Annotated in this window: 49 protein-coding genes and 4 pseudogenes (1 of these 53 only partly in view); 30 read left to right on the top strand and 23 right to left on the bottom strand. The window is 66.2% G+C overall.

The genetic code is table 11. The annotated features are described in order from the left end of the window. From QZH52_RS17305 to QZH52_RS17315, 3 genes and pseudogenes are all read left to right on the top strand, one after another. Positions 1–103, top strand: a pseudogene (locus QZH52_RS17305) (IS5/IS1182 family transposase); the annotation flags it as partial. 394 nt (positions 104–497) lie between these two features. Continuing rightward, entirely contained in the window at positions 498–794 is a 297-nt protein-coding gene (locus QZH52_RS17310) for a hypothetical protein (RefSeq protein ID WP_301811251.1), read from the top strand. A 182-nt stretch (positions 795–976) separates the two neighbouring features. Then, positions 977–1159 (top strand): hypothetical protein, encoded by a 183-nt coding sequence (locus tag QZH52_RS17315; RefSeq protein WP_301811254.1) that lies wholly within the window; start codon positions 977–979, stop codon positions 1157–1159. Positions 1160–1683: 524 nt separating this feature from the next. Here QZH52_RS17315 and QZH52_RS17325 read toward each other — a convergent pair. Next, positions 1684–3210: an ISKra4 family transposase gene (locus QZH52_RS17325; RefSeq protein WP_301811633.1), complete on the bottom strand. Its 1527-nt coding sequence runs from the start codon at positions 3208–3210 to the stop codon at positions 1684–1686. Between the two features lie 346 nt (positions 3211–3556). Between QZH52_RS17325 and QZH52_RS17330 the strand changes: the two genes are divergently transcribed. Beyond that, complete coding sequence (locus tag QZH52_RS17330) at positions 3557–4501, top strand: transcriptional regulator GcvA (protein WP_301811258.1); 945 nt, start codon at positions 3557–3559, stop codon at positions 4499–4501. Positions 4502–4576: 75 nt separating this feature from the next. On the opposite strand, the gene QZH52_RS17335 is transcribed toward QZH52_RS17330, so the two are convergent. Both QZH52_RS17335 and QZH52_RS17340 read right to left on the bottom strand, forming a co-directional pair. Next, the gene (locus QZH52_RS17335) at positions 4577–5812 is read right to left on the bottom strand and encodes a CaiB/BaiF CoA transferase family protein (RefSeq protein ID WP_301811259.1); all 1236 of its coding nucleotides are present in this window, start codon (positions 5810–5812) and stop codon (positions 4577–4579) included. A 36-nt stretch (positions 5813–5848) separates the two neighbouring features. Then, positions 5849–6628, bottom strand: a complete 780-nt coding sequence (locus QZH52_RS17340) for an enoyl-CoA hydratase/isomerase family protein (RefSeq protein ID WP_301811260.1) — start codon at positions 6626–6628, stop codon at positions 5849–5851. A 246-nt stretch (positions 6629–6874) separates the two neighbouring features. On the opposite strand from QZH52_RS17340, the gene QZH52_RS17345 reads away from it, so the two are divergent. The 6 genes from QZH52_RS17345 (at position 6875) to QZH52_RS17370 (ending at position 13677) form a co-directional block, all read left to right on the top strand. Continuing rightward, a complete protein-coding gene (locus QZH52_RS17345) occupies positions 6875–7861 on the top strand; it encodes a Bug family tripartite tricarboxylate transporter substrate binding protein (RefSeq protein WP_301811262.1) in 987 nt (328 codons plus the stop codon). Next, entirely contained in the window at positions 7861–9054 is a 1194-nt protein-coding gene (locus QZH52_RS17350) for a fumarylacetoacetate hydrolase family protein (RefSeq protein WP_301811265.1), read from the top strand. Before QZH52_RS17345 ends, QZH52_RS17350 begins: the two co-directional genes overlap by 1 nt. Then, positions 9054–9986, top strand: a complete 933-nt coding sequence (locus tag QZH52_RS17355) for an NAD(P)-dependent oxidoreductase (RefSeq protein WP_301811268.1) — start codon at positions 9054–9056, stop codon at positions 9984–9986. The genes QZH52_RS17350 and QZH52_RS17355 overlap by 1 nt, the downstream gene beginning before the upstream one ends. Further along, positions 9983–11128: an alpha-hydroxy acid oxidase gene (locus tag QZH52_RS17360; protein ID WP_301811269.1), complete on the top strand. Its 1146-nt coding sequence runs from the start codon at positions 9983–9985 to the stop codon at positions 11126–11128. The genes QZH52_RS17355 and QZH52_RS17360 overlap by 4 nt, the downstream gene beginning before the upstream one ends. A gap of 127 nt (positions 11129–11255) precedes the next feature. Then, positions 11256–12221, top strand: a complete 966-nt coding sequence (locus tag QZH52_RS17365) for a tripartite tricarboxylate transporter substrate binding protein (RefSeq protein ID WP_436411601.1) — start codon at positions 11256–11258, stop codon at positions 12219–12221. Between the two features lie 19 nt (positions 12222–12240). Next, positions 12241–13677: an aldehyde dehydrogenase family protein gene (locus tag QZH52_RS17370; protein WP_301811638.1), complete on the top strand. Its 1437-nt coding sequence runs from the start codon at positions 12241–12243 to the stop codon at positions 13675–13677. Positions 13678–13716: 39 nt separating this feature from the next. On the opposite strand, the gene QZH52_RS17375 is transcribed toward QZH52_RS17370, so the two are convergent. The 12 genes from QZH52_RS17375 to QZH52_RS17430 all read right to left on the bottom strand — a co-directional run bounded on the left by QZH52_RS17375 (position 13717) and on the right by QZH52_RS17430 (position 28287). Next, a complete protein-coding gene (locus tag QZH52_RS17375) occupies positions 13717–14619 on the bottom strand; it encodes an amidohydrolase family protein (RefSeq protein WP_301811273.1) in 903 nt (300 codons plus the stop codon). Then, positions 14616–15395 (bottom strand): RraA family protein, encoded by a 780-nt coding sequence (locus QZH52_RS17380; RefSeq protein ID WP_301811275.1) that lies wholly within the window; start codon positions 15393–15395, stop codon positions 14616–14618. The genes QZH52_RS17375 and QZH52_RS17380 overlap by 4 nt, the downstream gene beginning before the upstream one ends. Continuing rightward, a complete protein-coding gene (locus QZH52_RS17385) occupies positions 15392–16123 on the bottom strand; it encodes an NIPSNAP family protein (RefSeq protein WP_301811276.1) in 732 nt (243 codons plus the stop codon). The genes QZH52_RS17380 and QZH52_RS17385 overlap by 4 nt, the downstream gene beginning before the upstream one ends. Before the next feature lies 1 nt (position 16124). Next, positions 16125–17087 carry a tripartite tricarboxylate transporter substrate binding protein gene (locus tag QZH52_RS17390; RefSeq protein ID WP_301811280.1) on the bottom strand — a complete coding sequence of 321 codons (963 nt, stop codon included), beginning with the start codon at positions 17085–17087 and terminating at the stop codon, positions 16125–16127. Continuing rightward, on the bottom strand, positions 17084–17938 hold the full coding sequence (locus tag QZH52_RS17395; protein WP_301811283.1) for an amidohydrolase family protein: 855 nt from the start codon (positions 17936–17938) through the stop codon (positions 17084–17086). Before QZH52_RS17395 ends, QZH52_RS17390 begins: the two co-directional genes overlap by 4 nt. A gap of 2 nt (positions 17939–17940) precedes the next feature. Continuing rightward, complete coding sequence (locus QZH52_RS17400; protein WP_301811286.1) at positions 17941–18768, bottom strand: carbohydrate ABC transporter permease; 828 nt, start codon at positions 18766–18768, stop codon at positions 17941–17943. Further along, positions 18765–19697, bottom strand: a complete 933-nt coding sequence (locus QZH52_RS17405; protein ID WP_301811289.1) for a carbohydrate ABC transporter permease — start codon at positions 19695–19697, stop codon at positions 18765–18767. The genes QZH52_RS17400 and QZH52_RS17405 overlap by 4 nt, the downstream gene beginning before the upstream one ends. Positions 19698–19709: 12 nt before the next feature. Continuing rightward, complete coding sequence (locus QZH52_RS17410) at positions 19710–20765, bottom strand: ABC transporter ATP-binding protein (RefSeq protein ID WP_301811292.1); 1056 nt, start codon at positions 20763–20765, stop codon at positions 19710–19712. A gap of 29 nt (positions 20766–20794) precedes the next feature. Next, positions 20795–22060 (bottom strand): extracellular solute-binding protein, encoded by a 1266-nt coding sequence (locus tag QZH52_RS17415; RefSeq protein ID WP_301811294.1) that lies wholly within the window; start codon positions 22058–22060, stop codon positions 20795–20797. 667 nt (positions 22061–22727) lie between these two features. Further along, entirely contained in the window at positions 22728–24002 is a 1275-nt protein-coding gene (locus QZH52_RS17420) for an EAL and HDOD domain-containing protein (RefSeq protein WP_301811296.1), read from the bottom strand. Between the two features lie 1250 nt (positions 24003–25252). Continuing rightward, positions 25253–26146, bottom strand: a complete 894-nt coding sequence (locus tag QZH52_RS17425; protein WP_301811298.1) for an IS110 family RNA-guided transposase — start codon at positions 26144–26146, stop codon at positions 25253–25255. Between the two features lie 494 nt (positions 26147–26640). After that, positions 26641–28287 (bottom strand): amidohydrolase, encoded by a 1647-nt coding sequence (locus QZH52_RS17430; protein WP_301811301.1) that lies wholly within the window; start codon positions 28285–28287, stop codon positions 26641–26643. A 178-nt stretch (positions 28288–28465) separates the two neighbouring features. Between QZH52_RS17430 and QZH52_RS17435 the strand changes: the two genes are divergently transcribed. Continuing rightward, a complete protein-coding gene (locus QZH52_RS17435) occupies positions 28466–30142 on the top strand; it encodes a winged helix-turn-helix domain-containing tetratricopeptide repeat protein (RefSeq protein ID WP_301811304.1) in 1677 nt (558 codons plus the stop codon). A 140-nt stretch (positions 30143–30282) separates the two neighbouring features. Here QZH52_RS17435 and QZH52_RS17440 read toward each other — a convergent pair. Beyond that, a pseudogene (locus QZH52_RS17440) lies at positions 30283–30459 on the bottom strand (transposase); the annotation flags it as partial. Between the two features lie 308 nt (positions 30460–30767). On the opposite strand from QZH52_RS17440, the gene QZH52_RS17445 reads away from it, so the two are divergent. The 6 genes and pseudogenes from QZH52_RS17445 to QZH52_RS17470 all read left to right on the top strand — a co-directional run bounded on the left by QZH52_RS17445 (position 30768) and on the right by QZH52_RS17470 (position 34689). After that, positions 30768–31121 carry a PaaI family thioesterase gene (locus QZH52_RS17445; protein ID WP_301811308.1) on the top strand — a complete coding sequence of 118 codons (354 nt, stop codon included), beginning with the start codon at positions 30768–30770 and terminating at the stop codon, positions 31119–31121. A 148-nt stretch (positions 31122–31269) separates the two neighbouring features. Further along, the gene (locus tag QZH52_RS17450; protein WP_301811312.1) at positions 31270–31707 is read left to right on the top strand and encodes an SDR family NAD(P)-dependent oxidoreductase; all 438 of its coding nucleotides are present in this window, start codon (positions 31270–31272) and stop codon (positions 31705–31707) included. A gap of 226 nt (positions 31708–31933) precedes the next feature. Then, positions 31934–32654: pseudogene (locus tag QZH52_RS17455) on the top strand (Bug family tripartite tricarboxylate transporter substrate binding protein). Between the two features lie 31 nt (positions 32655–32685). Next, a pseudogene (locus QZH52_RS17460) lies at positions 32686–33449 on the top strand (SDR family NAD(P)-dependent oxidoreductase). 43 nt (positions 33450–33492) lie between these two features. Continuing rightward, positions 33493–33807 carry an NIPSNAP family protein gene (locus tag QZH52_RS17465; RefSeq protein WP_301811313.1) on the top strand — a complete coding sequence of 105 codons (315 nt, stop codon included), beginning with the start codon at positions 33493–33495 and terminating at the stop codon, positions 33805–33807. 30 nt (positions 33808–33837) lie between these two features. Beyond that, the gene (locus tag QZH52_RS17470) at positions 33838–34689 is read left to right on the top strand and encodes an IclR family transcriptional regulator (RefSeq protein WP_301811315.1); all 852 of its coding nucleotides are present in this window, start codon (positions 33838–33840) and stop codon (positions 34687–34689) included. Here the strand turns inward: QZH52_RS17470 and QZH52_RS17475 are convergent. Then, complete coding sequence (locus QZH52_RS17475) at positions 34665–35819, bottom strand: epoxide hydrolase family protein (RefSeq protein WP_301811317.1); 1155 nt, start codon at positions 35817–35819, stop codon at positions 34665–34667. The genes QZH52_RS17470 and QZH52_RS17475 overlap by 25 nt on opposite strands. A 272-nt stretch (positions 35820–36091) precedes the next feature. Between QZH52_RS17475 and QZH52_RS17480 the strand changes: the two genes are divergently transcribed. Both QZH52_RS17480 and QZH52_RS17485 read left to right on the top strand, forming a co-directional pair. Beyond that, positions 36092–38884, top strand: a complete 2793-nt coding sequence (locus tag QZH52_RS17480; RefSeq protein WP_301811318.1) for an MGH1-like glycoside hydrolase domain-containing protein — start codon at positions 36092–36094, stop codon at positions 38882–38884. Between the two features lie 5 nt (positions 38885–38889). Further along, positions 38890–40371 (top strand): alpha-amylase family glycosyl hydrolase, encoded by a 1482-nt coding sequence (locus QZH52_RS17485; protein ID WP_301811319.1) that lies wholly within the window; start codon positions 38890–38892, stop codon positions 40369–40371. Positions 40372–40394: 23 nt separating this feature from the next. Here QZH52_RS17485 and QZH52_RS17490 read toward each other — a convergent pair whose 3' ends face one another. The 3 genes from QZH52_RS17490 to QZH52_RS17500 all read right to left on the bottom strand — a co-directional run bounded on the left by QZH52_RS17490 (position 40395) and on the right by QZH52_RS17500 (position 41641). Next, entirely contained in the window at positions 40395–40526 is a 132-nt protein-coding gene (locus QZH52_RS17490) for a hypothetical protein (protein WP_301811320.1), read from the bottom strand. A gap of 190 nt (positions 40527–40716) precedes the next feature. Next, positions 40717–40992: a DUF1488 family protein gene (locus QZH52_RS17495; RefSeq protein ID WP_301811321.1), complete on the bottom strand. Its 276-nt coding sequence runs from the start codon at positions 40990–40992 to the stop codon at positions 40717–40719. A gap of 367 nt (positions 40993–41359) precedes the next feature. Continuing rightward, positions 41360–41641 carry a LysR substrate-binding domain-containing protein gene (locus tag QZH52_RS17500; RefSeq protein ID WP_436411597.1) on the bottom strand — a complete coding sequence of 94 codons (282 nt, stop codon included), beginning with the start codon at positions 41639–41641 and terminating at the stop codon, positions 41360–41362. Positions 41642–41878: 237 nt separating this feature from the next. Between QZH52_RS17500 and QZH52_RS17505 the strand changes: the two genes are divergently transcribed. The 4 genes from QZH52_RS17505 (at position 41879) to QZH52_RS17520 (ending at position 47298) form a co-directional block, all read left to right on the top strand. Further along, on the top strand, positions 41879–43732 hold the full coding sequence (locus tag QZH52_RS17505; RefSeq protein ID WP_301811324.1) for an AMP-binding protein: 1854 nt from the start codon (positions 41879–41881) through the stop codon (positions 43730–43732). After that, positions 43729–44715: a Bug family tripartite tricarboxylate transporter substrate binding protein gene (locus QZH52_RS17510; RefSeq protein WP_301811326.1), complete on the top strand. Its 987-nt coding sequence runs from the start codon at positions 43729–43731 to the stop codon at positions 44713–44715. The genes QZH52_RS17505 and QZH52_RS17510 overlap by 4 nt, the downstream gene beginning before the upstream one ends. 592 nt (positions 44716–45307) lie before the next feature. Beyond that, positions 45308–46297 carry a Bug family tripartite tricarboxylate transporter substrate binding protein gene (locus QZH52_RS17515; protein WP_286536878.1) on the top strand — a complete coding sequence of 330 codons (990 nt, stop codon included), beginning with the start codon at positions 45308–45310 and terminating at the stop codon, positions 46295–46297. 17 nt (positions 46298–46314) lie between these two features. Continuing rightward, positions 46315–47298, top strand: coding sequence for a D-2-hydroxyacid dehydrogenase family protein (locus tag QZH52_RS17520; protein ID WP_301811330.1), 984 nt, complete (start codon positions 46315–46317; stop codon positions 47296–47298). 80 nt (positions 47299–47378) lie between these two features. Here QZH52_RS17520 and QZH52_RS17525 read toward each other — a convergent pair whose 3' ends face one another. Further along, a complete protein-coding gene (locus QZH52_RS17525; RefSeq protein WP_286526708.1) occupies positions 47379–47852 on the bottom strand; it encodes an Lrp/AsnC family transcriptional regulator in 474 nt (157 codons plus the stop codon). 173 nt (positions 47853–48025) lie between these two features. Between QZH52_RS17525 and QZH52_RS17530 the strand changes: the two genes are divergently transcribed. Genes QZH52_RS17530 through hppD form a run of 5 tightly spaced genes read left to right on the top strand, consistent with a single transcriptional unit; the run spans position 48026 to position 53151 of the window. Further along, positions 48026–49030 carry an ABC transporter substrate-binding protein gene (locus tag QZH52_RS17530; RefSeq protein ID WP_286536880.1) on the top strand — a complete coding sequence of 335 codons (1005 nt, stop codon included), beginning with the start codon at positions 48026–48028 and terminating at the stop codon, positions 49028–49030. Positions 49031–49045: 15 nt separating this feature from the next. Further along, on the top strand, positions 49046–49975 hold the full coding sequence (locus QZH52_RS17535; protein ID WP_286536881.1) for an ABC transporter permease: 930 nt from the start codon (positions 49046–49048) through the stop codon (positions 49973–49975). Then, positions 49975–50769 (top strand): ABC transporter ATP-binding protein, encoded by a 795-nt coding sequence (locus tag QZH52_RS17540; RefSeq protein ID WP_301811333.1) that lies wholly within the window; start codon positions 49975–49977, stop codon positions 50767–50769. Before QZH52_RS17535 ends, QZH52_RS17540 begins: the two co-directional genes overlap by 1 nt. A gap of 24 nt (positions 50770–50793) precedes the next feature. Further along, positions 50794–52020: a Glu/Leu/Phe/Val dehydrogenase dimerization domain-containing protein gene (locus QZH52_RS17545; protein WP_301811335.1), complete on the top strand. Its 1227-nt coding sequence runs from the start codon at positions 50794–50796 to the stop codon at positions 52018–52020. Positions 52021–52071: 51 nt separating this feature from the next. Next, on the top strand, positions 52072–53151 hold the full coding sequence (hppD, locus tag QZH52_RS17550; RefSeq protein WP_301811338.1) for a 4-hydroxyphenylpyruvate dioxygenase: 1080 nt from the start codon (positions 52072–52074) through the stop codon (positions 53149–53151). Positions 53152–53275: 124 nt separating this feature from the next. On the opposite strand, the gene QZH52_RS17555 is transcribed toward hppD, so the two are convergent. Next, on the bottom strand, positions 53276–53779 hold the full coding sequence (locus QZH52_RS17555) for a hemerythrin domain-containing protein (RefSeq protein ID WP_301811340.1): 504 nt from the start codon (positions 53777–53779) through the stop codon (positions 53276–53278). A 175-nt stretch (positions 53780–53954) separates the two neighbouring features. Beyond that, positions 53955–54890 carry a LysR family transcriptional regulator gene (locus tag QZH52_RS17560; RefSeq protein ID WP_301811342.1) on the bottom strand — a complete coding sequence of 312 codons (936 nt, stop codon included), beginning with the start codon at positions 54888–54890 and terminating at the stop codon, positions 53955–53957. A gap of 115 nt (positions 54891–55005) precedes the next feature. Here QZH52_RS17560 and QZH52_RS17565 point away from each other — a divergent pair, with 115 nt between their 5' ends. Beyond that, entirely contained in the window at positions 55006–56019 is a 1014-nt protein-coding gene (locus tag QZH52_RS17565) for a Bug family tripartite tricarboxylate transporter substrate binding protein (protein ID WP_366919304.1), read from the top strand. A gap of 35 nt (positions 56020–56054) precedes the next feature. Next, positions 56055–56400, top strand: partial view of an Ldh family oxidoreductase gene (locus QZH52_RS17570; protein ID WP_301811344.1) — the 5' portion only. It continues 701 nt past the right edge of the window; only the first 346 of its 1047 coding nucleotides appear in the window; the start codon lies at positions 56055–56057; the stop codon falls past the right edge of the window.

Below are 56400 nucleotides of genomic sequence, written 5' to 3' on the forward strand. Positions count from 1 at the left end.
CTACGAGAAACTCGAGCGCAGCTTCGTCGCCCTCAACCACCTTGCCGCTGCCATCATTGCCTTCCGCAAGGTACCTGCCGACGTCAACATAATTTACGGATAAGTTCTTAGGTCACGAAGCCGCCTGACTCGACGTGCATCGCCTCGTTGACGGCCGGCTCGCGCGCCTCGATCGGGCACGCCGGGGCGTCGCTCGGACGCCGAAAGAAATCAAATCGCATGGTGTTTGGAGTGATGAACCAGTTCGATCTGCCGCATTCCGGTTGTTCGCATCCGGCCAGGCCGATGTTGGCAGTCCGGCCTGCGCCGACCAGAGTCAGTTCATGCTGATTCGATCGGGCCAGTCCATCGGCCCGCCCCTGGCTCGGGACTGGACCGACGAAATGCGTTCAAACTGACCCTGTGCAGCCGGTGCCCAGCGGACAACACTTCCTTCGTTGCGATTCGTTGCCGGACGAAATCACTCAAAGAAGCTATCAAGACGGATTGGTATTGACATGAAGGAAGTGACTGCGATGAAGAATTCTCTCGATCAAGGAGCCACGGCCGGCCCGATGGCACAGCGGCTCGACGGGCAGACCCGTGCAGCGACTTCGTTTGCACGGATCAAGGATGCCCTGCACCACGCAGCCGCCGAATTGAAGGCCGGCCGGTGTGTGACAGTCTGGCCCGTCGACGCAGCGAACTGCAGGTTGGTGGCATGGGATTTCGACAAGCAGGCCGACGACGCGCACTTCGCGCCCACGGTCCCACTTGAGCTCGACCTTCCGACCAAACGTGGGGCATCTTTCTGAAGCTGAGTTGCTGCGGCCAATCCGATCGGGTGCCGCTGCTGAAATTCACTATCGACAAGAGCGGTGGTGGGCCGGGAGATCTCCCTGGACGTCGCCCACAAGCACAGCGATGGCGCGGCCGCCAAGCTGTTGAAGCTGGCGATCGAGGGCCAGCGGCTGCGCTGCCTGGTCGAGTGGATGCGGTGCGCAAGCGCGGCTTCGCCTACCTCTCGGCCGAGTACCACGAGGCCTGGCAGGACGCCGAGACGAGGCAGTCGCACGGTTGCGTGCTGCTGGCGGCCGGCCTGACGACGCGGCCGGTGATCAAGCGCCTGGACCTGGGCTCGAACCAGGGATCTACGGATCGACGGCCCGCGGGTCAGTAGGCGATGCCCCGACGGTTTGTAAAGTAGCCCTCGGCGCATCCATCATTCGCGCAACCGTGCTCACCTGCACGGAAATACCCCGCCACGGTATCCGTACTCCGATGCCCGTCATCGCCATCGTTTCTTGCAAGGGCATGTTCTGACGTCCCGCCTCGGTGACGAACCCCGACCGCAGCGAGTGCGCCGAGAATCATCTCCCACCCCTGCCAGCGCACACCGGGCCTTCACGATGTCCCGCACCGCGGTGCCCGAGAGTCCGTCAGTGCCGAGCTTGCCGTTCTTGAGGATGCCCCGGAAGAGGGGCCCCTATGTGATCCCGCTCGCCTTGAGCCAGGCGTCCAGCGCCACGGCGGCCGACCCCACCACCGGCTTCACGTCTTCCCGTCGGACCCTTCCCGTTGTGGTTCGTCTTCCAGCTCGCCAGCGTGTACAGATAGGCGCCTTCATCACCACGGTGCAGGTTCTCGAACACGGAGATCATCGCAATCCTGGGGGTGTGCAGTGCAGCATCCTTGCTCCACCGCCTACGCCGCGAGCGGTGCCTGGTCCCGAGCTCCGAAACCCGGATACCAACTCTCGAAGGACGCGCGTAACTCGTCATTGAGGACCTGGGTACGAACCTGGAGGAGCAGATGCGCGCCGCGCGGCGTCCAGCGCATCTGCTGCTTTTTCACGAACCGCTTGGAGCTCACCTGGTTGACCGCGGATTCAACGAAGCCGGTTGCAATGCGCTCCCCGCACCGGTACCGCTCTCCGTAGTTGACGATGGCGCCGGCGTTGTTGTCGACGTAGGTCGCGAATTCACCCAGCGCCCGATCAAGTTTCTTCAGCACGACCGAAGGCGGCCGCCCAGCTTGCCTGTCCTGCTCGAGCACGCCGTCGACTTCCTCGACCAGGTCATACAAGGTTTCGTCGGCGCGGATCACGTTTCCATGCCACAGGAACCATTTGACGCGTTCGATGCCCTTGAGGAGGTTTTCCTTCTCCGAGCCTTGCCGCCCGCGTGCCGTTTGCAAGAGCTGCTCGATGCGCATGGCCACGTGGAACCAATCCAGAACGTGCTCGGATCGCGGGTGCAGGAAGGCGCCAAGCTCGCGCACGGTGTCGCCGCCGTCACACAGGAGCGTGATGTGCTGTCGAGGGAGAATGCCTTGCGACTCGAGCACGGCGCGCAGCCTCCGCTTCGGTTTGCGGTCTATCCGATGGACGAAGGCGAAGACTTTCGCCGCACCTTCGTCCGGGATGCTCTTTCCGGCGATGACCTCGAAGCATCCGTTGGCACCCGGCAGGCGATCGCGACCTCGAATGTAGCCTCCGTCCAGCCCCACCGAGATGGGAGCGGCAGGTTCCGGCGAGGCTTCGATCTCGCGCTGGGAGCCGCCGTCGTAGGTGAACTGCTCCGGGCCGAGCTGCGCTTCGAGTCGCTCCGCGGTGTCCAGAACGTGCCGACGAATGGCTTCCGGATGCAGCCCCTGGTCGACGGGCAACACATCATGCAACAGCGCACCGACCGCTGCGAAGGAGACTTGCGCGGCCCACTTGGCCTGCAGGTATGTCAGTTCTGGGGCCGTGTGCACCGTCAGCAGTTCGCTGAGCGGAGAGAATGTAGCCTCCCGGGATTGCTCGCAGCGGGGCTGCGCAAGTCGATATTCCCGAAGGCGGTGCGAAAGCGCAGCGGGTGGTAGCTTTGACCGCGCGCGGCTTGGCGCAATGCGGACAGGCCCTGCGGTCGGACAGGTAGGCATCCAGCTGCTCGTATTCGTAGGGAATCGCTCAAGGCGCCGCAGCTCCAGTTGTCCGATCAGGACTTCGTGCGCGTCGGTGTCGAAGAACACGCCGCCCTCTTGATGGACTCCGTACTCGCGACCGCGAATCTCGAAGCGATGAAGGTGCATGTCCTGCCAGCCGAACGCGACCTGCAGGATCTGGTGAAGCCGGGCGACGCTGGTATCGCCGCGCACCGGAAGTCGCCGCCAGATCATCGGGCTGATGCTGCGCAGCACTGCGCGCAGCTGCAGGACCTCCTGTCGAGAAGATGCCCCGGTTTCCATCTCCAAAGCTTACTTTGCTGCACTGCACACCCCCAGGAATGTGATGCTCTCCTATGCCTGACCGGAAGCTCGCGATGCTGGTCGTTGCAACGGCTGTCACCACGTCAACGAACACGGCACCGAACGAAGGGCGTCGACAACATGACAACGACGGATCACGTGGGTGTCGACGGCCGTGGCTACCGCCGCGTTGTGATTGCACGCCGAAGGCGGTCGCGTCAGCAGCTTCGCTTCGCCAGTTGGCGTCTTGGCGCTTATGATTTCGCCAATCATGGAGCCGGGTAATGGCTCGCAGCATCTGTTTTCTGCCGAGAGCTCGCCCCGGCGCCTTCACAATGGATTCGCCATGTCACGCCAGCTCCCGCCTCTCAATCCCCTGCGTGCTTTTGAAGCTGCCGCAAGGCACCTGAGCTTCACGCGTGCGGCCGAGGAGCTTTTCGTCACGCCATCGGCCGTCAGCCATCAGGTCAAGGCGCTGGAGGAGAACCTTGGCATCACCCTGTTCCTGCGCGATTCCAAGGCCCTGGTTCTGACCGCCGCAGGCAAGGCCTACTTGCCGGGCGTACAAGAGGCCTTTCGGCAGTTGGCCTTTGCGACCTACCAGTTGCACCGTGAGCGCAGCATCCCCGCGCTCAAGATCAATCTGCCACCGACGTTCGCGACCAAGTGGTTAATCCCGCGCATGAAACGCTTCGTGCAGGCTCATCCCGAGGTCGACCTGAAGATATCAACGTCCAAGCACATGGTGGACTTTGCTCGCGAGGATTTCGACCTCGCGGTACGCTTTGGCCGCGGTGTGTACCCGGGCCTGCGTGCCGAGCGCTGCCTGCCGGTCGAGGTCTTCCCGGTGTGCGCACCATCGTTGCTGGCCGGGCCCGTGCCGTTGCGGGTTCCCGATGATCTGCGCCTGCACAGGTTGCTGCACGACGACAGCACCTACGACGACGTCAGCAATCCCGACTGGGCCACCTGGCTCGAGCACACCGGCGTGCAGGGCGTGGACACCACGCGTGGGCCTTCGTTCTGGCCGAGTCACTTGGTCATCGATGCAGCTATCGATGGGCTGGGCGTCGCCCTTGCCAAGCGCAGTTGGGTGGAGCGCGACCTGTTGGAAGGCCGGCTGGTCCGGCCGTTCGAAGGCCTGACCCTGCCGGTCGAGTTCTCCTACTTCTTCGTCTATCCGGAAGATCGTGCTGACGATCCGCGCCTTGGCATCTTCTTGGGCTGGGTCAGGCAGGAAGTCGCACGTGACGCTCAGACCGACGACGTCGCGCAGGCTGGGATCCTGTAGACGCTGCGCTGCAGCACGCGGCGCCAGATAAATTGTGGTGCGCGCCTACGAGGTTTCGTCTTGCCGGATGCGTGTTCAGACTTCTTTAGGAGTGGGCGAAGCGATCGACTCATCGAACGTGCCGAACGCGCCGGCCCGGCGAAGGGCTTCGATCCGGGCCGGGTCCATGCCCCATTCCTCGAGCACTTCAGCCGTGTGCTGGCCGAGCAGCGGTGCGGGATAGCGCACCTGCTGGGGCGTACCCCGTAGTTTTATCGGGAAGCCCAGGGTCCTGACCTTGCCCTCGACCGGATGGTCGATCTCCATCGTCATCTCGCGAGCGCGCGCCTGCTCGCTGTCCATAGCCTCGGCGTAGTCGAGGATCGGCGCCGCCGGCACGCCCGCAGCCAGCAGTTCGTCGACCCATTCGTCGGCGGTGCGACGGGCCAGTTCCTTCTCCAGCAGCGGGATCAGTTCGCCGCGGTTGCGAATGCGCGCCACGTTATCGGTGAACCTCGGATCCGCTGGCAGATCGGGCCGCCCGACGACCTCGCACAGAGCCTTCCACAACTTGGGATTCGCGGCACCGACGACCAAGTAGCGGTCCGACGCCCGAACGGCCTGATAGGGCGCGCTCATGCGGTTTGCGCTGCCCAGCGGCTGGGGTGCCTTGCCGGTTCCCCACAGCTCGGCCGTCTCCCAGATCGACAGGCCCATGGCGGTTTCGAGCAGCGACGCGTCGATGTACTGCCCCTTGCCGCTGGTCTCGCGGCCGATCACGGCGCTCAGGACCGCATAGGCGGTGAACAACGCCGCCCCGAGGTCGGCGATTGGCACGCTCGACTTGACCGGAGCAGCGCCGGGCTCGCCCATCACGCTCATCACGCCACTGCTGGCTTGGGCGATCAGGTCCAGGCCCGGCCGGCGTGACCAGGGACCGGTTTGCCCGAATCCCGAGATGCTCGCATAGACCAGCCGCGGATTGATGGCGTGCAGCGTGTCAAAGTCGATCTTCAGGCGGGCCGCGACCCCCGGACGGTTGTTCTCCACGAGCACATCGGCATTGCGGACCAGTTCGTAGAAAGCCTCCAGGCCTTGCGGATTCTTGAGGTCGATCTCGACACTGCGCTTGTTTCGATTGAGCGCCAGGAAGCCTGCGCTGTCCTCGCCCTTTAGGCGGAAGCCCATGGCGCGCCGCGTCTGGTCGCCGACCTTGGGCGTCTCGACCTTGATCACGTCTGCGCCCATGTCGCCGAGCAGCATGCAGCAGAAGGGGCCGGCCATGATCTGGCTGACGTCGAGGACACGAATGCGGGAGAGGGGAAGGGTCATGGAGAGGCTCGTTGTCTGGGAATCAGTAGGACGTTTTCAGCGGCCGACGAAGGCCGGGCGGGTCTTGTCGAGAAAGGCCCGGTAGCCGATGCGGAAGTCCTCGGTATCGAAACAGTCGAACGCCTCGTCGAGCTCGGCGTCCGACAAGGGCGCTGCCGCCTCGAGCCGTCGCACGAAGCGCTTGTGCCAGCGCGCCACTAGCGGGGCGCCGTGGGCGATCCGGCGCGCAGTGGCCTGGCTTTCCGGCAGCACTTGGGCATCTTCGACGACCCGATTGACGAGACCCTTCTGAAGTGCCTCCGCGGCGCCGAAGACCCGCCCCTCGAGGACGATCTCCAGTGCCACGGCCCGTCCGGCAAGTGCCAGCAGGCCGCCGAGTTCGCCATGGGACATGACGAGGCCCAGCCGGTTGATGGGCGCGCCGAAGCGACTCGACGTGCCGCAGATGCGAATGTCGCAGATGGAGGCTAGTTCCAGGCCGCCGCCGACGCAGGCGCCCTGAATCGCCGCCAGGGTGGGATGCCTGCTTTCGGAAACTGCCTTCATTGCACGGTGCGTCACAGCGGCAAAGGCGCGCGCATGCGCCTTGTCGAGCCGGGTACGAGGAAACTCCTCGATGTCGGCGCCAGCGGAAAATGCCTTATCGCCAGCGCCACGCAGCAGCACGCAGCGAACCGAATCATCGTTCTCGAGGTCGCAGAAGATATCACCCAGACCCTGCCACATGGCCTCGTTCATGGCGTTCATCTTTTGCGGGCTGTTGAGGGTCAGGGTAACGATGTGCGCATCGCGTTCAACGATCAGGGCTTCGGTCATGGGTTCTTTCGGCTGGACCCGTCAGGGCGGGCAATGGAGGCGCAGTTTAGGGAGCATCGGCCGCCGGCTCAAAGCGAGAAAAACTGGCGGGCCTTTCAAGAAAATCTTGTTCTCCCGCTTGTGAATATTTCTCCGCCCACCTTCAAGTAAATCCACGTTGCCACAGGTGGCAGCGCTTCCTAGACTGTCGTCCCACCCTTGCGCCAAGCGCGCGCCGCGAACCATTTCAAGCGACCTGGAGACAACATGCGACGACGACAATTCATTTCCGCGGCTGCAGGCACTGGTGCGACCATCTGCATCCTCGCAGTCGCGCCGCGGACCGCCATCGCCCAGACGCTGCCACGCGGACCGGTGCGGATCGTGGTGGGTTTTCCGCCGGGCGGTGGCACCGATGTGGTAGCGCGCGTCATTGCGCAGCAACTGGCCACGTTGTGGGGCATTCCGGTGCTGGTCGACAACCGGGCCGGCGCTGCCGGCGTGATCGCCGCGGAATACGTCGCCAAGCAACCGGCAGATGGCAGCACCTTGCTGATGACGAACTTCAGCAACCATGCGGTCGCGCCCAACCTCTATCCGAACATCGGCTACGTGGTGGAGCGGGATTTCTCGCCCATCATGCTCGTGGGGATCGTGCCGAGCCTACTGGTCTGCCGCCCCGAGCAGCCGGACCGCACGGTGCAGGCAATCGTCGAGCGCTGCCGGGCCGCGCCCGGCAGCGTGAGCTTCGGATCGGCGGGCCCGGGATCGGTCCAGCATCTCGCGCTTGAGATGTTCAAGCTGCGCGCGGGCATCGATGCCATGCATGTCCCCTACAAGGGCTCGGCCCCGATGATCACCGACCTGATCGGCGGGCAGATCGACTACAGCTTCGAGACCATGTCGTCGGCCGCGCCGCACGTCGCCAGCGGCAAGCTGCTGCCGATCGCGCAGACTCGCCTGCACCGGGCAGCGGCGATGCCGAAGGTGCCGACGCTCGCCGAGTCCGGCTTCGCGGGCTTCGACGCCAGCACCTGGTACGGGCTGGCGGGCCCCGGGCAGATGAACACCACGCTCATCGAGCGCATGAACGGTGACTTTAACCGTGTCCTTGGCCTGCCGCAGGTGGCCGAGAAGCTGGTGGCCGTCGGAGCCGCGGACGGCGGTGGGACTCCCGCGCAGTTCACCGCTTTCATTGGCACCGAGAAGAGCAAATGGGCGAAAGTGATTCGTGAAGCGAAGGTGACTGTCTGATGTCCCGCCTCACCCAGACTCTGGCCGAGACCCTGCCCGAGGACGCCGACACCGCCACGCTCGTGGGCCGCGCCTGGTCGCCCGGCGCCCGCGGCGGCCCGTGCGTGGTCGCGTTGCGCAATGGTCAGCTGCACGACATCACGGCGCACGCGCCGACGATGGCGGCGCTGGTCGCGCGGGCGGACCGCGTGGCGCTGGCCCGCGACGCGGTTGGCCCGGCGCTCGGCCCGCTGGCGCAGTGGCTGGACAGCACCTGCGTACACGGCCCCGACACCGCGCACCGCCACTTGCTGGCGCCATGCGACCTGCAGGTGGTCAAGGCGGCCGGCGTCACGTTCGCCGCCAGCATGCTTGAGCGAGTGATCGAGGAACAGGCGCGAGGCGACGCCACTCGCGCACACGACATCCGCCAGTCGATGATTGCAATCGCCGGCGCGGACCTGGGGGCGATCCGGCCCGGATCGCCGCAGGCCGAGGAACTCAAGCGCGTACTGGTGGACCAGCAACTATGGTCGCAGTACCTCGAAGTGGGCATCGGGCCGGACGCCGAGGTGTTCACCAAGGCGGCGCCGCTAGCCTCGGTGGGCACTGGCGTCTGCGTGGGTCTGCATCCCGGCTCGAACTGGAACAATCCCGAGCCGGAAGTCGTGCTGGCGGTGACGCCCGAGGGCGAGATCGTCGGCGCAGCGCTGGGCAACGATGTGAACCTGCGCGATTTCGAAGGGCGCAGCGCCTTGTTGTTGGGCAAGGCCAAGGACAACAACGCATCCTGCGCCATCGGCCCGTTCATTCGCCTGTTCGACGAAGGCTTTGCACTTCCGGATGTCACCTCCGCGGTCGTCGATCTGGAGGTGCAGGGCCTGGACGGTTTCTCTCTCTCGGGCAGTAGCTCGATGGCGCTGATTAGCCGGTCGCCGGAAGAGCTCGTGTCGCATGCCATGGGCTCGCATCACCAGTATCCTGACGGGATCATGCTTTTCTGCGGCACCATGTTCGCCCCGACAAAGGATCGCGGCGCACCGGGCGAAGGGTTCACGCACTATGAAGGCGACCGGGTCGCAATCCGCAGCGCTAGGCTCGGCGCGCTCGTCAACCTCGTCGGACGCAGCGACCGTCTGCCGCCGTGGCGCTTCGGAATCGGCGCGCTGATGGCCAATCTCGCGGGCCGCGGGCTGCTGGGAGGTTCATCCTGATGTCCGCCGCTTCACTCACATCCGGTCCGCGCATCGGATTCATTGGCATCGGCCTGATGGGCGAGGCGATGTGCCGCCGCCTGCTCGCGCGTGGCCATGGGGTCACCGTCTGGAACCGCGAGCCCGAACGAGTGCAACTCGTGCTGCCCTTCGGCGCCACCGCCGCCGCCTCGCCGGCCGAGGTGGCCGCGGCCACCGACATCGTGTTGTTGTGCGTGTTTGACGACCAAGCGGTCGAAGACTGCGTCCTGGGCGAACTTGGGGTAGCGAGGGTGCAGGACCTCGCGAACCGGCTGCTGATCGATCTGTCCACCATTACGCCGGCGTCGACCCGCGATCTTGCCGCGCGCGCGGCAAGGCAGGCAGGTCTGCGCTGGATCGATGCGCCGGTCTCCGGCGGCCCGGCGGCAGCGCTGGAGGGCAGTCTCACGATCATGACCGGTGGCACGGCCGAGGACATGGCCGAGGCGGCGCCAATCCTGGACTGCCTTGGCAGCAACGTCACGCACATGGGCCCGCTCGGTGCCGGGCAGACGGCCAAGGTGCTCAACCAGGCTATCGTCGGTGCCGGCTTCGTGCTGATGAGCGAGGTGGCGCTCCTCGCCGAAGCGGCGGGCATCGACGCGACGCGGCTTCCCTCCTGCCTGGCCGGAGGCCTTGCCGACAGCATGCTGCTACAGAACATCTATCCGCGCATCCATGCGCGCACCTTCGATCCGCCCATCGGCTATGCGCGACAGCTCTCGAAGGACATGCAGGCGGTGCGCGCCTTCGCCCGCGACAACGGCTGCGATCTGCCCTTGATGGAGGAAGCCGCCGAGCGCTACGCCGCCTACGTCGGCAGCGGCGCGGCCATGGCTGACTCCACTTCCATCATCCGGCTGTACGAGGCAGAGGCGTCGACCCCATCGCCCCGGAAGAAAAATCCATGAGCGTGATCACCTGTATCGAAGACCTGCGCGTGCTTGCGAAGAAGCGGGTGCCCCGCATGTTCTATGACTACGTTGATGTTGGGTCCTGGACCGAAGGCACCTACCGGGCGAACGAGCGCGACTTCCAGCAGCTCCTGCTGCGCCAGCGGGTGGCTGTCAACCTCGAGAGCCGCAGCACCCGCACGACCATGCTGGGGCAGGAAGTGGCCATGCCGGTGGCCATCGCCCCGACCGGCCTGACCGGCATGCAACGCGCGGACGGAGAAATCCTGGCGGCGCGTGCGGCGAAGGCCTTCGGCGTTCCGTTCACGCTGTCCACGGTGAGCATCTGCTCGATCGAAGACGTCGCGCAGGCCACCGGCGGCCATCCGTTCTGGTTCCAGTTGTATGTAATGCGAGATCGCGCGTTCGTCGAGCGGCTGATACGCCGCGCGGACGATGCGAACTGTTCGGCCCTGGTGCTCACGCTGGACCTTCAGATCAGCGGGCAGCGCCACAAGGATCTCAAGAACGGACTGTCGGCCCCCCCGCGGCTCACCCTACGCAACATGCTCAACATGGCGAGCAAGCCGCGCTGGGGTCTTGGCATGCTCGGCACCAGGCGGCGCAGCTTTGGCAACATCATCGGCCATGTCGAAGGCGTCGAGAACATGACGTCGCTGGCTGAATGGACGTCCCAGCAATACGATCCCACCCTCAGCTGGGACGACGTCGCCTGGATCCGCCGTCTGTGGAAGCGAAAGCTCGTGCTCAAGGGCATTCAGGATGTCGAGGACGCGCGGCTTGCTGTGGCTGCCGGCGCTGACGCATTGATCGTCTCCAACCACGGCGGCCGGCAGCTCGATGGCGCGCCCTCGTCCATCCGTGCGTTGCCTGCCATTGTCGAGGCCGTGGGCGACCGCATCGAGGTCCACATGGACGGCGGCATCCGCTCAGGCCAGGACGTGCTCAAGGCCATTGCGCTGGGTGCCAAGGGCACCTACATCGGGCGTTCGATGCTTTACGGACTGGGCGCGCTCGGCGAAGAGGGCGTCAGCCGCGCGCTCCAGATCATCCACAAGGAACTCGACCTCACGATGGCCTTCTGCGGCCGCACTGACATCCGCGACGTCGATGCCGACGTGCTGCTGCCTGGCGCGTAGTGATCGGTCCCTATGTTTCTGTTACCGCGCCTTCAGGCGTCGCTCGTTGGTGGCATTGAACCGCGTCCATGGGCTCGCCACACATCACTTTCATCCAAATCCAAAACAGAAGGAGACTCACTTGCAAATTCCTCGACGACCGCTTCTTGCCTGCCTTGCAACCCTCGGAATTCTGGCGACCACATCCGTATTCGCCCAACAGGTGGCCTATCCGCATCGTCCGATCGAACTGGTGGTTCCCTACCAGGCTGGCGGCGGGGCTGACGTCATGGCGCGCGCCTACGCCACCGCCGTCGCGAAATTCCTGCCGCAGAGCGTGGTCGTGGTGAACAAGGCCGGCGCCGCCGGCGTGATTGGCTGGACGGACGTGATCAATGCCAAGCCCGATGGCTACAAGGTGGCACTGACCACGGTCGAAATCACCTTTCTGCAATACCTGGGGCTGGCGAAGTTCAACCATGAGAGCCTGATTCCCATCGCCAAGCTCAACGCCGACCCGGCCGTCGTCGTGGTCAGGGCCGATGCGCCCTACAACACCATCGAAGAGTTCCTCGTTGCGTCTCGCTCGCCGGGTGCGAATGTGCGCGTCGGAAATGCCGGGCAGGGCTCCATGTGGCACCTGGCGGCGGCGGCGCTCGCCGACAAGGGCCGCACCAAGTTCAACTACATCCCCTATGCCGGTGGCGCTCCGGCGATCCTCTCACTGCTCGGCGGCCACATCGACGCGGTCATCGCCAGTTCGCCCGAAGTGGCGCCGAACGTGCTCGGTGGAAAATTGAAGGCACTGGGCGTGATGTCGGAGAAGCGCATCAAGGGTTTTGAGAACGTGCCGACGCTGCGAGAGCGCAACATCGATCTGGTCCTGGGAACCTGGCGCGGCTTGGCCGTGCCAAAGGGCACGCCGCCGGAAGTCGTGAACGTGCTCATGGCCGCGACGGCCAAGGCCATGCAGGAGCCATCGCTGCGCGAGGTCATGGAGAAGCAGTACTTCACGACGGATACCTACGAAGACGCCGCGACTTTCCGGGCCAGCATGGCGCGCGAGAGCACCTCCATCAAGGCGATCGCGAGCAAGATCGACATGAGCAACTAGGGCCTTCGCCATGCAAGTGATGCAGAACTTCGACAACCTCATCAACGGCGAATGGCGCGCGGCCGCCAGCTACAGCCCGAACGTCAATCCGAGCAATCTCGGCGACGTGCTGGGCCAGTACGCGCAGGGCGACGCCGCGCAAGTCGATGCCGCGGTGGCGGCTGCCACGGCCGCCTTCCCGGCCTGGTCGACGGGCGGCATCCAGGCCCGCTCCGAGGCGCTGGACAAGATCGGCAACGAGATCCTGGCGCGCAAGGAAGAGCTCGGCACGCTGCTGGCGCGCGAGGAGGGCAAGACCAAGGCCGAGGGCATCGGCGAGGCGACGCGCGCCGCGCAGATCTTCAAGTTCTTCGCCGGCGAATGCCTGCGCCTGTCGGGCGAGGTGCTGCCGTCGGTGCGCCCGGGCATCGGCATCGAGATCACGCGCGAGCCGGTGGGCGTGGTCGGCCTGATCACGCCATGGAATTTCCCGATCGCCATCCCGGCCTGGAAGATCGCCCCGGCGCTGGCCTTCGGCAACTGCGTGGTCATGAAGCCAGCCGACCTGGTGCCGGGCTGCGCCTGGGCGCTGGCCGAGATCATCAGCCGCTCGGGCATTGCGCCGGGCGTGTTCAACCTGGTGATGGGCCGCGGCAGCGTGATCGGCGATGCGCTGGTCAACCACCCGGGAATCCACGCGATCAGCTTCACCGGCTCGGTCGGCGTGGGCCGCAACATCGCCATCCAGTGCGCCACCAACCACAAGAAGGTGCAGCTCGAGATGGGCGGCAAGAACCCGCAGGTGGTGCTGGACGACGCCGACCTGAACCAGGCGGTGGAGCTCAGCGTGCAGAGCGCCTTCTATTCGACCGGCCAGCGCTGCACCGCGTCGAGCCGGCTGATCGTGACCGAAGGGATCTATCCGAAGTTCATCGAGGCGATGAAGGTTCGCATGGCGAAGATCAAGGTCGGCGATGCGCTGGCGCAGGGCACCGACATCGGGCCGGTGTCGTCGAAGTCGCAGCTCGACCAGGACCTGGAGTACATCGCGATCGGCAAGGGCGAGGGCGCCACCCTGGCCGCGGGCGGCGAGCGGCTGAAGCTCGACACCGACGGCTACTACATGTCGCCGGCGCTGTTCAGCGAATCGGCGGCGTCGATGCGCATCAACAAGGAAGAGATCTTCGGTCCGGTGGCGAGCGTGATCCGGGTGAAGAACTACGAGGAAGCGCTGGCCACGGCCAACGACACCGAGTTCGGGCTGTCGGCCGGCATCGCCACCACCTCGCTGAAGCACGCGACGCATTTCAAGCGCCACAGTCAGGCAGGCATGGTGATGGTCAACCTGCCGACGGCGGGGGTGGACTATCACGTGCCCTTCGGCGGGCGCAAGGGATCGAGCTACGGGCCGCGCGAGCAGGGCAGGTATGCGCAGGAGTTCTTCACGGTGGTGAAGACCGCTTACACGCAGGCGTGATTTCGCGGAAGGCCAAGGCGATCACCTTGGCCCGCCCGTTCACAGCCGGTAGATACGCTGCGCGTTGTCGTGCAGCAGCTGCCGCCGTTCGGCGTCCGGCCGGTCGGCGATCGCAGCCAGGAAGCCGGACAGGAGGGTCTCGTAGCCGGCCACCAGGCTGTCCACCGGAAAGTTGCTCGCGAACATGCAGCGCCCGGCGCCGAAGATCGCGATGGCGTCTCGGATCACCGGCACGTTGGCGTCCTCTTTCCACGCTTGCCCGCATTGGCCCAGCCCCGAGATCTTCAAGGCCACGTTGGGCCGAAGCGCCAGCTGCTCCAGTGCCGCACGCCAGGCCGCCAGGCCCTCGGGCGAGCGGTCCGACGGCAGGCCGGTGTGGTTGACGATCATCTGCGTGCCCGGGAAATCGCGCGCCAGGTCGCTCGCCTGGTCCAGGTTCCACCAGGGCGCCTGCAGGTCGAAGGACAGACCGTGGCGCGCCAGCATGGCATAGCCGCGGCGCCAGCGCTCGTCGTCCATGGATCCCGGCAGCCCCCGGCGTGCGTCGGCGTGCGCATGCGCAGTGACCGGCTTGTGGCGGATGCCGCGAACCAGTGCAAAGGCCGCCTGCTGCGCCAGAACATCTTCCACATCGGCGCCGTCCAGCGCCGCATGGGCCACGCAGGCCGACGGCCGACCGGTGGCGGCCGCGAGGCCGCTCAGCCAGCGGGTCTCGTCCACCGGGTTCGCACGCTCCCACTCCGCTTCGATATGGACGGTCTTCGCCAGGGCGAAGCCTTCGGTGTCGCGCGCGAGGTCCGCCGGCAGATAGTTGCGCTTGAGTTTCGAATAGTCGCCGTAGCGGAAGGGGATGGGCTCCGGATCCTGCAGCCAGGGGTAAGGATTGCGCCCCAGGTCCCAGAAGTGGTGGTGGGCGTCGATGAAGGGTTCAGGCGGCTTCATCGGGGCGCACCTGCCGCCGCGGCGTCGAGCTCGGCGTAGTACTGCTCGATCCGGGCCACGTCGACGCTGTCGTCCGCGGGATAGCCCAGTTCGGCGAAATGCCTGGCGCGCTTGCGCATGTCGGCCAGCAGCACTTCCCGCGCATGACCGGCCACTTCCGCTGCCACCGTCTGCGGCACGACCACGATGCCGTCGTCGTCGCAGCCGACGATGTCGCCAGGGCAGACCTGGACGCCGCCCATGCCGATGCGCGTCTGCGTCTCGATGATCTCGATGCGGCCCGGGATGATGGTGCGAGCCACCCCGCGCGAGCAGATGGGCGTGCCCTGCTCAAGCAACTCGCCGCTGTCGCGACACTGGCCGTCGGTGATGATGCCGACGGCGCCTTTCTGGACGGCGCGCAGCGAGTTTTCCGAGCCCCACAGGCCCACGGGAGGCGAACCCCCGGTGTCCGTCACCACCACGTGGCCTGGCTGGAGCTGGTCATAGAAGCGCCAGACGCCCAGCCCCACCTTCCGGAACCAGATGTCGTGCGAATCGACAATCTCGGGCGTGGTCGGCAGCGTCCACATGGGCCTGTTCGCGGGCACGCAGCGCACGGTGAAGGCCACCCCCCAGAAGCGGGTGCCGCGCTGTAGGGCGCGGATCTCAGGCGCGACCAAGCCGAGGTTGAAGTAGCCGATACCGTCCAGGGCGTCGCACACATCCGCCACCCGCAGCGGGTCGTAGTATTTCTTCAGCTCGAAGGGATCGATGTTTGGCTTGTCGTTGCTCATGGGGTCTTCCTTTGGGTTGTCTGGGATGTTGAGTTCTGCAGGTCGACGCCACCGTAGCGCGTGGGCTCCAGCAGCAGGTTGCCGCCTTCCCCGAGCAGGTGCTCACCGGCCCACTGTTCACGCTCGCTCGCGCGCGCCTGCATGACTTCAGGCCGGCGCTCGTAAGCGGCCAGCGCCTGGCGCCGGTGCTCGAAGTCGGGCCAGCCGAGCAGCAGCGTGGCGCCGGGTGTCGTGCCGCCGAAGATGTTGTCGAATACGCCGGCGACCGTGGTGCCGGTGGCGGCCAGCGCCGGCAGGTCGACGGCGGCCAGGGCCGCCTGCGCCGCGCCTGTGCGGCCGACGGCGACCGGCAGCGTGCGCAATTCGTAGAGGCCACAGGCCGGACCGCGCAACGGCGTGCCTGCGGACGCGGCGAGGCCCGAGGCCGACAGCAGGCGCAGGTCGTAACGGCGCACCATATCGCCAGGGCCGTTGGTCCGCAGGCGCAGGGCGTTCCACTCCACGTCCGCGCCGAGCGCGGCGAATGCGGCCATCCGTGCTTCCAGGCTGGGCCAGCGCAGCAGCCACGCGAACACCGGCGTGGGCGAGCCGGCGACGCCGGTCCATTGTCCCAGGCGCGGCGCGAAGCCGTGGCGCTCGAAGAAGGGCGGCATCACCGCACCTATGCGTTCCACCAGGTCGCCCAGCCGGCCGGGCATGGGGTGGTAGATGCGCAGTTCGCACAGCATCTCACTCGGCCCGGACGCCGGTCTGCCGGATCACGGCCGACCACTTCTTCAGCTCGCTCTCCATCACGGCCGCGAACTGGTCGGGCGTGCTGCCGATGGGCTCGGCGGCCTGCGCGACCAGCTTGTCCCGCACCGCCGGCGCGTGCACGATGCGTGCGATCTCCGCCGACAGCCTGTCGATGACAGCCCTTGGCGCGCCGGCCGGCGCGATGACGCCATACCAGACCTCGGCTTCGTAGCCGCGCAGGGTATCGCCGATGGGTGGCACGTTGGGCAGCTGCGCGATCGGCCGCTTGCTGGTGACCGCCAGCGCCTTGAGCCTGCCCTGCTGCAGCAGCGGCTGCGAGAACAGTGGGGTGGTGAAGCCTACCTGCACGAGGCCGGCCAACAGGTCGTTGGCCATCGGCGCGCCGCCCCTGTAGGGGACATGAGTCATGTCGATGCCGGCGCTCAGGTTCATCAGCGCATGGAACAGGTGCTGCGTGGAGCCGTTGCCTGGCGAGCCATAGTTGATCCTGCCCGGCTGCGCTTTCGCCAGTGCCACCAGCTCCGCCACGTTGTTCACGGGCAGTTGCGGGTTGACCACCAGCACGAACGGCGAGCTGGCGACCAGCGACACCGGCGCGAAATCCTTCATGGCGTCGTAAGGGGCCTTCGGGTAAAGCAGGGCGTTCGTGACGTGAGAGGAGATGGTGAGCATCAGCGTGTAGCCGTCCGGCGCGGCCTTGGCCAGCTCCTGGGTGCCGATCACGCCATTGGCGCCGCCGCGGTTGTCGATTACGACGCTCTGCCCCAGCGACTTGCCCAGCTCGGCGCCCACGACGCGCGCGACGATGTCCGCCCCGCCTCCGGGCGGGAAGCCGACGATCATGCGGATCGGCTTCGACGGCCAGGTTTCGGCCATGCCGGCTGTGGTCGCGCATGCCAGGGCGACGCACAGCGCCGCCCTGCGAAAGTAGTTCACGATATCCATTCCTGTTTTACTCCTGTTCGCTGTTTATCGAGGCCGTAGAAGGCACGCGCGGTGGCGCCCATGACGCTGGTATGCACCGAGGCCGGCAGCAGGCGCAGGCAGGTGTCGCGCCAGCGCGCGTAGCCGCCGGCGAGTTCCACCACGGGCCAGTCGCTGCCCCACATCAGGCGCTCGGGGCCGAAGCTCGCCAGCAGGTGATCGACGTAAGGGCGCAATTGTTCGTCGTCCCAGGTCGGGGTCGCCTCGGTGGCCAGGCCGGACAGCTTGCAGAACACTCCGGTCTCGCGCGCCACCTGCGCGATATCGCGCGCCCACGACGCGAACTCGCCGAGCGCAATGGCGGGTTTGGCGGCGTGATCGATCACGATGGGCAGGCTCGGGTGGCGTTGCGCCAGTTCCGCGAGCAGCGTGAGGTGTCTCAGCCGCGCCGGCATGTCCAGCGTCAGCCCTTCATGGGCCAGCGTCGCCAGCGCGGGCTGGACCTCCGGCCGCAGGATCCAGCGTGTCTCCCGCATGAAGCCGAGCATGGGCCGCACCCCTTTCAGAAGTGGACGGCGGGCCAGAGCGGCGATGGTTTCGGATGCCTCGGCTGAAGCGAGGTCTACCCAGCCCACCACGCCGCGGACCAGTCCGCCTGAGGCGGCGGCCGCTTCGAGCAGATCCTCCGTCTCGCGCATGCTTGGAGCCGCCTGCACAAGCACCGTGGCGGTGACCCCACCCAGTTGCGCGCGCAGGTCGTCGAGGCTGTAGTCCCGGGCGATGGCTGAGTCGGACTCGAGCCAGAAGTAGTCGTGGCGGCCGACTTGCAGCAGGTGCTGGTGCGCGTCCACCATGCCCGGCATGCTCACTTGACCGCCCCGAGCGCCAGGCCGCGGACCAGGTGGCGCTGCATCAGCGCCATGAAGGCCATGATCGGCACCATGATGCCGATGGCGGCGGCGGCCGACAGCGACCAGTAGTTCAGGTCTTCGCCACCGTATTCGGCAATGGCGACGGGCAGGGTCTTGGTGTGCGGGCCGGTCAGCACCAGCGCAAACAGGAACTCGTTGTAGGCCAGCAGCAAGCTGAACAGCGCTGTCACCCAAAGGCCGGGCCGCACGATCGGTAGCACAACCCGGAAGAAGATCTGCCATTCGCTGGCGCCGTCGATGGCCGCCGCCTCGTCAATCTCTGACGGAACGTCGACGAAGAAGCTGTGCATCAGCCAGATCGTGAACGGCTGGTTGATCGCCACCAGGGCTAGCACCATGGCGGGATAGGTGTCGATCAGGTTGAGGAACTTGGCCAGCAGGAAGAATGGGATCGCCAGCAGCATGTGGGGGAACATGCGCAACGAGAGCAGGCCGAACAGGACGCCGCGCGCCGCCTTGCCCCGCATGCGCGACAGGCCGTAGGCGGCCATCGTGCCGATCGAGACGGAGACCACCACCGTGCTCACGGCGATGACGAGGCTATTGGCTAAATAGCGTGCGAAGCCCTTCTCCATCCAGACCTGCTGGTGGAACTCGAAGGTCGGCGTGAACACCAGCTTGGGTGGAATGGCGAAGGCGTCGATCGGCAGCTTGATGGAAGTGAGAAAAGCCCAGGCCACCGGGGTCAGCATCAACGCGGTGAACAGGCACAACGCCAGGAGCAGCAGCAGCTGCGACGTACGGGAGCGGTGGGTATTCATTCGGCGTTCTCCTTGCGGCGGCCCAGGATGAAGAGGAGAGTGGCGGCCAGCAGCAGGACGATCACCAGCGTCAGCACGCCGAGGGCCGAGGCCTTGCCCACCTGGAACAGGCGGAAGGCCAGGGCGTAGGTCTGCATGGTCAGCGTCTGCGTGGCGGAGCCCGGCCCGCCGGAAGTGAGCACGTAGATCGTGTCGAAGTAGCGGAAGGCGTCCATCATGCGCATCGTCAACACGAAGGCCACGATCGGGCGGATGGCCGGCAGCATGATCCGCAGAAGGATTTGCCGGTCGTTGGCGCCATCGAGCTGGGCCGCCTCGATCTGGCTCTGGTCCACCGTGTTGAGGCCGGCGTAGAGCACCAGGATCATGAAAGGCGTGAACTGCCAGGCATCGGCCAGCACGACCACGAGCCGGGCCCACATTGGGCTGCCCAGCCAGTCGGGGGCATAGACGCCCATGCCGGCGAGAACGGAGTCCAGCAATCCCCAGCGCCCCGCGAAGATCCACTTGAGGAACAACGCCGCCACAACCGGGGTGATGATGTGCGGCAGGAACATCAGCAGGTTGAGGGTGCGCACGCCGACCGTCAGCCGGTACAGGCCCCAGGCGACCGCCAGCCCGACGCAGAACTCCAGGCCCACGGCCGACACCACGATGCCGAGGGTACGTCCCAGCGCGCCCCAGAAGGCGGCATCGCCCAGCAGGTCCGTGTAGTTGCCCAGGCCCACGAACGTGCTGACGCCGCTGTCCAGGTAGTAGTTGAAGAAGCTGAGGTAGAGGGCGTACGCCAGCGGGAACAGCAGGATCAGGACGCAGACGACGGCGCTGGGCAGCAGGAAGGGCCAGAGCCGGCGAGGGTTGGCCGGTTTGCGGCGGCACGCCGCGCTGCCGTGCGCGCGCACGGCCTGATGGGTGATGACGGTGTCCACGCTCATCTTCCTTCAGGCCTCGAGGCGCCTGCCGCAGTCGGCGTCGAACAGGTGCGCCCGCGCAGGATCCGGCGCAAGCACGATCCGATGCCCAGGGGCGCAGTCGCTGCGGTCACGCACCGTGACGGTCACGTCGTGGCCAGCGCAGCGGCAATAGAGCTGGGTATCGGCGCCGGTCGGCTCCACCATCACGACCTCCACCGGCAGGCCGGTGTCGCCGAGGGCGCAATGCTCGGGTCGCAGGCCGTACAGGACCTTCTGTCCCTCCTGCACTCGTTGGCCGGGAGGCAGCGGCAGGCTGCCGCCCTCGAACTGCACCCGGTCGCCGTGAACCGTGCCGGGCAGCAGGTTCATGGCCGGGGAGCCGATGAAGGTGGCGACGAAGGTGTTGACCGGGCGGTCGTAGAGCTCCAGCGGCGCCCCGGCCTGCTCCACGACCCCGCCGCGCAGCACCACGATCTTATCCCCCATGGTCATGGCCTCGGTCTGGTCATGGGTCACGTAGACGGAGGTGGCCTTCAGGCGCCGGTGCAACTCGCGGATCTCAATGCGCATCTGCACGCGCAGCTTGGCATCGAGGTTGGACAGGGGTTCGTCGAACAGGAAGACCTGCGGGTTGCGCACGATCGCGCGCCCCATGGCGACGCGCTGGCGCTGTCCGCCCGAGAGCTGCCGGGGGAAGCGCTCCAGGTACGGGCCCAGGCCCAGGATACCTGCGGCGCGGTCCACCCGTTGCTCGATTTCGCGTTTCGGCTGCCGGGCGAGGCTGAGCGCGAAGGACATGTTCTCGCGCACCGACATGTGGGGGTAGAGCGCATAGTTCTGGAACACCATGGCGATGTCCCGGTCCTTGGGCGGGACTTCGTTGACCACCCGCGTGCCGATAGAGATCTCGCCCTCGTCGGCGTCCTCCAAGCCGGCGATCATCCGCAGCAACGTGGATTTGCCGCAGCCGGACGGGCCGACGAGCACGCAGAATTCGCCGTCCGCAATGTCGATGTCCACGCCCCGGATGACCTGGGTGCCGCCGAAGTGCTTTTCGATGCCGCTGATGTGTACGGATGCCATGTAGTGCCTGGGAACTTGTGGATTGCAGATCAGCGGTAGTAGCCGCGACCCTTGAGGTAGGCCTCGGTCTCGCCGGCAGCCTCGTCCATGGCCTGCTTGGTGGACATCTCGCCGGTGACAGCCTGCAGAATGCGGCGCGAGACGAATTCGCCTACCGCGTAGAACTCGGGCAGCGCGGGAAACGGGGTGCCGGTCTCGATGGCCTGCGCTGCCGCGGGGTAGAAGCGGTTCTTTGCGCGGAGCTCGGGGTCGTTGAGCAGCGCCTTGCGCGGCGGCACGAGCATGCCGGCTGCCTCGCGCATGTTGGCCTCGCGCGTCGCTGTGGCCATGATGCGGAATAGCTGGTCGGGGTCCTGCTTGCTGAAGGCGGAGATTGCATAGCCGTCGGCCAGCACGCGCGCATGGCCCTGCGGCATGGGCGCCCACTCGAACTTGCCGGCTGCGCGCGACTGCTTGGGGTCGTCCACCGAACGGGCGCGCGTCGCCCACTGCATGCCCATCGCCGCCGCGTCCTGCTGCAGGGCGATCGTGCACTCGTCGTTGGCCGCGGTAGCGAAGCCACGCTGCGCAGCCCGGGTCGACTCCTTCAGGGCCTCGATGGCACGCACACCAGCCTCGTTGTTGAAGATCGGCTTCCAGTTGCTGTCGAACCAGCCCTGGCCGATGGTGTTCATGTACCAATGGGCCTCGTTCATCGTCGCGTCGGTGGGCTTCAGGCAGCTGATCGCGCCGGCACGGGCCGGGGAATTGAGTGCCTTGGCGAGCGCCTGGTATTCCGCCACGCTCCTGGGCAAGGGCTTGCCTGCCGCGTCGAGCAGGTCCTTGCGGTAGTAAAGCATCATCACGTTGACCGTGCCAGGCAGGGCGTAGATGCGCCCGTTGTAGCTGCACATCTTCATCGCCGCGTCGGAGAAGTCGCCGAGGTTGAACTCATTCTTGTACTTGGCCCAGAGGTCGTCCAGCGGGCGCAGCCAGCCGTTGCGCGCATAGGAGGCGACGGAGGAGTCGATCACGTAGACGATGTCGAAGGTCGACGCCTTGGAGGACATTGCGATGGTGACGAGCTCACCCATCTTCTCGAAAGGCATCAGCTGCGCGTTGACGTCCACGCCCGGCAGCGCCGTCTTCATCTTGCCGGCCCAGAATTCCAGAGCCGGATAACGGTGGCTGATCAGTTGTATCTGGTCAGCCGCAAGCGCCGACCTAGGCAGGGCGATGGCACCTGCACCGAAAGTGGCCGCTGCTGCGGACAGACCTTTGAGCGCCCTGCGGCGCCCGGCATTCACGAGGCTCATTCTTGTCTCCTGTAGGGATCGGCCCTTTCATGGCGGGACCGGTGCAGAGAACTTTAGGGAACGGCTGCAGGGGGGTCAAACGACAATTTCTGGAGACTGGCAAGAGAAAAACTCAGGCACGTGCGCATACTGGCGGCCGCCTGCGGCGAGCAAGAGCGGCAGGCCATGGCAGCATGACTACGACCATCACCGCCCACACGGATCACTTGGTCACCTGACCCCCAGTGAGTTCGTCAAAAAGAGGTCAGATCAACAGGCCGAAAACCGCTCAACTCCAGTTTAGAACTAACCGGAAATGGGGGGACGTCATGACGATGACGGCCTACAACTTGACGCGCATGCGCTCGGTGGGACAACTCCGTCCGCAGGGGCTCTGAGGCAACCAGAGGCTCGAAAAACACCCTCAAATCAGCGACAACGGATCCCGAAATCGCTGCTTGCGGCACTATGTGAAAAGCAAATCTTCGCCGAAGCAGATGGCGCGCTTCGGAGGGGAGTATTTCCGAATCCTGCTAGGTTGCGCCCCGGATGGCCCACGCGAGCGAGCCGATTGCAGCACAGATGGCGATCCATCGCATGGCGCGAGAATCCCAAAGGGCGATCGCGAGCATGGTGCTGCCGCTCACCAATGAGCCAAGGGTAATCGGATCTCTCATCATCGATGCGCTCAATCGGCCATTTCCGCCAGGTTCACGTTCTGCGTCCACGCCATTGCCAACAGGTTCGCCGCGTTCACCTTCTCCGAGCTCATGAAGAGTGACTCGGCAAGCTGCGCTGCCTCGCTGGCATCGATCTCGCAGCATTCGGCCAAGGTGATGAAGGGGCCGTACAGACCTTCGCGCTTCAGGATCGCCAGTTGAATCGCTTCGGAAAGCTGGACCTTGTCCAGCACCTCTTCCAGGGACGCGCCAAGCAACTTGTCGATCAGCGAGAACATGCCGGCCACAAATAGACTGTCGGCCTCGTCGGGCGGCAGCGTCCCCTGGCCCATCAGCTCGACGAAGCGGCCGCGCTTGATCGCCTTCCTGGTCATGAACGCAGAACTGCCCTTGTTACTGGTCGCTAGCAGCAGCGCGAGCCATCGGAACAGTGGGGAGTAGCCGAACATGGCCACCGCGTGGCGGATCGATTTGATCTCGACGCCGATCCCCATGCCGGGAGAGTTGATGTAGCGCAGCAGACGGTAGGTGAGCACCGGGTCGTGTTTAAGAGCGGCTTCGATGACGCGCACGTCTTCGTTGCGCCGGATCACCTGCATCAGGCGGATGATGAGCATGGCTTCCGGCTGCAGGGCGACCCCCGCTTCAGCCCCGAGCGAGAGGGCTCCCCTGCCATCCACGAGGACGTCTACGCGGCGTGCGGCGCAGGCGCCGAAGTCCTGCCAGCTCGCCATGCGCGTGGCGATGGGTTGAAAGGCAGGCGCCCCCAATGATGGGCTCTGGATGCTCGCGACGAGTTCGGCATGGCCGTCGACTACGTCCACATGGGTGACGATGGCGCGGATCTCCGGATCTTCGGGCAGCGAAGCGGCGCCGCGCAGCATGACGCCGAAACCCTTCGCGCGAAGCAGAAGTAGCATGGCGCGCGTGCCTTCATCCATCAGCTCGTCGAGGCCCATGCACAAGACGAAGTTCTTGGGCGGCAGGTCGGTTTGCCACTCGTCCAGAAGAAGGCCTTCGGCCGTCACGTCGAGAAGGATGAGGAGTTCACCCATGCGCCAGCCGGCCTTGGGGTCGTTGAGGTTCCTCGCGATGCAGGAAACGAGTGCCTTCAAGTTGTCGATAGCACTCGGCTCGCCGTGCTGTGAAGCCGGACGCCAGGCGAGTCTGTAGCCCCTGACACGTTTTTTCCCGTCCAGAAGCACCGCGTAGGTGATGAAGCCGGTGTCGAGCTTGGGTGCGAGCGCTGCGCACGGATCGATCGTCTCGGGATCGTTGGCCATGGCTGCGCTTGCGCCATCGCCCAGGGTGATGAGCCTCGAGCCTGCGCGCCGGAAGAAATCAACTAGCAATGTCCTGCCTCCATACGAATCCCGTGGGACGCGGCCTTCCTGGCCGCCCTCGTTCTGGTCAATGCGATCGATTGTTGGCGCTCAGGCCCTTGCCGAACAGGGTCAGATCACCTGCATTTGAGCGGACCAGTTCAACTCGGTAGCGTGACGCTGGAGCTGCAAATCCGGGCTAGGAGTCAGCGCGGCACCGCAAAGATGAGTGGTGTCAGGTAGCAGAAGTGAATGCCGATCTTGAGCAGACGGCTGGAGGATTGGTGCCGCGCGCTCTACTCGGTTAATGGAACCTACTACTTGGCCCCAGTTACGATGAGCACGCGCCAGCGCGAGGACATCTGGGGTACCGCAGATTTCTCGAACTAAACATGTCAGGAAGGGGCGCGCGCCGCTGGTCAGATAGGTCGGATTTCTCCGCCCGCGCTTGAAATTGAGCGGCACAACGGAATGTCCGGTCCTGGTCGCATTCTGCCCGTCAAGCTCGCTTCGCTGTGAGCTCTTCGCCCGGACGGCGGAGCCTAAAAGTTCGCCGTCGTGGTGGTGTGGTACCCGGTGAGCCTGCCGCCTTGCGTCGCCTCAGCGCCGCGAGCCTTCCTGGTTGACAACAGCAGTGTCGCGGCCGCCGCTCCGAACAGCGCTAGCAGGCTCCAGGCGCCGAACGCATAGACCAAGCAAACCGGCATGAGGACAGCAAGAATGAGAAGAAGTAGCCTGAGCATGGGTCTCAGTTTGCCTGCCTAAGGCCGTGTTGCGTCGTGAAGAAGTGGACGCGCGGCACAGAAAGTGGCCGAACGGCGGAGGAGCGGGCCGGAGGTCCGCTTCTATGAGGACTTGTTTGTCAAGCGGCGTCGGTCAACATATCGATGGATGGTATTTCATGATGGCCTCTGCACTGCATTGAGTCTACGGACAGGACTTGGCTCAAGAGATGCCAACCGGGTCCAAGGTCGGGGCGTGACGAGCGTTCGAGCCACTGCTCGGACGAGCTTCTATCCGTGCACGGTGTGGATGCCGTGCACCTCATGCAGCATGCGCGCGAAGCGCAATGGCAACCCCAGTTATCGACGCACCCCATCTTTTTGGACGGTCACTGTGCGGTGACCCGCGGACCTTCCGGGCGCGTCGACCTTTGACCATCAATGTGCTCCTTGCCTAGCCGTGTGGGAGTCAGAATCGCTCGCGTTGCTTCAGGCACCGGCCGGCTTCAACACCGCACCGGCTGGAATCTCCCCATGCTCGAGGTATCGCCACTGCGCGATGGCCAGGCGCCGGGCCAATGCCACGATGCCCACGCGTCGCATGCGCTTGCCACTGCCGGCGAAGCGGCGGTTGAACCACTGCGTCAACGCGCTGTCAGGCTGCACGCGCAGCCAGCCCCAGGCGAGTTCGACCAGCAACGCCCGCGCTCGCCTGTTGCCCGCCTTGCTGATGCCTTGCTCTATCTTGCTGCCGCCGCTGTCATAGGGCGTGGGCACCAGACCCAGTGAGCCAGCCAGTTCGCGCCGGTTGGCAAAGCGCCGCCAGCCGAAGAGCTCCTTGTCCAGCACCCAGGCCGTTTTGAGACCGATGGCGCGCAGCTGAGTCAGGTGCGCCACCACCGGCTGCTTGCCGGTTTCGACCTCCAGACGCCGTTCAGCTTCCAGCGCCTTCACCTGCTGCTTGACCAGCGACAGCCGCGCGCTTTCGCGTTCGAGTTCGGCACGCGACACAGGCGGCACTTCCTCGCGATGACGCTCCCACCAGCTTGCCCAATCACGCCCGCCGATGACGGCGTTCGGACGCAAGTTGTGCAGCACGAGCAGCGAGCCGATGCGGTTCATGTGTGCGGTGCGCTCCGTCGTCAGCCGGGCGAGTTCGCGATGCGTGCGGCGCGCGTCTTCGTCCTCGGGCGTCGGTTCGCGCAACACCGACCAGACGCGTTCGCCACCGTGGTGGCGCAGCAGCATGGCCAGCAGCTTGTCGCGGGTCGGAGGGGCGTCGCGTCGGTCGTCGCGGTGAGTGCTCCCTCCGACGAGAGGGCGAAGTGGGAGCCGGGAGGCGGAGGGCTCCTTCGCAATCTCATGTAAACCTCTTCGGGGCACGAAGGCGAGGCTCCCAACCGTCAGGTAGGGATGTCAAGGTACCTTAGTGTCGCAAACCCGTGGTGAGCGGCCAAAAACTGTCGCAGGCTCACCAAAGTTGCGTCACCAAAAGCCGGCAACTCGTTGCCAGGTAGGACGGGTCAAGCGTGGATTTGCTGTCGCATGACAACACAATGTTCGTGCGACACGGTAGATGCGCCGGTGCGGACACTATTTGCTCGCCGTTTCCCGCCCGCATCATGAGATTGCGAGTTTCCGACCTGTCGGGCTGGGGGCCGCGGCAGCCCCGACAAGTCGTTGCGGCCCGCTGTCATCGACAGCCGGTCGACTACTGGCTCAGGCGGAGGATGTGAGGAGCAGGGCAGAGCAGCGAAAGGGCACGGCGGGCAGAATGCAGCGGACAGCCGAATTCGGGCCAGGAACAGACGTTCGCCACAGTCTGCATTCAAGCGCGGGCCGATTCCAGCGCCGCCGCTATTTCACTCTTTTCCGAGTCACTTGGGCGAGGGCGCATCTGCCAAGGCCGGATCTTCGAACGCGATCTCGCCATCCACCACCGTCAGCAGGCTTCTCGTGGCGGGCAGCGCCGGTAGAGGGGCGGTCAGGATGTCCTGCGAAAGCAGCGCCAGGTCGGCTGCCATGCCGACTCCGATGCGCCCCTTGCTGCGCTCTTGCTTCTCCGCGAAGGCCGCACCGGCCGTGTAGGCGAGCAAGGCTTGCTCGCGCGACAGCGCCTCGCGTGGGGATGCGGCGTAGGCGGTGGCCAGCATGATGTTGAGGAAGGGGTTGGCTTCCTCGGCCCCTCCGTCCGACCCCAGCGCGACCGGCACGCCGGCTGCCAGCAGGCTCTTGAGCATCGAATGCGGTTCGGTAGGCCGTCGCGGTGCGCCGGCAGGCGGAAAGTGCGTCGGGTTCTGGATAACGACGACGCCGAGTCGCGCCGCCTGCGCAAGCGTGTCGTCGCGGATGCCGTCGCCGTGTTCGATGCGAACACGCTTCTCCCGCCACGCCTCCGCGGAGGCCAGCGATTCCATCATGGCAAGAACGCGATCGGTTTCGGCATCTCCGACGACGTGCAGCGCTATTTGCCCGGGCCGGCGCAATGCGGTCTGCAGGATCTCGCGCACCTGCGCATCGCTGTGGTTGGAGCGGCCGCGCCAGTCCGGGCGCCCGGCATAGGGTTCGCGCTGCAGCGCGTTCTGCTCGAGCGGCGTACCGTCGAGCATCCATTTCGGGCCGTCGATGCGAACCCGTGGCGGCAAGGTCTTCGGTGCCTCGTCCATCGCAGCCCATGCACCGGCAATGCTGGGCACCGCGCCGGTCGCCCACGAATAGACCGTCCACTTCTGCGGGGTCTTTGCTTTCGCCAGCGTGTCCAGCGTGACCTCCAGCGTCTTGCCGCTGTTCATCAGGTGGATGCTGGTCACCCCCCAACGCGCATAGCGTTGTGCCGCAGCCTGGAACGACAGTGCCAGCTTTGCCGGATCGTTCGGCGTCGCGCGGACTTCGGGCACGGGCGACGCGCCCTCGTCGGCCCGGCCGTTGAGCCGTCCGCTGGCGTCACGGCCCCATTGGCCACCGATCGGGTCGGCCACGTCCTCTGCGATGCCGATGCGCTGCAAGGCGGCGCTGTTGACGATCGCCGTGTGCCCCCAGAAGCCGCGCAGAAGCACGGGCCTGTCTGGCGCCACGGCATCGAGCGCCATCCGCCAGTTGCGTTGGTCGCGGGCAACGAGCGGGCCGATCCAGGCGCTGATCCAGCCGCCGGGCGTCTTTGCCGCGGCGGCGACGGCGGCCAGGGCCTGTTCGGCCGTCGGTCCGGGAAACGGCAGGCCCGGCATTGGCAGGGGTGCCGAGGGCAGCGTGCTGCCCAGGTGGACATGGGATTCGATCAGGCCCGGGGTGGCGAGCCGGCCACCGGCGTCGATGACGCGTGTGGCAGGCCCTGCCAGCGCGCGAACTTCAGCATTGCCGCCAACGGCGCTGAACTGGCCGTCCTCGATCGCCATGGCTTCGGCCCGGGGCCGCGCGGGGTCGGCGGTGAAGACGTTGGCATTGATGATGACCAGCGATGGCGCGGCGAAGGCGGCCTCGCTCAAGAGCAGGGCCAAGGCAAGGAGGGCGTGGCGCTTGGAGTGCATGACGGGTGCTCGAAGAATGTCGAAGCCCGGACGATTGACCAGCGGCCCGGAAAAGTCCCGATCGGATCGCGAAAACGGACGAAATCACCCGAAGCGCAGGTGGGCGCGCGCAGAATGGTCCGCGCGCGTTCCTGCGCAAGGGCACAGCTTGGATCGAGCCGCACAGGATTCCATCGTCATGCCGACCCGCCTGCAGGTCGCTGGCTTTGTCGTCGACTTCGCCCAGGAGGCAATCTTCGATGCTGCCGGCCGGCCGGTCGAACTGCGGCCGCAGGCGTTTCAGGTCTTGCGACACCTGGCCCGAAGCGCGGGGCGACTGGTCACCAAGGACGAGCTCATGGCCGCCGTCTGGCCGGAGGTCGTTGTCACCGACGATTCGCTCGTCCAGGCAATCGGCGACATACGCCGCGCCCTCGGCGACGCCGGTCATCGCCTGGTGAAGACGGTGCCGCGCCGCGGCTACATGCTGAGGGCGGCCGCCATGGCTGATGACACCTCGAGCCAGAACGCCGGAGTCACGGGTACTTCGTCGAGACCCGCGCGCCGTTGGCTGGCCCTGGGCAGCGTGGCCATCTTGCTGCTGGGCGTGGTCGTGTTCTGGCAAGAGCGCGTTCGAACCGACGCGTCCGGGGCGGTAGACGATCCCGGCGGGCCGCCGTCGATCGCGGTGCTCGCGTTCAAGGGCCCGCCCGGCGATGCCGACGGCGCGGTCCTCGCCCGCAACGTGGCGGCGGACCTGGTGTCCGAGCTGGCGCGCAGTCCCAACCTGCGCGTCGTCTCGAGCCAGTCGAGCTTCCAGTTCGCCGAAGGCAAGACGCCGTTGGCAGAGATCGGCAGGCGCCTCCGCAGCCGGCATATCGTGGACGGCAAGGTGCGGCGCGAAGGCGAGCAGTTGCGGATGGGCGTCGAGTTGCTCGACAGCCAGGACGGTCGGATCGTCTGGTCAGCCTCCGACGTGGTCGATCGCGCCGAGCTCGGCGCCGCGCAGCTGGCTCTGGTGGGCCGCATCGCCGGTACGCTGCAGGCGAAGGTGGCCGCGACCGAGCAGCGGCGTGCGCTTGCGCAGCCGCCGAAGACGCTCGACGCCTATGTGCTGGTGGCGCATGGGAGGGCCATGATGGTGCGGTACAACGCCGACGGCATCCGCGCGTCGCGGCGCCATTTTTCCGATGCCATCGCGATCGATCCCGACTACGCAGCCGCATGGGCGTTTCTTGGCATCGCCAACACGGTCGACATCGGTCTGCACCTGACGGGTGAGTGGGACGGGCGGCGCGTCGACGAAGTGCTAGGCCAGATCAGACGCGCGATCGAGCTGCAGCCGGGCCTGCCGGTTGCCTATGTCGCCCTGTCGCAGGCACAGAGCCGCGCAGGAGACCTCGATGCCGCGCTCGCCGCTGCGCAGCAGGCTTGCCGGCTCAGTCCGAACGATGCCGAATGCCTCTACATCCTCGGCGCGGCACATCTCCAACTCGGCCAGATCGAACCTGCACTCTCAAACCTGGAGCAGGCGATGAACCGAAACCCGCTACCACCGGCGTATCTCCCGGCTTTCTATGCCACCGCGCTGTGGGCGAATCGACGCTTCGAGGAAGCAATCCGCGCGGCCGACGACTGCCTGACGCGGGCGCCGGACTTCTGGCGTTGTCGTCAGGACCGGATCGCCGCCCTGGTCGAACTCGATCGCCTGCCCGAAGCGCGGAAGGAGGCGGCACTGCTGCAGGCGAAGGTTCCGCGCATAGGGAGCGAATGGTTCGGGTCGACATTCGGCGACCGCGCCGCATCCCTGCGCGAGCGACGCGTCACTGCAGCGCGGTCGGCAGGCATTCCGGACACGCCCACAGTTGCGCAATAGGAAGCTTGATCGGCCCAGGAGCATCGTCGAGGGTCGCGTCCCATTCCGTGGTGTAGGTCCACAGCCCGGAGAAGGCTGAGCTGCACGGTACTCAGCGTGCCACTGCGGACAGCCGAGTGGGCGCAGTGTCGCTCAAAGCCGATGGCGGCCGAGACCATGCGCCGTTGCGCCTTGCCGGCATGAGCCAGTGCGTTGCGCATGAAGTGCACCCGGCAACGCTGCCAGGTGGCCTTGAGCACCTTCGCAGCCGCTGCCTTGATGCCTTCGTGGCTGTCGCTGATCACGAGCTTCACGCCGCGCAGTTGCCGCGCAGCGAGTGAAAGACTTACACCACTTCCTGGGACCTCGACTTTCCGCTGTCTCCGATGTGAACCTTGCGTGCAGGCGAACGATCGCGGCCGCTGCGGGGGGCCGGCGTGTTTCTGCGCCAACGGGGAGGTGCCACGCGCGTGGGCCGTTTGCCAAGATGTCCCGTTCGAGCTTGTAGTGGTTCTTGGGGTCGTCGTACGTTCGTGCATGTATGGACCCTGTCGAACTTCGAGCAATGCACTCCTCTTGCGTACCAGTAGGTTTTCGTCCGTCAGATCTACATGAAGGATTTCTCGATCATGTCGGGCCCCTGTTCATGAAATCGACGGACGCCCAATCCAGCGGTTTTGTGCTGGCTTTTCGTGCCGAGTCGCGGCATGCGAACAGATATGGGGTAGTTCACGGCGGCATGCTGGCAACGCTTGCAGATGTCGCCATTGGCGCCAACTTGGCCCGGACCGGAGAAAGCGTGGAGACAACGCTGACCCTCAATCTCAAGCTCGACTACATCGCCGCCGGGCGTCTAGGGGATTGGATTGAAGCCCATGTCGCACTCACGAAGGAGCGGGGCCGCGTGCGTTTCGGAGAGTGCGAAATTCGTTGCGCCGGTCAACCGCTGGTGCGCGCGAGCGCGGTTTTCTACGTGCCGCCGTCTGCATGGATCTGCTGAGCTTTCCGGATAGGGGAAAGCGACAGGTTCACATCGTGAACGATTCGCCGTATTGCGCTGGCATCGTGCAGTCGCCGGACGCGCCTGCCACCTTGGCGCATGCAGCGTTCCAGCGCGTGCTGGCGATCGACTTCGAAGGCACCTATGCGTGCTGCGCGGAGTCGGCAGCGCGATGGCGCAACGTGGCCGCGGGGCGATCGTCAACATCGCGTCGGTCGCCGGCATGCGCTCGATGCCGCTGCATGCCTACTCGCCCGCCAAGGCCGCCGTGATTTCGCTCGGCGAGTGCCTCGCCGGCGAATGGGGCCGGGCCGGGGTGCGGGTCAACACCGTGTCGCCGGGCTATACAGTCACCGCGGCGCTGCAGGGGCAGATCGACCTCGGTCTGCGCGACCCCGGGAAGCTCAAGGCCAACAGCGCCCTGGGATGCCTGATCGCGCCCTCGGACATCGCGCGTGCCGTGGCCTTCCTGCTGTCGGACCAGGCCGGCGTGATCACCGGGATCAATCTGCCGGTCGATGCGGGCTGGCTGGTCGCCGGTTCATGGAGCACCTTCGGCGGGGTCCGTGCCGCGGCTTCAGCCTGAGCGATGCCCTTCTTCATTCACACAACCAGAGACGTCCATGAAATTCTCTTTCCTCCTGAGGCTGGCAGGCGCTGCATTGGCCGCCGGCACGGTGCTCGCGCCAGCGCATGCCCAGAGCTATCCCAACCAGCCCGTGCGCTGGGTGGTGCCATACCCCGCCGGCGGCGGCACCGACGTCGTGGCCCGCATGCTGGGCCAGTCGATGGGGCAGGCGCTGGGCCAGTCGATGCTGATCGACAACAAGCCCGGCGCCGGCACCATGATCGGCGGCGACCTGGTCGCCAAGGCCAAGGCCGACGGCTACACCGTCGGCACGGTCGACACCTCGACCGTCGCCCTCGCGCCCCATCTCTATGCCAAGGTGCCCTACAAGGCGGAGCAGGATTTCGCCTTCATTGGCGGCACCACGCGCTTTCCGTTCGTTCTGGTGGTCAACCCGGACGTACCGGCCAGGACTCTGCAGGAATTGCTCGCGCTCGCGCGCAAGACGCCGGGCGGACTGAAGTACTCTGCACGTGCCGTACAAGGGCGACGCGCCGGCGCTGCAGGCACTGATCGCCGGTGACATCGACATGTACCTGGTCAACACGGCCGCCAGCCTGCCGCACATCCGCTCCGGGCGACTGCGGCCGATCGCGCTGTCGATGACCAAGCGCAGTGCCGTGCTGCCCGACGTGCCGACCTTCGCGGAGGCCGGCGTGCCCGATTTCGAATCCTACTCCTGGCAAGGACTGGCGGCGCCCGCCGGCACGCCACCTGCGGTGGTCGCCCGCCTGAATCGCGAACTGAACCAGTCACTGGCGTCGGCCGACATCCGCAAGAAGCTGGATGAGCTCGGCATCGAGCCCTCGCCGACCACGCCCGATGAGTTCAGTGCACTGGTCAAGTCCCAGGCGGCCTTGTGGGGCGGCGTGATTCGAGCAGCCAACATCAAGCTGGAGGAATGAGCGCGTGCCTTATCCCGAACTGAAGGACAGGGTGGTTCTCATCACCGGTGGCGCGAGCGGGCTGGGGCTGGCCGCCGGCGAGGGCTTTGCGCGCGAGGGCGCAGCGGTGGTGCTGGCCGACCTGCGCGCCGACCGCGCGGTCGCTGAAGCGGCGCGCCTGGGGACGCGGCACATGGGACTCGGGGGCGATGTCGCCGACGAAGCCGACGTCCAGTTCCTGGTCTCAGCCGCGCTGGAGCAATTCGGGCGGCTCGATGTGCTGATCAACAGCGCAGGCATCCCGGACACCTTCCAGCCCACCGTCGACCAGGACGCCGCCGACTTCCGCCGACTGGTCGACGTCCATCTGGCGGCACCTACATGATGTGCAAGGCGGCAGCGCCCCACATGCTGCGCCAGGGGCGCGGCGCGATGATCAACCTGAGTTCCATCGCCGGTGTGCTGGGTCTTGCGCGCCGCAACGCCTACAGCGCCGCCAAGGCCGGCATCGGGATGATGACCCGCACGCTGGGTTGCGAATGGGCATCGCAAGGCGTCCGGGTCAATGCCATCGCGCCCGGCTACATGCTGACGCCATTCATGCAGCGGCTGGTCGACGAAGGCAAGCTCGACGCCGACCAGGTTCGGCGCCGCACCCCGGCAGGCCGACTGGGCAGTGCACGGCACATTGCCGACGCGATGCTCTTCCTGGCCTCCGACGGCGCCGAGTTCATCACCGGCGCGACCCTGCCCGTGGACGGCGGCTACATGGCATGGGGAGCCGTGGGCGACGCCTACGACGGGCCGCTCGACTGAGGATGCGAGCGACCGGACCGATTCGTGCAACGAGACTGGAACCATGATCTACGAAGAACGCAACTACAGCTTCGCGCCACTCAACTTCCGCCCTTTCCTGCGGCTTTTCGAGGACGAGGGGCTGGCCCTCACTTGCGCGCACCTCGGGCAGCTGGTCGGCTACTTCACGGCCGAGACCGGGGCGCTGAACACGGCGGTGCACATCTGGGCCTTCGAGGACCTGGCCGATCGGGAGCGCCCGCGCGCCGCCATGTGGAGCGATCCCGAGTGGCTCGCCTACTCCGCCAAGGTGCTGCCGTGGATCGTGCGCATGGAGAATCGACTCCTCAAGCCCACCGGGTTTTCTCCGCTGCAGTGATCGATGGCGTCTGGTGAAATCGCATCCACCATGCAACTTCTGGCCGTCGATGCCGACACCCCCAAGACTTCGAAGGCGGCGTCCGACGCCCCCGTGCGCGGCACCCAGAGTGTCAGGCGGGCACTCCAGCTTCTGCGCTGCGTGGCCAAGTACAACGACGAAGGCGTGAAACTCGCGCAACTGGTGCGTGACGAGGGGCTGGACCGCATCACGACCTACCGGTTGATGACCTGTCTGGTCGAAGAGCAGTTCGTCGATCGCGACGGCGAGCAACTCTACCGGCTTGGGCCGCAAGCCGTGCTGCTGGGTTCATTGCTTCCGCAACCCACGCCATTGCTGAGACGCTTCGTCCCCGTGATGAAGCGCATCGGGCGCATCGGCGGCGACACGGTGTTCCTCATGATGAGGCAGGGCGACCTCGTCTACTGCGCGCACCGGGAGGAGGGCAGTTCGCCGATCAAGATCCTGACCACCAGCATCGGGCAGCGGCGCCTGATCGGCACCGGCACCGGCGGCACGGCGGTGCTCGGCTTCATGGACAAGGCCGAGATTGCCGGCACCTACGCGCGCAATGCTGCAGCCTACGCGCAGAACCCGATCGACGAGGACATGCTGCAGGCGAGGTCCACGGCCGTGCGTGAGCAAGGTTGCGCGCTGGTGTTCGACGCCTTCGGCGAGGTCGGCGTGGCAGGCTTCGGAATGGCCTTCCGGATGGGCGAGCACGGCATGGGCGCGATCAGCATTGCCACGCTGACCGCGCGCTTCGGCTTCGAGCGCCAGCACAAGAGCGCCAGATGTTCGAGACCGAACTGCGCGGCCTGGGTCTTGGCGCCTGAATCAGGGCGCCGCCGAGCTTCTCAATCGGCACGCAGCGGACGGTAGAAGGCGCGGATCTCCGCCGCCAGCGCTTCCGGTTCTTCCATCGCTGCGAAATGGCCGCCAGCCGGCATCACGCTCCAGCGGCGAATGTCCGTGAAGGTGCGCGCGGCGAGCGAGCGCGGCGGCCGGACGATCTCCTTGGGGAACTCGCAATAGCCCATCGGCACGCCGACGGTCTCGCCGTCCGGAATCGGCCACGGCCCGTGCTGCCGCGCGTAGTACGGCCAGAACGACGAGCCGATGGCACCCGTGAACCAGTACAGCGAGACGTTGGCAAGAATCTCGTCCTTCGAGAAGGCGGACTCGATGTCTCCATTGCAATCGGACCAGGCGCGCATCTTCTCGACGATCCAAGCGGCAAGCCCCACGGGTGAATCGGTCAATGCGAAGGCCAGCGTCTGGGGCCGCGTTCCCTGCTGTGTGCTGTAGCCGGTCTCCTCGCTGAGCCAGCGATCGAGATCGATCCGATACCGCCGCGCGGCGTCATCGTCGTCAACCAATGCGGCTGGATCACGGCGCAGCGGCAGCAGGTTCAGGTGCACGCCGATCGTTCTCTCGGCATGCACCAGCCCCAAACGCGCCGAAATCGATGCCCCCCAGTCGCCACCCTGCGTGGCGAAACGACGATACCCAAGGGTTTGGCTCATCAGCGACGCGAACGCGTCGGCGATTTGTTCGACCGAGAAGCGTGGCTGTCCGGGTGCGAAGGACAGGCCGTAGCCGGGCAGACTGGGGGCCACGACCGTGAAGGCATCGGCGGGGTCGCCGCCGAAGCGCGCCGGGTCCGCCAGGCGCGGAATGAGGTCCATGAACTCGAAAATCGAACCTGGCCAACCATGCGACAGCAACAAGGGCATCGGACGCGGGCCGACGCCTGGCACATGCAGATAGCGCAGGTCGATCCCCGCCAGCGGCACGCTGAACAGCGGCCAGGCGTTCAGCCGCGCCTCCTGTGCACGCCAGTCGAATTCGTGAAGCCAGTGGGCGATGAGCCCGCGCATCCACGCAAGGTCCGTCCCGTAGGCCCAGGGTTCGCCCGGCGCCTGGTCGGGCAGACGCGTGCGCGCCAGCCGCTCGCGGAGATCGGTGATCGCGGCTTCAGGAACATGCAGTTGGAAAGGGGTGGGGGTCATGGCATCTCCGCGTTGGCTCCTGGCGTCGACTATCTTCCGGGTCCGGGGGGCGAGCGGCCGCGAGGTTCGGCAATGGCCAGTATGTGAACTCGGGACTTACCCGTGCGCGGACTTCACCAGCCCGCCCGCAGCACGATGTCGATGTCAGGGCCCAGGCCGGCGTCAGCACGATCCACGACGTCGCGCAGGTGAGCCGGCTTCAAGTCCTTGCCATTGCCATTCGGCGGGGACACACTGGCGGGCTGGCGGCAGCGATCTCAAGGAGAACCTCCATGGGCACCGAAGCAGCGGAGCAGCACCGGCTCGAGGAAGCGCAGGCAAAGCGCGCGGCCTGGAAGAAATGGGGCCCCTACCTCAGCGAGCGGCAATGGGGAACCGTGCGCGAGGACTACAGCGACAACGGCGATGCCTGGAATTACTTCACCCACGATCAGGCGCGTTCTCGCGCCTACCGCTGGGGCGAAGACGGGCTCGGCGGCATCAGCGACGACCACCAGGTGCTGTGCTTCGCGCTGGCGCTGTGGAACGGGCGCGACCCGATCCTGAAGGAGCGTGCCTTCGGCCTGGCCAACAGCGAAGGCAACCACGGCGAGGACGTCAAGGAGTACTACTTCTACCTCGACTCGACGCCGACGCACTCGTACATGAAGTACTTGTACAAGTATCCGCAGGCCGCCTATCCGTACCAGGACCTGGTCGCCACCAACCGCGGCCGCGGCAAGCAGGAGCCCGAATACGAACTGCTCGACACCGGCGTGTTCGACGACAACCGCTACTTCGACGTCTTCGTCGAGTACGCGAAGGCCGCGCCCGACGACATCCTGGTGCGCATCACGGTCTTCAACCGCGGGCCGGAGGCGGCGTCGCTCGACCTGCTGCCGACGCTGTGGTTCCGCAACACCTGGTCGCAGCCGGGCGGCGGCTCGAAGCCGGTCATCGAACTCGTCGACGGCGCCGCGGCCGCGACCGTGCGCGCCCGCCACACCGACCCGCTGTTCCTCGAATCGCTGGGCGCCTACGAGCTTCATTGCGACGCCGACGTGCCGCTGCTGTTCACCGAGAACGAGACCAACAACGCGCGCCTCTTCGCCGGCGACAACGCGTCGGCCTGGGTGAAGGACGGCATCCACGAATTCATCGTCCACGGCAACGCCGATGCGGTCAATCCGGAGCAGCGGGGCACCAAGGCGGCAGCCCACTACCGGCTCGATGTCGGCCCGGGCCAGTCGCGGCAGGCGCGCCTGCGGCTGGCGGCCAGCGAGTCCGGTGCGGCGGCGCAGCCTTTCAAGGACTTCGATGCCGTTTTCGCGGCCCGCGTGAAGGAGGCCGACGCGTTCTACGCGGCGGTGACGCCACCGGCCGTGCGGGACGATCCGGACCGCGCGAACGTGATGCGCCAGGCGCTGGCCGGCATGCTGTGGACCAAGCAGTACTTCTACTACGACCTCGATCTCTGGCTCGACGAGCACGGCGCGGGCGGCCAGCTGCCGCCTTCGGAGCGGCGCCGGGTGCGCAACATCGAGTGGGGCCACATGTTCAACGACGACATCATCTCGATGCCCGACAAGTGGGAGTATCCGTGGTACGCGGCCTGGGACCTGGCCTTCCACATGATCCCGCTGGGCATGGTCGACCCGGATTTCGCGAAGCAGCAGCTCGACCTGATGCTGCGCAACGACTACCTGCATCCGAACGGCCAGCTGCCCGCCTACGAGTGGAACTTCGGCGACGTCAATCCCCCGGTGCACGCCTGGGCGACGATGCAGCTCTACCTGATCGACAAGGAGCGCCGCGGCGGCCGCGGCGACATCGAGTTCCTCAAGTACGCCTTTTCCAAGCTGCTCATCAACTTCACGTGGTGGGTCAACCGCAAGGACCGCACCGGCGCCAATGTGTTCGAGGGCGGATTTCTCGGGCTGGACAACATCGGCGTCTTCGACCGCTCGTCGGCGCTGCCCACGGGCGGCTACCTCGACCAGGCCGACGGCACGGCGTGGATGGTGTTCTTCAGCCAGCAGATGCTGCGCATCGCCGTCGAGCTGGCGCTGGAGGAGCCGCTGTACGAGGAATTCGTCGAGAAGTTCTTCCAGCACACGCTGTTCATCGCCGGCGCGATGGACCGCGTCGGCGACCGGCACGACGAGATGTGGGACGAGGAGGACGGCTTCTTCTACGACGTGCTGCGGCTGCCGGACGGCAGCGCCACGCGGCTCAAGGTGCGGTCCATCGTCGGCCTGCTGCCCCTGGCCGGGGTGGCCGTGTTCGAGGAGGACATCCTCGTGAAGCTGCCGAAGTTCGGCGAGCGGGCGCGGCAGTTCCTGGCGCGCCACCCCGAGCTGTCCGCCAACATGCATCTGCCGCAGGAGCCCGGCGTGGCCAATCGTCGGATGCTGGCCATCGTCGACGAGAAGAAGCTGCGCCGCATCCTCGCGCGCATGCTCGACGAGAGCGAGTTCTTCAGCCCGCACGGGCTGCGCGCGCTGTCGCGCAGCCACCTGGAGCATCCGTACGTCTTCGAGCACGCGGGCCAGTCGTACCGCGTGGCGTACGTGCCGGGCGATTCCGACTCGGGCATGTTCGGCGGCAATTCCAACTGGCGCGGGCCGGTCTGGATGCCGATCAACTTCCTGCTGTACACCTCGCTGCTGCGCCTCTACGCGTACTTCGGCGAAGACTTCAAGGTCGAGTGCCCGACCGGCTCGGGGCAGAAGCTGACGCTGCTCGAAGTGGCGAAGGAACTGGGCGAGCGGCTGAGCCGCATCTTCCTGCGCGGCGATGGCGGCAGCGGCAGGCGGCCGGCCTGCGGAGCCGACACGAGGTTCCGCGACGACCCGCACTGGCGCGAGCTGGTGCAGTTCCACGAGTATTTCCACGGTGACACCGGCGCCGGCATCGGCGCCAGCCACCAGACCGGCTGGACCGGCTGCGTGGCGCGGATCATCCAGGTCAATGCGGTGCTGACCAAGGACCTGCTGCTCATGCCCGGGGCCGAGGCGGCGGCGGCGCGCGCCCTGCACGGCGTGGCCAAGGACGCCACTGCCGCAAGGACGAAGTCATCGAGGTGAGTGTCATGCAAGGCTCTCGCTATCCCGCGCTCTACCAGCTCAATACGCGTGTCTTCCTCACCGCGCTGTCGCAGTCGCTGGGCCGCGCGGCCACGCTGGACGACATCGCCGACGCCGAACTCGATCGGCTGTCCGGCATGGGATTCGACTGGCTCTGGCTCTTGAGCGTCTGGCAGACCGGAGAAGCCGCGCAGCGCATCTCGCGCAGCAATCCGGCCTGGCGGCGGGAGTTCGAGCACACGCTGCCCGACCTTCGCGAGGAGGACATCGCGGGCTCGGGCTTCGCGATCAAGGACTACCGCGTGCACCGCGATCTGGGCGGCGACGCCGCCCTGGCGCGGCTGCGCTCGCGAATGCGCCAGCGCGGGCTGCGCCTGATGCTCGACTTCGTGCCGAACCACATGGCCCTCGATCATCCGTGGACGGACGAGCGGCCGGACTGCTTCGTCCATGCCAGCGAAGCCGATCTGGCGCGAGCACCCCAGAACCATTGCCGCCTGAACACGAAGAACGGCCCGCTGCTGCTCGCCCACGGCCGGGACCCGTACTTCGACGGCTGGCCCGACACGCTGCAGCTCGACTACGGCAACGCTCACTTGCAGGCGTCGATGCTCGCCGAACTCGAACGCATCGCTGGCCAATGCGACGGCGTGCGTTGCGACATGGCGATGCTGATCGTGCCCGAGGTGTTCGAGAGAACCTGGGGCATTCGGGCCGAAGCGTTCTGGCCCAGGGCGATCGACACGGTGCGGCGCTCCCAGTCCGATTTCCTGTTCATGGCGGAGATCTACTGGGACATGGAATGGACCCTGCAGCAGCAGGGCTTTGACTACGCCTACGACAAGCGCCTGTACGACCGCCTGCACGAACAGCGCGCCCGCCCGGTTCGCGAGCACCTCTGCGCGGACATGGGCTACCAGGACAAGCTCGCGCGCTTTCTGGAGAACCACGACGAGCCGCGCGCAGCGGCCGCCTTTGCGCCCGGAGTCCACCCCGCGGCGGCCGTGTTGACCTATCTCTCACCGGGACTGCGCTTCTTCCACCAAGGGCAATTCGAAGGCCGGCGCATTCGAATCTCCCCGCATCTGGTCCGCGGGCCCGATGAAGCCGTTGACGGCGCGCTCGAACGCTTCTATGGCCATCTGCTGGACGTGCTTCGGCTGCCGGCGCTGCGCGACGGCCGCTGGTCGCTGCGGGACTGTCTCCCGGCCTGGGACGGCAACCCCAGTTCGGACAATTTCATCGCCTTCGATTGGGAGGGGGCCGATGGCGAGCGGGTGCTGGTTGCCGTGAACTACGCGCCGCAGCCATCCCAGTGCTTCGTGCGTCTTCCGTTCCCGCAGCTGGCAGGAAGCGTGCTGCGCTTGAGCGACCTGCTCGGCACGGCGGTCTACGACCGTCCGGGCGACGACCTGCTGTCCCGCGGATTGTTCCTCGACCTGCCGCCCTGGGGCCACCACGCTTTCGACCTGCAGCGGATTGCCTGATGGCAGGCCGGGGCCGACGGCACCTACGCCAGGGGAAGCTCCCGCATGAGGTTGCTGCGCACCCAGGTGCATGACCCGGACTGGACGTTGTCCGCCTGCCAGCGGCGGAACTCGGGATCGGCGGCCAGCGGATCCGTGACTTTGGCGTACGCCACCGCGTTCTCGAACTGCACGGTCAGGACATGGTTGCCCGGTTCGCCCGCGGCCAGCCATCGACGTCTCCTTCGTCATGGAAAGAGCCGTCATTGAGCACCCGCGCGCCTGCGGGGCAATCCGACATTTTCAGCGCCGGAGCGGGTCTGCCACTGGCCGCAAAAGAGTGGAAGCGACCGAACCGGCGGCCGCTCATTCGGCGTGGACTCCGGCCATTTCGAAGTCGTGGGTTTCCAGCAGCACGGGGTGTCGAGGCGCCTCGTGGTGGCGCTCGATGGCGAGCGCGTCGATGCTCGCCCTGTGCGCCTCGTAGGCCGCCACCAAGGTGTCGCCGCCGCCAGTCGCACCGAAGAGGTCGCGCAGCGGGTCTTCCGAGATCTCGGCGACGACCCTGTCGCCCTCAGGGCCTTCCGGGTAGATCGCGAATCGCACCGTGGCCGTGTCGAAACAGTAGATTGCCTCGGTCATTTCCTTTGCCTCCGCTTGAGACGCAGGCATGCGAAGCGGGTGCTCGGCATGCCTTCGCATGCCTGCACATGATCCGCCGCCGGACCTCGCAGGTCCAATGGAAGCTCTTCGGGCAGTGCGGGCTTTCCGCCAGGGCCCGCCACGAGGTCGACCACCGGATCTGCGTGCCCTTGGCGCCTTCTGCGCCTCCCTGCGCTGCGGCAGGAAGGTCTCCGGGCCCCAGCGCTCGTGCGCAAGACAGCCGTGGTTCAACGGCCTTCCCTTTCGGGGAGCGGCAGTACAGCTGCCAGGACATCGGAGGTCACTGGTGGACGTTCTCCGAATCTCGGGCGATTGTGCCGCCCGTCGACGACAGCCGGCCCTCAGTTCAAGGTCGCGAGAAGAGCGCCTCCGCATGCTCGAGGAACTTGTGCGCAATCGGCGCACGAGGGCCATTGGAGCTCCAGTCGAAGCCGCTCTTGCGCATGGGCGCGATGCCCGGCAGCGCTACGCGCTGAATGCACAGTCCGCTCGACCAGAGCGCTGACCAATCCGGCAGCAGCGATATGCCAAGGCCTTGGTCGACCATCGCCGCGATGGACATCAGGCCATTGATCTCCAATCGCGTGTGTGGCGTCAGGCCGTGCTGGCGCAGATAGCGGTCGGCCATCTGCCCGCCTGCCACGCTGCGGTCGTACTGGATATAGGGCTGGGTCCGCGGCTGCTGATCCGCCAACGCACATCAGCGCGGCGCCGTGCCCGCTGGCCATCAGTAAGGACCAGAACGCCACCTGCGTCGACCGGATGCGCACCAGCGGGCTGTGGCGATGCACAAGGCCGGGCGGCGCTTGCTCCTATCCTGCCGGCTCCGGTGGCGCATCCCGCGCCGCCCCAGCGAGGAAGTCCGGTGAGCGTTCCAGGCATTCGTGATCGCGAGCAGGTGCGGCAGATCGAGTCGCGGCCGTACGCGGAGTTTCTGCCGCACGCCTCGGTGCTGGCGGCGCTCGAGCACTCGGCCCGCCTGCATGGCGACAGGCGCGCCCTGACCTACATCCCTGCGGCCGATCTGCAGCAGCCTCCGGCCAACTGGACCCACGCCGGGTTAGTCGCCGAAGTCCGCCGCGCCGCGCGCCTGTTCCAGCGCCTCGCCGGCGACGAAACGCCGAGGGTGGCGATGCTGCTGCCGGCCATTCCCCAGGCCTACTTCACGCTCTGGGGCGCCGAGGCGGCCGGCGTCGCCTGCCCGGTCAACTACCTGCTGGGCGCGGAGCACATCGCCGAGCTCCTCTGCGCAGCCGAGGCCAACATCCTCGTGGCGCTGGGGCCGAACGCGGAACTCGACATCTGGCCGCGCATCGCCGAGGTCCGCGCGCGCTGTCCGCAGCTGCGCTGCGTGCTGGCCGTCGGCGCGTCGGCCGGCGATGGTGCCGTGCTCGATTTCGATCGCGAGCTGGCCGCCAGCCGCGCCGATGATCTCGTGGCGCCCGGCGACGACCCCGACCGGCTGGCGGCGCTGTTTCACACTGGCGGCACCACCGGCCGCCCCAAGCTGGCGATGCAGACCGAGCGCAACCAGCTGCATGCGGCCTGGGGCGCGGCGCGCATGTACGGCGCCGGCCCGGCCGATGTGATCCTCAACGGCTTCCCGCTGTTCCATGTGGCGGGCTCGATGGTCTACGGCCTGTCGACCCTGCTGGCCGGTGGCGAAGTGCTGCTGCCCACCTTGCTGGGCATGCGCAACCTCGACTTCGTGAAAGCCTACTGGCGCTGCGTCGAGCGCCATCGCGTCAGCCTGCTGGCCACGGTGCCGACCGTGATCTCGGCCCTGCTCGGCGTCGAGCGCGGCGATGCCGATCTTTCGAGCGTGCGCGCCCTGCTGACCGGCGGCTCGCCGCTGCCGACCGAGCTCGCGGACGGTTTCGAGCAGCGCTTCGGCATCCCGGTGCGCAACATCCTCGGCATGACCGAGTGCGGCGGCGTCATCGCGATCGAGCCGGTGGCGGGGCCGCGCGTGGCGGGTTCGGTCGGCCTCGCCTTGCCGTTCACGCGGCTGCGGGTGGTCGACGAGTTCGGCCTCGAGGTCGCGGCCGGCGTCGACGGCGTGCTGCAGATCAGCGGTCCCAACGTCGGGCCCGGCTACACCGAGGCATCACGCAACGCCGGCACCTTCACCGACGACGGCTGGCTGGTGTCGGGCGACATCGCGCACATCGACCTCGAGGGCCGCGTGTTCGTGACCGGCCGGGCCAAGGACCTGATCATCCGCAGCGGCCACAACATCGACCCGATCGTGATCGAGGACGCGCTGCTGCGGCACCCCGACGTGCTGATGGCAGCGGCCGTGGGCGCGCCCGACGAGTACGCCGGCGAGATCCCGGTCGCCTTCGTCTCGCTGCGCTCCGGTGCCGCGGTCACGGCCGCGGCGCTGCATGACTTCGCGCAGCAGTTCATCCCCGAGCGGCCGGCGTTCCCGAAGAGCATCGTGGTGCTCGAGTCGCTGCCGATGACCGCCATCGGCAAGCTGTTCAAGCCCGAGCTGAGGGCACAGGCGGTGCGCGCCGTGCTGGCGGACCGCCTGGCGGGCGACGGACTCGACACCCTCGTCGCGCTCGACGTGCTGCTGGAGGCGCGCGGCCCGGTGGCCGAGTTCTCGGCCGTCGCCGACGCCGGCCTCGAGGCGCGGATCCGAAAGCTGATGAGCGGCTTCGCGCTCGAGTACCGCCTCTCGCGACAACATTCCAATGGAGACCCGGAAAGATGACTTTCAGATCCTCACGCAGACATTGCCTCCTCGGCGGCCTGGGCCTGGCGGCCGCCGCGATCGCGCCCTCGGCCGCGTTCGCCCAGGCGTTTCCCAGTCGCTCGCTGCGGCTGGCGGTCGGCTTCGCGCCCGGCACCGGGCCCGACGTGGTCGCGCGCACCCTCGGTCAGCGCCTGGGCGATCTGCTCCAGCAGCCGCTGGTGATCGAGAACCGCGCCGGCGCGGGCGGGCAGATCGCGGCGCAGTTCGTCGCCAAGAGTCCGCCCGACGGCTACACGCTGCTGATCGCCGATGTCAGCGCGATCAGCATCGCGCCGGCCGCGTTCTCCAGGCTCGGCTACGACCCGGCAAAGGAACTGGTCGCGGTGTCGGAGGTGGTCCGCACCGACTTCATCCTGGTGGTGCCCAACCAATCGCCGGCGCGCACGGTGGCCGAGTTCGCCAGGCTCGCCGCCAGCCGCGAGAAGACCAACTTCGGCACCTTCGGCGCCGGCACGCCGGGCCACTTCGGGGCCGAGATGTTCGCCGAGCAGGCGGGTTTCAAGGTCGAGCCGGTCCACTACCGGGCCACCGGCGATGCGGTATCGGCGATCATCGCGGGCGACGTGCAGGGTGCCTTCGTGTCCACTGCCTTGGCCACGGCCCAGGTCAAGGGCGGCAAGATGCGCGCCCTGGCGACCACGGCGCCGCAGCGTTCGCCGCTGTTGCCCGAGGTGCCGACCTTCGCGGAGTCGGGCTTTCCGAAGGCCGACTTCTCGGCCTGGTTCGTGCTGTTCGTGCCGGCCGGGACGCCGCCCGGCGTGATCGCCACGCTCAACGAACAGGCCATCGCCGCGGTCCGCACGCCGGATGTGCGCCGCCGGCTCGAAGAGGCGGGCTTCAGCGTGCTGGGCACCCGCCAGGCCGAGGCCGCCAGGATGGTGGTCGACGAGACTGCGAAGTGGAAGAAGGTGGTGGCGGCGACCGGCTTCAAGGGCGATTGAGCACACGCCGGCGCGGCGGGCCGAAGCCCACCGGGGCTTCGTGGCGGTTGCGCATGGCGGTTGCGCCCGCGGACCGACCTGCTTAGGCTGCCTGCAAATCCAACACCTCCACAGAGGACTCATGCTCAGGTTCACGGTCGGGACGCTGCTGTTTCTGCTGGTCGGTTGCTCGGGCACTCCGCCCCCCCGTCAGTTCTCGGTGTGTTCAACCCACCCCGGCAGCTTTGACTGCCAGATCGAGCGCATGTCGAGAGCCGGCAGTTGACAGTGGCAGTCGAGCGGGATGAGTGGCATGCCGGTCATCGCACCAGGTAGTACGCGGAGAACTCGCCGGCGAGACGACGTCGTGCGTCAGAGGAATGCTGGCCTCGAACTGTGTGAGCCATGCAAAGCAGAGGTCCAGCTCGGCTTGGCAGGCTGCTGGTCTGACGCGGCCCTTGACACCCTTCACTCGGTCCGTCGCCCTCTGAAGCGCGCCCTTCGATTCCATGCAATGGAATGAGCCGGATGCGGCCGGTGCACCCTGGACCTAGACTGGCGCGTCGAGTCAAAAGATGTTCGCACGCAGCGATGCACCCCCAAGGAGACCCTCATGCCCCCCACTCCCGCCCCCTCCCGGCGTCACTTCAACGCCATGGGAGGCGCACTCGCGCTCATGGCACTTGCCCCGCGCGCCTGGGCCGACGCCTTCCCATCGAAGCAGGTCCGCATCGTCGTGCCGTTCTCGCCCGGCGGCCCGACCGACCTCATGGCGCGCGCGATCGGCAAGATCATGTCGGCGCACCTGGGCCAGCCCGTGATCATCGACAACAAGCCCGGTGGTGGCGGCGTCATCGGCATGAGCGAGGTGAAACACCAGCCGGCCGATGGCTACACGCTGGTCTTTCCGTCGATCCTGGCGGTCACCAATCCGGCGCTGATGCCCGGCTACCCCTTCGACACCCTGCGCGATTTCTCGCCGTTGACCGTGGTGGGTTTTGTGCCCCACGCCGTGGTGGTGCGCACCGATTTCCCCGCTCCTGATCTGCAGGCACTGGTAGCGAGCGCGAAGGCCAGACCAGACGGTTTGTCGTACGGCTCGTCCGGCAACGGCACCTCGGCGCACCTGGGCGCGGCGCTGTTCGCGCAGCGTGCCGGCATCCGCGCGACGCACGTGCCCTACCGGGGCGCCGGCCCCGCGGTGCAGGACCTCCTGGGCGGGCAGATCCAGTTCATGTTTCTCGACATGAGCAGCGCCCTGCCGTTCATTCAGGCCGGCAAGCTGCGCGCACTCGCCGTCGCGACGGCCACGCGCTTCGACGGACTCCCCGCCGTGCGAACCGTGGCCGAGCAGGGCTATCCCGGCTTCGAGGTGCATGGCTGGTACGGCCTGCTGCTCAAGGCCGGCACGCCGGCGGCTGTGACGCAGCGCCTCTACGCCGAAGTCAAGCGCGCCCTCGACACGAAGGAAGTGCGCGATCTCTTCAAGGCCCAGGGCATCGCTCCCGGCGGCATGCCGCCCGAGGAGTTCACGACGCTCGTGCGCAACGACCTGGCGATGTGGAAGCGCACGGTCGAAGAGCTTCACATCACGCTGCAATGAAAAAGGAGCGCTCTCACATGCACATCGCGATCCCTGATGACTACCAGGACTGCGTCCGCGGCCTGGACTGCTTCTCGAAACTCGATGCACACGAGGCGCGCATCTTCAACGACACGGTCAAGGGCACCGACGCGCTGGCCGAGCGTTTCGCCGATGCCGACGCCATCGTGCTGACGCGCGAACGCACGCGCATCGATGCGGCGCTGCTCGACCGCCTGCCGAAGCTCCGACTGATCAGCCAGACCGGCAAGCTCGCGGGCCACGTCGACGTGGCGGCCTGCACGGCGCGCGGCGTGCTCGTGGCCGAAGGCAGCGGCGCAGGGTCCGCCACTGCGGAACTGAGCTGGGCGCTCGCGCTCGCGAGCCGGCGCCATCTGGTCGACGAGGCCAACCGCATGCGCCAGGGGCTCTGGCAGGGGCACGTCGGCCAGCAGCTCGGTGGACAGCGCCTGGGCGTCTGGAGCTACGGACGCATCGGCCGCCAGGTGGCCGCCTACGGCCGGGTGTTCGGCATGAAGGTCTGGGTCTGGGGCCGCGAGGCATCGACCGACGCGGCGCGCGCCGACGGCTTCGAGGTAGCACCGTCGCGCAAAGCCTTCTTCGCCGAAAGCGACGTGATCAGCCTGCATGTGCGGCTCACCGCGGACACCCACGGACTGATCACGGCCGACGACCTCGCCCGGATGAAGCGCACGGCGCTGCTGGTCAACACCAGCCGCGCGGAGCTGGTCGCCGAGGGCGCCCTCGAGCAGGCGTTGCGCGCGGGCCGTCCCGGGTTCGCGGCGATCGACGTCTACGAACAGGAGCCCGTCATGGCACGGGATCATCCGCTGCTCGCATTGCCCAACGTGCTGTGCACACCTCACATCGGGTACGTCGAGAAGGACAACTACGAGCGCTATTTCGGCATCGCCTTTGACAACATCAATGCGTTTGCCGAAGGGAGGCTCGTGGATGTCGTCAATCCTGAGGCGCTGGAGGCCTCGCGCCGCAGGGCCTGAGCGCACCGGACTCCCGTTTCTCGCCCCAGAACCCGTTGACTATCGTCCTCCGAGCGCGCTGTTTCGCCGAGGCGTCGCCGTCATTCAGGTAGCGGCAGGGCACTCGTGCACTTGAATTCGTCCAGGCAGACGCTGGAACGCACGCCGTCGACGCCCGGCAGCCGCATCAACTTGTCGATCAGGAACCGCGACAGCCCCTTGAGGTCGCGCGCGATGACCTTCATGACGAAGTCGTAGTCGCCGGTGATCGAGTAGCACTCGAGCACCTCCGGCATGTCGATGACCACGTTGGTGAATTTCGACAGGTCGCGGATATGCCCTTTTTCCATGGCCACGAGGATGAAGGCCACCACATGCAGGTCAAGCCGCGCTGGGGCCAGGCGCGTTTCATACCGCGCGATGAATCCCGCTTCCTCCAGTCGGCGGTGGCGGCGATGGCATTGGGCGGGCGACAGGCCCGCAGCCTCGGCAAGCTCCAGGTTGGACGCGCGCCCGTGCTCCTGCAGGAAGGCCAGGATCTTGCGGTCGGTACGGTCGAAATCGGGGTCGTACAAGATCGTCTCCTTTTTTGTGATCAACGAGAAATTATGTTGCTTGTCCAAGGGTTCGCCCCAGCCCCCGATGAAAGCAGATTGTTCGTGCGGAAGTTCACACTTCTTCCCCTAGAAGACGGCCGCAGACGGTGATCAAACAGGTTCCCGGTCGAAGCAGTCTTCGAAATTGAACCATGCCGACTATTTCTCACAAGGACATCAACGTGCAACATTCTTTCTTGCGCTCCTCCCTGGCCCTGATCGCCACCGCCGTCGCTTCAGCCGCGGCCACGCCCAGTTTTGCTGTCGAGAAGTCGGTCGCGGTCACAGCGATCGTCGAGCACAAGGCGCTCGACGCCGTGCGCGACGGCGTCAGGGACGAGCTGAAGTCGGCCGGCTTCGAAGCCGGCAAGAACCTCAAGTACGAATACCAGAGCGCGCAGGGCAACACCGGCACGGCCGCGCAGATCGCCCGCAAATATGTGGGCGAGCGGCCCGACGTCATCGTCGCCATCGCGACGCCCTCGGCGCAGGCCGTGGTCGCGGCGAGCAAGGACATCCCGATCGTCTACAGCGCGGTGACCGACCCCGTCGCGGCCAAGCTGGTCAAGGGCTGGGAGGCCTCGGGCACCAACGTGACGGGCGTGTCCGATCTCTCTCCGCTGGACAAGCACCTCGAGCTGATCAAGCGGGTCGTTCCCAACGCGAAGCGCGTCGGCGTGATCTACAGCCCGGGCGAGGCCAATTCGGTGGCGATCATCGAGGCGCTGAAGAAGGCCGTGCCGGCCGCCGGCATGACGCTGGTGGAGGGCGCCGCGGCGCGAACCGTCGACGTGGCGAGTGCGGCGCAGAGCCTGGTCGGCAAGGTCGATGTCATCTACGCGCCCACCGACAACAACGTGATGTCGGCATTCGAGGGCATCGTCAAGGTGGCCCAGCAGGCGAAGATCCCCGTGGTCGCGGCGGACACCGACGCGGTCAAGCGCGGCGCCGTCGCGGCGCTGGGCCTGAACTACTACGACATCGGCCACCAGACCGGCAAGATCGTGGTTCGCATCCTCCAGGGCCAGGCGGCGGGCACGATCGCCTCGCAGACCAGCAACACCTTCGAACTGCACGTCAATCCGGGCGCTGCGCTGAAGCAGGGCGTGACGCTGCCGGACGAGCTCGTCAAGTCCGCGCAAGTGGTGATCAAGTAAACCGGCATCGCCAACATGTCGCTCATTGCTTCACTGGGTGCCATCGAGATCGGTCTGATATTCGGACTGGTCGCGCTGGGCGTCTTCCTCTCGTTCCGCATCATCAATTTCCCCGACCTGACGGTCGACGGCAGCTTCCCGCTCGGCGGTGCTGTTGCCGCGGCGCTGATTGTCGCGGGCTGGAACCCGTTTGCCGCCACTGCGGCGGCCATCGTCGCCGGCGCGCTGTCGGGCTATCTCACCGCGTGGCTCAACGTGCGGCTGCGCATCATGCAGCTGCTCGCCAGCATCCTGGTGATGATCGCGCTCTATTCGGTCAACCTGCGCGTGATGGGCAAGCCCAACATTGCGCTGATCGACGAGCCCACGGTGTTCAGCCTGCTCGAATTCGGCGGTCTGCCGGACTACCTCCTCAAGCCGCTGGTGCTGCTTGCGGTCGTGGTCGCCGCCAAGGTTCTGATCGACCTGTTCTTTGCGTCGGAAGTCGGCCTGGCCATGCGCGCCACAGGTGGCAATCCGCGAATGGCCCGCTCGCAGGGCATCTCGACCGACCGGCTGACGGTCTGGGGCCTGGCGTTGTCCAACGGGCTGGTCGCACTGGCCGGGGCCTTGTTCGTGCAAAGCCAGGGCGGCGCCGACATCTCGATGGGCATCGGCACGATCGTGGTCGGCCTGGCCGCCGTGATCATCGGCGAGACCATCCTGCCGGCGCGCAGCCTGGTCATCACGACGCTGGCTTGCGTCCTCGGGGCCGTGCTCTACCGCTTCTTCATCGCGCTGGCGCTCAACAGCGATTTCATCGGCCTGAAGGCCCAGGACCTGAACCTGGTGACCGCCGTTCTGGTCGCGTTCGCGCTGCTCGTTCCAACCTACAAGCGCAAGTTGGCTGGCCTGTGGCCCGGCGTGCGCGCCAATCCGACGCACGTCGTGAAGGAGGCCAAGTAATGTTGCGCGCCAAAGGCCTGGAAATCACTTTCAACCCCGGCACCCCGATCGAGAACCGGGTGCTGCGCGGGCTGGACCTGAACATTCCCACAGGACAGTTCGTCACCGTGATCGGCTCCAACGGGGCCGGCAAGTCGACCTTCCTGAACGCAGTGAGCGGCGACCTCGCGGTCGACCGCGGCAGCATCCAGATCGACGACAGCGACGTCACCCGCCGCTCGGCATGGCAGCGCTCGGACCTGGTCGCGCGCGTCTTCCAGGACCCCATGGCCGGCACCTGCGAAGCGCTCACGATCGAGGAGAACATGGCGCTGGCGTGGAAGCGCGGTGCGCGCCGCAGCTTTGGCTTCTCGCTGACGCGCAAACTGCGCGAACTGTTCCGCGAGAAGCTGAGCATCCTCAACCTCGGGCTCGAGAACCGCCTGAGCGACCGCATGGGTTTGCTTTCCGGCGGGCAGCGTCAGGCCGTGAGCCTGTTGATGGCCTCGCTGCAGCCGTCGCGCATCCTGCTGCTCGACGAGCATACGGCCGCGCTCGATCCGAAGACCGCCGCCTTCGTGCTCGAACTCACCGCGAGGATCGTCGAGGCCGGCAAGCTGACGGCCATGATGGTCACGCACAGCATGCGCCAGGCGCTCGACTACGGCACGCGCACGGTGATGTTGCACGAAGGCCGCGTGATCCTCGACGTCAAGGGCGCCGAGCGCGCCGGCATGGACGTGCCCGACCTGCTGCACATGTTCGAGAAGACCCGTGGCGAGAAGCTCGACGACGACAAATTGCTTCTAGCCTGACTCCAGTGAATCTGAAAGACCGAAATGAAAGAACTGCTGAATCGCTTCGAGAACAAGGCGCCTGAGATCGTCTTCGAGTGGCACGACGCCGAGACGCCCGCCAAGGGCTGGGTGGTCATCAACTCACTGCGCGGTGGTGCTGCCGGTGGTGGCACGCGCATGCGCCCGGGGCTCGACCGGCGTGAGGTCGAGTCGCTGGCAAAGACCATGGAGGTCAAGTTCAGCGTCTCCGGCCCGGCCATCGGGGGCGCGAAGTCGGGCATTGATTTCGATCCCGCCGATCCGCGCAAGAACGACGTGCTGCGGCGCTGGTACAAGGCGGTGACGCCGCTGCTCAAGACCTACTATGGCACCGGTGGCGACCTGAACGTCGACGAGGTGCACGAGGTGATCCCCATCACGGAGAGCTACGGCTTGTGGCATCCGCAGGAGGGTGTCGTCAACGGCCACTTCGAGCCGAGCGACAGCGAGCGCATCCAGAAGGTCGGTCAGCTGCGCATGGGCGTGGCCAAGGTTGTCGAGGACCCGCGCTACACGCCTGACTCCGCCCGCAAGTACCTGGTGGCCGACCTGATCACGGGCTGGGGTGTGGCCGAATCGGTGCTTCACTACTACAGGCTCTACGGCGGCGAGGTCGCTGGCAAACGCGTCATCGTGCAGGGCTGGGGCAATGTGGGCTCTGCCGCGGCTTACTATCTTGCGCAAGCCGGCGCGCGCGTGGTCGGCATCATCGATCGCGAGGGCGGCCTGCTCAATCCCGACGGTTTCAGCTTCGAACAGATCCGCACGCTGTTCCTGCAGAAGAAGGGCAACCAATTGGCCGCGAAAGACATGCTTCCTTTCGACGTCATCAATCGTGCCGTCTGGTGCGCGGGCGCGGAGATCTTCCTGCCCTGCGCCGGGTCGCGCCTGGTGACGCAGCAGCAGATCGAGCAGTTGGTCAAGGGCGGGCTCGAAGTCGTGTCCAGCGGCGCCAACGTGCCCTTTGCCGATCGCGAGATCTTCTACGGCCCGATCTACGAGCAAGCCGATTCGAAGGTGGCGGTGATTCCCGACTTCATCGCCAATTGCGGCATGGCGCGCGCGTTCGCCTTCCTGATGCAGGACGACGTGGAGATTTCCGACGCGGCGATCTTCGACGACATCTCGGCCACCGTGGCGTCAGCGCTCGAACGCTGCCATGCGCGCTCCGGCGAGCGTACCGGCATTGCCCGCACCGCGTTCGAGAACGCGCTGACCGAGCTCGTCTGATGCGTGCACTCCGCTCACTCTCGTCGTCAACGCAACCACAGGATCAGTGCCATGCCGGATCTGTTTGAGAACCCGATGGGGCTGATGGGCTTCGAATTCGTCGAGTTCGCCTCGCCGACGCCCGACACGCTCGAGCCCTTCTTCGAAACGCTGGGCTTCCAGCTGGTGGCCAGGCACCGTTCCAAGGACGTGGCGCTGTACCGCCAGGGCGACATCAACTTCATCGTCAACCGCGAACCCCACAGCCCGGCGGCGTACTTCGCCGCGGAGCACGGTCCGTCGGCCTGCGGCATGGCGTTCCGGGTCAGGGACTCGCACAAGGCCTATGCGCGCGCACTCGAGCTCGGCGCCCAGCCGATCGAGATTGCCACCGGCCCGATGGAGTTACGCCTGCCGGCCATCAAGGGTATCGGCGGCGCGCCGCTCTATCTGATCGATCGCTTCGAGGACGGCAAGTCGATCTACGACATCGATTTCGAGTTCCTCGACGGCGTCGAGCGGCATCCAGTGGGTCACGGCCTGAAGCTGATCGACCACCTGACCCACAACGTCTACCGCGGCCGCATGGCCTTCTGGGCCAACTTCTACGAGAAGCTGTTCAACTTCCGCGAGATCCGCTACTTCGACATCCAGGGCGAGTACACCGGCCTGACCTCGAAGGCGATGACCGCGCCGGACGGCAAGATCCGCATTCCGCTGAACGAGGAATCCTCCAAGGGCTCGGGCCAGATCGAGGAGTTCCTCATGAAGTTCAACGGCGAGGGGATCCAGCACATCGCCCTGCTCAGCAACAACCTGGTCGACACCATCGACCAGCTCGGCCTGGCCGGCGTGCCGCTGATGACCGCGCCCAACGACATCTACTACGAAATGCTGGAGACCCGCCTGCCGGGCCATGGCCAGCCCGTGGCGGAACTGCAGGCGCGCGGCATCCTGCTCGACGGCACCACCGAGGGCGGGCAGCCGCGACTATTGCTGCAGATCTTCTCGGAGACCGCGTTCGGGGGGCCGGTGTTCTTCGAATTCATCCAGCGCAAGGGCGATGACGGCTTTGGCGAAGGCAACTTCAAGGCGCTCTTCCAGTCGATCGAGCGCGACCAGGTGCGTCGCGGGGTGCTGAGCGCGGCATGATCTTTTGGGGACCGACTCACTGGTCGGCTGGGCGCCGATGCAACATGCACGCTCCGCGCGTTCTCTCGCGGCCGCGGGGCCGACGTGCTGACGGTGCCGATCATCGTGACGCCCGCACCCGGAATCAAGCCCTGGCCTGGCCCATGGCCACCGAGATCGAGGATGCCACCGCCGCCCATTCTTCGCGCGTCAGGTGCGCGGCTGTCTGCGAATGCAGCAGGGAGTCTTCTTCGTCCAGATGGACGAGCATCAATCGGCGGTGCTCATGCAGTAGCGCTCCGACGCCCTCAGCTACGCTGGCCGCGCCCGAGGACGCGGCCCTCAATCTGGCCATGGCCTGCAGGAGCAGGTCATCGCAGCAATCGCGTGTGGATTCGAGGCGGAGCAGCAGGTCGTCGGCCTCCACCGATCTGCCGCGCAGCGTTTGCACCAGAACCACGCCTTTGGGCCGATGCGTGGTGTGATCGAATGCCTGCAGGCGCGCGATAAGCGCGGAAAGCGCCTTCGCTTGGGGGCTGCTGCAGACCCAAGCTCCGTCGTTCAGGGCGTCATTGACGAGGTTGAGCAATTCACGTATGCGCGCGTGCTCGGCGCGCAATACAGCCCATGCACATTCAGCTGCCAACATGTCTTTCTCCCCTTAGAGCGATGAGACACTTCTACTGCGTCCAGCGCAGGGCCGCAATATGATTTCAGCGGACGGGGAGGGCGCTGATGATCGTGTTTCGGACGGAGGCCCCACCCCTGGAAGCGGGTTGCCGTGCCGTTGTGGTTGGACGGCGCCGGGGCCGTGACCGAGGGATTCAAGTCCTGACTTCCCCCCGATGCCTCGGCCGCGCTTCAGTCCTCTTGTCCACGCGTGCACGCAAGAGCATGTCATGAAACAGTCGGGCCGCCGGCATGAGTTCACGCCCGCGTCGCCTGATCAACCCGATCACCCTCGTGATTTCTGGATCTTCAAGCGGGACGCTGACCAGCCCGGAGTGTCCTTTTGGAGGCATTGCCAGCCGCGGGACAACGCCCAGGCCGAGCCCCGCTTCGACAAGGCTCACCAAAGCCGGGACGTGACGCACCTCACACGTCCACTGCGGTTTTCGATCAATGCGGCTGAGTGCTTGGTCGATCAGGAAACGGTTGCCACTTCCCTGCGCAAGCGTCAGGTACTCATACTCCGACAACTCTTTCCAGGTCAGCCGCTTCCGCCTCGCAAGAGGATGCCCCACGGGGCATGCGACAACGAATCGCTCTTCCAACAGGGGCTCGAAATCGATGTCAGCTTCTTGGGTGCCGATGTACGTCAAACCAAAGTCGGCATCTCCCCGTGCTACTGCGACAAGGACCTCCGAGGAGTATTCATCGATAAGCCGGATGCGTACCTTCGGATACGAAGCGTGAAACCGCTTGATGACAGCTGGCAGGAAGTAACCGACGGCAGACGGGACGCAAGCAATCGTCACCAGGCCAGAGATGCGTTCCGTCGTGTCCTTGATACCGACAAGCGCGTCTTCCAGCTCACGCATGACGTTCTGAGCCCTGGGCACGAAAGCTCTGCCGACCGTCGTCAGTTCCACCTTCCGCGTCGTGCGGCTGAAGAGCTTGATGCCAAGCGCCATCTCGAGCTTGTCTATGCGACGAGACAGTGCCGACTGCGACAGGTGCAAGTTTTCCGAGGCAACCCGGAAGCTACCGAAATCCGCAACGGACAGAAATGCGCGGAGATCCGCGAGATCGAAATTCATGCGTTTCACGCAAAGGTAGAGCGAATCTTTGCAATTTACACCGAAGCGGACCCCCGCGAACATTCAAGCCTCGGCAGCGGCTGCAGTCAGGGGCCGCATCAACAAGGAGACATTGATGAGCACTTCGCCCGACGTTGGCACCAACCGAAGTTCGATTCGCCTTTCCATGCGCCAGTTGATCGGCGTTCTGGCAACCGTGGTGATGGCAGCCACAGTCCCTGTGGCCCATGCCGCTTGGCCCGAGAAGCCGATACGCCTGGTCGTGCCCTATGGTCCCGGCGGGAGTTCTGATGTCATTGCGCGCTTGATCGCCAACGAGATGTCAAAGACGCTGGGGCAGTCCGTGATCGTGGACAACAAGGCGGGGGGCTCCGGGATCATCGCCATGCAGGAAGCGGCACGCGCGGCACCGGATGGCTACAACATCGTCCTGGGGCATGTGGGTACTTTGGCTGTCAATCCGGCGATGTTTGCAAAGCTGCCGTACGGCGATGAGGACTTCGAGCCCGTTGCCTTGCTGGCCAAGGTGCCAATGGTGTTCGCCGTCGGAGCGAAGGTGCCCGCAGCAACCCTGCCGGAGTTCATCGCGCTGGCCAGGTCAAAGCCGGGCAAGCTGAACTATGGCTCTGCCGGCAACGGCAGCGCGGGTCATCTTGCCTTCGAGATGTTGAAGGTCACCGCCAACATCGATGTGACTCATGTTCCGTACAAGGGCACGGGAGCACAGCTCAACGACCTGCTGGCGGGTAACACGGACGCCGCCTCTGCCGGCCCTCCGGGCTTCATTGCGCAGGCCAAGGCAGGCAGGATAAAGATCATTGCGAGCGGCTCGCCTCGACGCCTGGCGGCGCTGCCCACGGTGCCTACCGTCGCCGAACTCGGCTATCCCGGCTTCGACAGCTCTCAATGGTTCGGTCTTCTTGCGCCGGCGAAGACGCCCCCCGAGATCGTGAGCCGGCTGCATGACGCCGCGGTCAAGGCATTGAGCGTGCCGGCGGTACGTGCACGGCTCGAGGAAGACGGCAGCACGGCGGCCCCCATGACGCCGACCGAGTTCGCCAAATACATCAAAGCCGAGCGCGAACGTTGGGGCAACGTGGTCCGCAAGTCCGGCCTCAAGGTCGACTGAGTCCCCCTTCATCACTTCATATTTTGCGAGACATCATGAACACCTCTGTTGCTGAAAAACGAGTCCAGCTGGAGTCCGAGTTGCTTGAACTTGGTGCGAAGGCCTTCGAGGGCCTTGGCCTGCTCCCCAAGGATGCGCGAGATGTCGCGAGGATTCTGGTGACGGCAGACCTCTTCGGCTTGTCGACGCACGGCCTCAGCCGCGTCGAGTCCTATGGGGAGCGCCTGAGTGTCGGCGGCATCAACGCGCGACCGGACATCAAGGTGGAACAGCGTGCGCCCGCCATCGTGAGTGTCGATGGCGACAATGGTGTCGGCCCGCTGGTCGGCATGCGCGCTCTGGAGGCAGCCATGGAGATGGCCAAGCAGACCGGCGTCGGCA

The sequence above is a fragment of the Variovorax ginsengisoli genome (assembly GCF_030486595.1).
GTDB classification, from domain to species: Bacteria; Pseudomonadota; Gammaproteobacteria; order Burkholderiales; family Burkholderiaceae_C; genus Variovorax; species Variovorax ginsengisoli_B.

What these genes read in the sequence shown, in the direction of transcription:
- QZH52_RS17310 (WP_301811251.1), top strand. Translation starts at nt 498, where the DNA reads ATGAAGGAAGTGACTGCGATGAAGAATTCTCTCGATCAAGGAGCCACG.
- QZH52_RS17325 (WP_301811633.1), bottom strand. Translation starts at nt 3,210, where the DNA reads ATGGAAACCGGGGCATCTTCTCGACAGGAGGTCCTGCAGCTGCGCGCA.
- QZH52_RS17330 (WP_301811258.1), top strand. Translation starts at nt 3,557, where the DNA reads ATGTCACGCCAGCTCCCGCCTCTCAATCCCCTGCGTGCTTTTGAAGCT.
- QZH52_RS17335 (WP_301811259.1), bottom strand. Translation starts at nt 5,812, where the DNA reads ATGACCCTTCCCCTCTCCCGCATTCGTGTCCTCGACGTCAGCCAGATC.
- QZH52_RS17340 (WP_301811260.1), bottom strand. Translation starts at nt 6,628, where the DNA reads ATGACCGAAGCCCTGATCGTTGAACGCGATGCGCACATCGTTACCCTG.
- QZH52_RS17345 (WP_301811262.1), top strand. Translation starts at nt 6,875, where the DNA reads ATGCGACGACGACAATTCATTTCCGCGGCTGCAGGCACTGGTGCGACC.
- QZH52_RS17350 (WP_301811265.1), top strand. Translation starts at nt 7,861, where the DNA reads ATGTCCCGCCTCACCCAGACTCTGGCCGAGACCCTGCCCGAGGACGCC.
- QZH52_RS17355 (WP_301811268.1), top strand. Translation starts at nt 9,054, where the DNA reads ATGTCCGCCGCTTCACTCACATCCGGTCCGCGCATCGGATTCATTGGC.
- QZH52_RS17360 (WP_301811269.1), top strand. Translation starts at nt 9,983, where the DNA reads ATGAGCGTGATCACCTGTATCGAAGACCTGCGCGTGCTTGCGAAGAAG.
- QZH52_RS17370 (WP_301811638.1), top strand. Translation starts at nt 12,241, where the DNA reads ATGCAGAACTTCGACAACCTCATCAACGGCGAATGGCGCGCGGCCGCC.
- QZH52_RS17375 (WP_301811273.1), bottom strand. Translation starts at nt 14,619, where the DNA reads ATGAAGCCGCCTGAACCCTTCATCGACGCCCACCACCACTTCTGGGAC.
- QZH52_RS17380 (WP_301811275.1), bottom strand. Translation starts at nt 15,395, where the DNA reads ATGAGCAACGACAAGCCAAACATCGATCCCTTCGAGCTGAAGAAATAC.
- QZH52_RS17385 (WP_301811276.1), bottom strand. Translation starts at nt 16,123, where the DNA reads ATGCTGTGCGAACTGCGCATCTACCACCCCATGCCCGGCCGGCTGGGC.
- QZH52_RS17395 (WP_301811283.1), bottom strand. Translation starts at nt 17,938, where the DNA reads ATGCCGGGCATGGTGGACGCGCACCAGCACCTGCTGCAAGTCGGCCGC.
- QZH52_RS17400 (WP_301811286.1), bottom strand. Translation starts at nt 18,768, where the DNA reads ATGAATACCCACCGCTCCCGTACGTCGCAGCTGCTGCTGCTCCTGGCG.
- QZH52_RS17410 (WP_301811292.1), bottom strand. Translation starts at nt 20,765, where the DNA reads ATGGCATCCGTACACATCAGCGGCATCGAAAAGCACTTCGGCGGCACC.
- QZH52_RS17415 (WP_301811294.1), bottom strand. Translation starts at nt 22,060, where the DNA reads ATGAGCCTCGTGAATGCCGGGCGCCGCAGGGCGCTCAAAGGTCTGTCC.
- QZH52_RS17420 (WP_301811296.1), bottom strand. Translation starts at nt 24,002, where the DNA reads ATGGCCAACGATCCCGAGACGATCGATCCGTGCGCAGCGCTCGCACCC.
- QZH52_RS17430 (WP_301811301.1), bottom strand. Translation starts at nt 28,287, where the DNA reads ATGCACTCCAAGCGCCACGCCCTCCTTGCCTTGGCCCTGCTCTTGAGC.
- QZH52_RS17435 (WP_301811304.1), top strand. Translation starts at nt 28,466, where the DNA reads ATGCCGACCCGCCTGCAGGTCGCTGGCTTTGTCGTCGACTTCGCCCAG.
- QZH52_RS17445 (WP_301811308.1), top strand. Translation starts at nt 30,768, where the DNA reads ATGAAATCGACGGACGCCCAATCCAGCGGTTTTGTGCTGGCTTTTCGT.
- QZH52_RS17465 (WP_301811313.1), top strand. Translation starts at nt 33,493, where the DNA reads ATGATCTACGAAGAACGCAACTACAGCTTCGCGCCACTCAACTTCCGC.
- QZH52_RS17470 (WP_301811315.1), top strand. Translation starts at nt 33,838, where the DNA reads ATGCAACTTCTGGCCGTCGATGCCGACACCCCCAAGACTTCGAAGGCG.
- QZH52_RS17475 (WP_301811317.1), bottom strand. Translation starts at nt 35,819, where the DNA reads ATGACCCCCACCCCTTTCCAACTGCATGTTCCTGAAGCCGCGATCACC.
- QZH52_RS17480 (WP_301811318.1), top strand. Translation starts at nt 36,092, where the DNA reads ATGGGCACCGAAGCAGCGGAGCAGCACCGGCTCGAGGAAGCGCAGGCA.
- QZH52_RS17485 (WP_301811319.1), top strand. Translation starts at nt 38,890, where the DNA reads ATGCAAGGCTCTCGCTATCCCGCGCTCTACCAGCTCAATACGCGTGTC.
- QZH52_RS17495 (WP_301811321.1), bottom strand. Translation starts at nt 40,992, where the DNA reads ATGACCGAGGCAATCTACTGTTTCGACACGGCCACGGTGCGATTCGCG.
- QZH52_RS17500 (WP_436411597.1), bottom strand. Translation starts at nt 41,641, where the DNA reads ATGGCCGACCGCTATCTGCGCCAGCACGGCCTGACGCCACACACGCGA.
- QZH52_RS17510 (WP_301811326.1), top strand. Translation starts at nt 43,729, where the DNA reads ATGACTTTCAGATCCTCACGCAGACATTGCCTCCTCGGCGGCCTGGGC.
- QZH52_RS17515 (WP_286536878.1), top strand. Translation starts at nt 45,308, where the DNA reads ATGCCCCCCACTCCCGCCCCCTCCCGGCGTCACTTCAACGCCATGGGA.
- QZH52_RS17520 (WP_301811330.1), top strand. Translation starts at nt 46,315, where the DNA reads ATGCACATCGCGATCCCTGATGACTACCAGGACTGCGTCCGCGGCCTG.
- QZH52_RS17530 (WP_286536880.1), top strand. Translation starts at nt 48,026, where the DNA reads ATGCCGACTATTTCTCACAAGGACATCAACGTGCAACATTCTTTCTTG.
- QZH52_RS17535 (WP_286536881.1), top strand. Translation starts at nt 49,046, where the DNA reads ATGTCGCTCATTGCTTCACTGGGTGCCATCGAGATCGGTCTGATATTC.
- QZH52_RS17540 (WP_301811333.1), top strand. Translation starts at nt 49,975, where the DNA reads ATGTTGCGCGCCAAAGGCCTGGAAATCACTTTCAACCCCGGCACCCCG.
- QZH52_RS17545 (WP_301811335.1), top strand. Translation starts at nt 50,794, where the DNA reads ATGAAAGAACTGCTGAATCGCTTCGAGAACAAGGCGCCTGAGATCGTC.
- hppD (WP_301811338.1), top strand. Translation starts at nt 52,072, where the DNA reads ATGCCGGATCTGTTTGAGAACCCGATGGGGCTGATGGGCTTCGAATTC.
- QZH52_RS17555 (WP_301811340.1), bottom strand. Translation starts at nt 53,779, where the DNA reads ATGTTGGCAGCTGAATGTGCATGGGCTGTATTGCGCGCCGAGCACGCG.
- QZH52_RS17560 (WP_301811342.1), bottom strand. Translation starts at nt 54,890, where the DNA reads ATGAATTTCGATCTCGCGGATCTCCGCGCATTTCTGTCCGTTGCGGAT.
- QZH52_RS17565 (WP_366919304.1), top strand. Translation starts at nt 55,006, where the DNA reads ATGAGCACTTCGCCCGACGTTGGCACCAACCGAAGTTCGATTCGCCTT.